The 56609-nt window shown below is 59.9% G+C and carries 52 protein-coding genes and 3 pseudogenes (2 of these 55 running past the window's edge); 24 read left to right on the plus strand and 31 right to left on the minus strand.

Annotated elements, in window-relative coordinates; all coding sequences use genetic code 11:
* Window positions 1-1187, plus strand: the 3' portion of a protein-coding gene (gene pvdQ, locus AC07VV_RS03910) for a bifunctional acylase PvdQ (RefSeq protein WP_495035368.1). 1156 nt of this gene lie to the left of the window's left edge; only the last 1187 of its 2343 coding nucleotides appear in the window; the start codon falls outside the window, past its left edge; it ends in the stop codon at window positions 1185-1187.
* 57 nt (window positions 1188-1244) lie between these two features.
* Here the strand turns inward: pvdQ and AC07VV_RS03915 are convergent, their stop codons facing one another.
* Both AC07VV_RS03915 and AC07VV_RS03920 read right to left on the minus strand, forming a co-directional pair.
* The gene (locus AC07VV_RS03915) at window positions 1245-2246 is read right to left on the minus strand and encodes a FecR family protein (protein WP_495035369.1); all 1002 of its coding nucleotides are present in this window, start codon (window positions 2244-2246) and stop codon (window positions 1245-1247) included.
* Window positions 2247-2420: 174 nt separating this feature from the next.
* Window positions 2421-7235, minus strand: a complete 4815-nt coding sequence (locus tag AC07VV_RS03920; RefSeq protein WP_495035370.1) for a dermonecrotic toxin domain-containing protein — start codon at window positions 7233-7235, stop codon at window positions 2421-2423.
* A gap of 187 nt (window positions 7236-7422) precedes the next feature.
* Here AC07VV_RS03920 and AC07VV_RS03925 point away from each other — a divergent pair, with 187 nt between their 5' ends.
* On the plus strand, window positions 7423-8454 hold the full coding sequence (locus tag AC07VV_RS03925) for an Ldh family oxidoreductase (RefSeq protein WP_495035371.1): 1032 nt from the start codon (window positions 7423-7425) through the stop codon (window positions 8452-8454).
* Window positions 8455-8510: 56 nt separating this feature from the next.
* Here AC07VV_RS03925 and AC07VV_RS03930 read toward each other — a convergent pair whose 3' ends face one another.
* Window positions 8511-8828, minus strand: a complete 318-nt coding sequence (locus AC07VV_RS03930; protein ID WP_495035372.1) for an ElaB/YgaM/YqjD family protein — start codon at window positions 8826-8828, stop codon at window positions 8511-8513.
* A gap of 153 nt (window positions 8829-8981) precedes the next feature.
* Between AC07VV_RS03930 and AC07VV_RS03935 the strand changes: the two genes are divergently transcribed.
* Window positions 8982-9236: a hypothetical protein gene (locus AC07VV_RS03935; RefSeq protein WP_007957535.1), complete on the plus strand. Its 255-nt coding sequence runs from the start codon at window positions 8982-8984 to the stop codon at window positions 9234-9236.
* On the opposite strand, the gene AC07VV_RS03940 is transcribed toward AC07VV_RS03935, so the two are convergent.
* The gene (locus AC07VV_RS03940) at window positions 9237-10151 is read right to left on the minus strand and encodes a LysR family transcriptional regulator (protein WP_495035373.1); all 915 of its coding nucleotides are present in this window, start codon (window positions 10149-10151) and stop codon (window positions 9237-9239) included.
* Between the two features lie 84 nt (window positions 10152-10235).
* Here AC07VV_RS03940 and AC07VV_RS03945 point away from each other — a divergent pair, with 84 nt between their 5' ends.
* Window positions 10236-11159, plus strand: a complete 924-nt coding sequence (locus AC07VV_RS03945; RefSeq protein ID WP_495035374.1) for a carbon-nitrogen hydrolase family protein — start codon at window positions 10236-10238, stop codon at window positions 11157-11159.
* On the opposite strand, the gene AC07VV_RS03950 is transcribed toward AC07VV_RS03945, so the two are convergent.
* From AC07VV_RS03950 to AC07VV_RS03965, 4 genes are all read right to left on the minus strand, one after another.
* Complete coding sequence (locus AC07VV_RS03950) at window positions 11149-11706, minus strand: GNAT family N-acetyltransferase (protein WP_495035375.1); 558 nt, start codon at window positions 11704-11706, stop codon at window positions 11149-11151. The two genes, AC07VV_RS03945 and AC07VV_RS03950, sit on opposite strands and share 11 nt — an antisense overlap.
* Window positions 11707-11758: 52 nt before the next feature.
* Entirely contained in the window at window positions 11759-12232 is a 474-nt protein-coding gene (locus tag AC07VV_RS03955) for an LEA/WHy family protein (protein WP_495035376.1), read from the minus strand.
* Between the two features lie 70 nt (window positions 12233-12302).
* Complete coding sequence (locus tag AC07VV_RS03960; RefSeq protein WP_495035377.1) at window positions 12303-13769, minus strand: nucleobase:cation symporter-2 family protein; 1467 nt, start codon at window positions 13767-13769, stop codon at window positions 12303-12305.
* A 99-nt stretch (window positions 13770-13868) separates the two neighbouring features.
* The gene (locus tag AC07VV_RS03965) at window positions 13869-14768 is read right to left on the minus strand and encodes a LysR family transcriptional regulator (protein WP_495035378.1); all 900 of its coding nucleotides are present in this window, start codon (window positions 14766-14768) and stop codon (window positions 13869-13871) included.
* A 100-nt stretch (window positions 14769-14868) separates the two neighbouring features.
* Between AC07VV_RS03965 and AC07VV_RS03970 the strand changes: the two genes are divergently transcribed.
* From AC07VV_RS03970 to AC07VV_RS04000, 7 genes are all read left to right on the plus strand, one after another.
* Window positions 14869-15960, plus strand: a complete 1092-nt coding sequence (locus tag AC07VV_RS03970; RefSeq protein ID WP_495035379.1) for a polyamine ABC transporter substrate-binding protein — start codon at window positions 14869-14871, stop codon at window positions 15958-15960.
* Between the two features lie 26 nt (window positions 15961-15986).
* The gene (gene speB, locus AC07VV_RS03975; RefSeq protein ID WP_064381781.1) at window positions 15987-16946 is read left to right on the plus strand and encodes an agmatinase; all 960 of its coding nucleotides are present in this window, start codon (window positions 15987-15989) and stop codon (window positions 16944-16946) included.
* An 88-nt stretch (window positions 16947-17034) separates the two neighbouring features.
* A complete protein-coding gene (locus AC07VV_RS03980; RefSeq protein WP_096820301.1) occupies window positions 17035-17751 on the plus strand; it encodes a helix-turn-helix transcriptional regulator in 717 nt (238 codons plus the stop codon).
* Between the two features lie 52 nt (window positions 17752-17803).
* Complete coding sequence (locus AC07VV_RS03985; RefSeq protein WP_096820302.1) at window positions 17804-18145, plus strand: nuclear transport factor 2 family protein; 342 nt, start codon at window positions 17804-17806, stop codon at window positions 18143-18145.
* Between the two features lie 22 nt (window positions 18146-18167).
* Entirely contained in the window at window positions 18168-19286 is a 1119-nt protein-coding gene (gene zapE, locus AC07VV_RS03990; protein WP_495035380.1) for a cell division protein ZapE, read from the plus strand.
* Window positions 19287-19303: 17 nt separating this feature from the next.
* Window positions 19304-19885 (plus strand): DinB family protein, encoded by a 582-nt coding sequence (locus AC07VV_RS03995; protein WP_495035381.1) that lies wholly within the window; start codon window positions 19304-19306, stop codon window positions 19883-19885.
* A 97-nt stretch (window positions 19886-19982) separates the two neighbouring features.
* Window positions 19983-20480, plus strand: a complete 498-nt coding sequence (locus AC07VV_RS04000) for a GNAT family N-acetyltransferase (protein WP_495035382.1) — start codon at window positions 19983-19985, stop codon at window positions 20478-20480.
* Between the two features lie 85 nt (window positions 20481-20565).
* Here the strand turns inward: AC07VV_RS04000 and AC07VV_RS04005 are convergent, their stop codons facing one another.
* From AC07VV_RS04005 to AC07VV_RS04020, 4 genes are all read right to left on the minus strand, one after another.
* Window positions 20566-20772 carry a DUF2790 domain-containing protein gene (locus AC07VV_RS04005; protein WP_085731093.1) on the minus strand — a complete coding sequence of 69 codons (207 nt, stop codon included), beginning with the start codon at window positions 20770-20772 and terminating at the stop codon, window positions 20566-20568.
* A gap of 183 nt (window positions 20773-20955) precedes the next feature.
* Window positions 20956-23202 (minus strand): TonB-dependent siderophore receptor, encoded by a 2247-nt coding sequence (locus AC07VV_RS04010; RefSeq protein ID WP_495035383.1) that lies wholly within the window; start codon window positions 23200-23202, stop codon window positions 20956-20958.
* A gap of 146 nt (window positions 23203-23348) precedes the next feature.
* Entirely contained in the window at window positions 23349-25097 is a 1749-nt protein-coding gene (locus tag AC07VV_RS04015) for a phosphoethanolamine transferase CptA (protein WP_096820308.1), read from the minus strand.
* 213 nt (window positions 25098-25310) lie between these two features.
* Window positions 25311-25493: a DUF6026 family protein gene (locus AC07VV_RS04020; RefSeq protein WP_495035384.1), complete on the minus strand. Its 183-nt coding sequence runs from the start codon at window positions 25491-25493 to the stop codon at window positions 25311-25313.
* A gap of 272 nt (window positions 25494-25765) precedes the next feature.
* Here AC07VV_RS04020 and gnd point away from each other — a divergent pair, with 272 nt between their 5' ends.
* The 3 genes from gnd to AC07VV_RS04035 are packed head-to-tail and all read left to right on the plus strand — an operon-like array spanning window position 25766 to window position 29072.
* Window positions 25766-26746 carry a phosphogluconate dehydrogenase (NAD(+)-dependent, decarboxylating) gene (gene gnd, locus AC07VV_RS04025; protein WP_096820310.1) on the plus strand — a complete coding sequence of 327 codons (981 nt, stop codon included), beginning with the start codon at window positions 25766-25768 and terminating at the stop codon, window positions 26744-26746.
* Entirely contained in the window at window positions 26743-28266 is a 1524-nt protein-coding gene (gene zwf / locus AC07VV_RS04030) for a glucose-6-phosphate dehydrogenase (protein WP_495035385.1), read from the plus strand. The genes gnd and zwf overlap by 4 nt, the downstream gene beginning before the upstream one ends.
* The gene (locus AC07VV_RS04035; RefSeq protein WP_495035386.1) at window positions 28263-29072 is read left to right on the plus strand and encodes an HAD family hydrolase; all 810 of its coding nucleotides are present in this window, start codon (window positions 28263-28265) and stop codon (window positions 29070-29072) included. Before zwf ends, AC07VV_RS04035 begins: the two co-directional genes overlap by 4 nt.
* A 45-nt stretch (window positions 29073-29117) precedes the next feature.
* Here the strand turns inward: AC07VV_RS04035 and nhaB are convergent, their stop codons facing one another.
* The 3 genes from nhaB to AC07VV_RS04050 form a co-directional block, all read right to left on the minus strand.
* The gene (gene nhaB, locus AC07VV_RS04040) at window positions 29118-30620 is read right to left on the minus strand and encodes a sodium/proton antiporter NhaB (RefSeq protein ID WP_495035387.1); all 1503 of its coding nucleotides are present in this window, start codon (window positions 30618-30620) and stop codon (window positions 29118-29120) included.
* A 90-nt stretch (window positions 30621-30710) separates the two neighbouring features.
* Complete coding sequence (locus AC07VV_RS04045; RefSeq protein ID WP_495035388.1) at window positions 30711-32000, minus strand: hypothetical protein; 1290 nt, start codon at window positions 31998-32000, stop codon at window positions 30711-30713.
* Between the two features lie 282 nt (window positions 32001-32282).
* Window positions 32283-32549, minus strand: a complete 267-nt coding sequence (locus AC07VV_RS04050) for a hypothetical protein (RefSeq protein ID WP_096820315.1) — start codon at window positions 32547-32549, stop codon at window positions 32283-32285.
* Window positions 32550-32893: 344 nt separating this feature from the next.
* Here AC07VV_RS04050 and AC07VV_RS04055 point away from each other — a divergent pair, with 344 nt between their 5' ends.
* On the plus strand, window positions 32894-34219 hold the full coding sequence (locus tag AC07VV_RS04055; RefSeq protein ID WP_096820316.1) for a sigma-54 dependent transcriptional regulator: 1326 nt from the start codon (window positions 32894-32896) through the stop codon (window positions 34217-34219).
* A gap of 95 nt (window positions 34220-34314) precedes the next feature.
* Here AC07VV_RS04055 and fapF read toward each other — a convergent pair whose 3' ends face one another.
* The 9 genes from fapF to AC07VV_RS04100 form a co-directional block, all read right to left on the minus strand.
* The gene (fapF, locus tag AC07VV_RS04060) at window positions 34315-35622 is read right to left on the minus strand and encodes a fibril amyloid transporter FapF (protein ID WP_495035389.1); all 1308 of its coding nucleotides are present in this window, start codon (window positions 35620-35622) and stop codon (window positions 34315-34317) included.
* A gap of 45 nt (window positions 35623-35667) precedes the next feature.
* Entirely contained in the window at window positions 35668-36414 is a 747-nt protein-coding gene (gene fapE, locus AC07VV_RS04065) for a fibril amyloid subunit FapE (RefSeq protein ID WP_495035390.1), read from the minus strand.
* 44 nt (window positions 36415-36458) lie between these two features.
* The gene (fapD, locus tag AC07VV_RS04070) at window positions 36459-37139 is read right to left on the minus strand and encodes a fibril amyloid maturation endopeptidase FapD (RefSeq protein WP_096820319.1); all 681 of its coding nucleotides are present in this window, start codon (window positions 37137-37139) and stop codon (window positions 36459-36461) included.
* A gap of 63 nt (window positions 37140-37202) precedes the next feature.
* Window positions 37203-38231: an amyloid-like fimbrin subunit FapC gene (fapC, locus tag AC07VV_RS04075; RefSeq protein ID WP_495035391.1), complete on the minus strand. Its 1029-nt coding sequence runs from the start codon at window positions 38229-38231 to the stop codon at window positions 37203-37205.
* A gap of 68 nt (window positions 38232-38299) precedes the next feature.
* Window positions 38300-38872 (minus strand): fibril amyloid subunit FapB, encoded by a 573-nt coding sequence (gene fapB / locus AC07VV_RS04080; protein ID WP_096820321.1) that lies wholly within the window; start codon window positions 38870-38872, stop codon window positions 38300-38302.
* Window position 38873: 1 nt separating this feature from the next.
* Window positions 38874-39323 (minus strand): functional amyloid chaperone FapA, encoded by a 450-nt coding sequence (gene fapA, locus AC07VV_RS04085; RefSeq protein ID WP_096820322.1) that lies wholly within the window; start codon window positions 39321-39323, stop codon window positions 38874-38876.
* A gap of 346 nt (window positions 39324-39669) precedes the next feature.
* Window positions 39670-40194, minus strand: coding sequence for an AAA family ATPase (locus AC07VV_RS04090; RefSeq protein ID WP_495035392.1), 525 nt, complete (start codon window positions 40192-40194; stop codon window positions 39670-39672).
* Window positions 40191-40754 carry a nicotinamide riboside transporter PnuC gene (gene pnuC, locus AC07VV_RS04095; protein WP_102621332.1) on the minus strand — a complete coding sequence of 188 codons (564 nt, stop codon included), beginning with the start codon at window positions 40752-40754 and terminating at the stop codon, window positions 40191-40193. The genes AC07VV_RS04090 and pnuC overlap by 4 nt, the downstream gene beginning before the upstream one ends.
* An 82-nt stretch (window positions 40755-40836) precedes the next feature.
* The gene (locus AC07VV_RS04100) at window positions 40837-42471 is read right to left on the minus strand and encodes a methyl-accepting chemotaxis protein (protein ID WP_495035393.1); all 1635 of its coding nucleotides are present in this window, start codon (window positions 42469-42471) and stop codon (window positions 40837-40839) included.
* A gap of 304 nt (window positions 42472-42775) precedes the next feature.
* Between AC07VV_RS04100 and AC07VV_RS04105 the strand changes: the two genes are divergently transcribed.
* Both AC07VV_RS04105 and AC07VV_RS04110 read left to right on the plus strand, forming a co-directional pair.
* Window positions 42776-43606: an undecaprenyl-diphosphate phosphatase gene (locus tag AC07VV_RS04105; RefSeq protein ID WP_495035394.1), complete on the plus strand. Its 831-nt coding sequence runs from the start codon at window positions 42776-42778 to the stop codon at window positions 43604-43606.
* Complete coding sequence (locus AC07VV_RS04110) at window positions 43603-44031, plus strand: DUF1294 domain-containing protein (protein WP_495035395.1); 429 nt, start codon at window positions 43603-43605, stop codon at window positions 44029-44031. The genes AC07VV_RS04105 and AC07VV_RS04110 overlap by 4 nt, the downstream gene beginning before the upstream one ends.
* Window positions 44032-44033: 2 nt before the next feature.
* Here AC07VV_RS04110 and AC07VV_RS04115 read toward each other — a convergent pair whose 3' ends face one another.
* Window positions 44034-44393 (minus strand): MmcQ/YjbR family DNA-binding protein, encoded by a 360-nt coding sequence (locus tag AC07VV_RS04115; RefSeq protein WP_096820328.1) that lies wholly within the window; start codon window positions 44391-44393, stop codon window positions 44034-44036.
* Window positions 44390-45298: a LysR substrate-binding domain-containing protein gene (locus tag AC07VV_RS04120; protein ID WP_495035396.1), complete on the minus strand. Its 909-nt coding sequence runs from the start codon at window positions 45296-45298 to the stop codon at window positions 44390-44392. The genes AC07VV_RS04115 and AC07VV_RS04120 overlap by 4 nt, the downstream gene beginning before the upstream one ends.
* Before the next feature lie 127 nt (window positions 45299-45425).
* On the opposite strand from AC07VV_RS04120, the gene AC07VV_RS04125 reads away from it, so the two are divergent.
* Together AC07VV_RS04125 and AC07VV_RS04130 are read left to right on the plus strand one after the other, a co-directional pair.
* Entirely contained in the window at window positions 45426-46037 is a 612-nt protein-coding gene (locus tag AC07VV_RS04125; protein ID WP_249486290.1) for an FMN-dependent NADH-azoreductase, read from the plus strand.
* Window positions 46038-46273: 236 nt separating this feature from the next.
* The gene (locus AC07VV_RS04130) at window positions 46274-47311 is read left to right on the plus strand and encodes an alpha/beta hydrolase family protein (RefSeq protein ID WP_102621329.1); all 1038 of its coding nucleotides are present in this window, start codon (window positions 46274-46276) and stop codon (window positions 47309-47311) included.
* A gap of 4 nt (window positions 47312-47315) precedes the next feature.
* On the opposite strand, the gene AC07VV_RS04135 is transcribed toward AC07VV_RS04130, so the two are convergent.
* The 4 genes and pseudogenes from AC07VV_RS04135 to AC07VV_RS04150 all read right to left on the minus strand — a co-directional run bounded on the left by AC07VV_RS04135 (window position 47316) and on the right by AC07VV_RS04150 (window position 51222).
* Entirely contained in the window at window positions 47316-48503 is a 1188-nt protein-coding gene (locus tag AC07VV_RS04135) for an MFS transporter (RefSeq protein ID WP_495035397.1), read from the minus strand.
* 144 nt (window positions 48504-48647) lie between these two features.
* Window positions 48648-50234 (minus strand): ABC-F family ATPase, encoded by a 1587-nt coding sequence (locus AC07VV_RS04140; RefSeq protein WP_096820333.1) that lies wholly within the window; start codon window positions 50232-50234, stop codon window positions 48648-48650.
* Window positions 50235-50254: 20 nt separating this feature from the next.
* A pseudogene (locus AC07VV_RS04145) lies at window positions 50255-50557 on the minus strand (site-specific integrase); the annotation flags it as partial.
* A 269-nt stretch (window positions 50558-50826) separates the two neighbouring features.
* On the minus strand, window positions 50827-51222 hold the full coding sequence (locus AC07VV_RS04150) for a hypothetical protein (protein WP_495035398.1): 396 nt from the start codon (window positions 51220-51222) through the stop codon (window positions 50827-50829).
* A gap of 417 nt (window positions 51223-51639) precedes the next feature.
* Between AC07VV_RS04150 and AC07VV_RS04155 the strand changes: the two are divergent.
* From AC07VV_RS04155 to lpxO, 3 genes and pseudogenes are all read left to right on the plus strand, one after another.
* Window positions 51640-51909 (plus strand): annotated as a pseudogene (locus AC07VV_RS04155) (anti-virulence regulator CigR family protein); the annotation flags it as partial.
* A 181-nt stretch (window positions 51910-52090) separates the two neighbouring features.
* Window positions 52091-52558 carry a hypothetical protein gene (locus AC07VV_RS04160; protein WP_495035399.1) on the plus strand — a complete coding sequence of 156 codons (468 nt, stop codon included), beginning with the start codon at window positions 52091-52093 and terminating at the stop codon, window positions 52556-52558.
* 573 nt (window positions 52559-53131) lie between these two features.
* Window positions 53132-54031 carry a lipid A hydroxylase LpxO gene (gene lpxO / locus AC07VV_RS04165; RefSeq protein WP_495035400.1) on the plus strand — a complete coding sequence of 300 codons (900 nt, stop codon included), beginning with the start codon at window positions 53132-53134 and terminating at the stop codon, window positions 54029-54031.
* Between the two features lie 42 nt (window positions 54032-54073).
* Here the strand turns inward: lpxO and ku are convergent, their stop codons facing one another.
* Entirely contained in the window at window positions 54074-54934 is an 861-nt protein-coding gene (gene ku, locus AC07VV_RS04170; protein WP_495035401.1) for a non-homologous end joining protein Ku, read from the minus strand.
* A gap of 191 nt (window positions 54935-55125) precedes the next feature.
* Here ku and AC07VV_RS04175 point away from each other — a divergent pair, with 191 nt between their 5' ends.
* A complete protein-coding gene (locus tag AC07VV_RS04175; RefSeq protein ID WP_495035402.1) occupies window positions 55126-55449 on the plus strand; it encodes a hypothetical protein in 324 nt (107 codons plus the stop codon).
* Window positions 55450-55499: 50 nt separating this feature from the next.
* Window positions 55500-56609: pseudogene (locus AC07VV_RS04180) on the plus strand (PQQ-dependent sugar dehydrogenase) (it continues 36 nt past the right edge of the window).

Raw genomic sequence — 56609 nt, forward strand, 5'->3', positions numbered from 1 at the left:
CCGACAACCTCAAGGATCTGCAGGATTCGGTGCACAAGATCCAGGGCATTCCGTGGGTCAACACCCTGGCGGTGGATGACAAGGGTCAGACGTTGTACATGAACCTGTCGGTGGTACCGAACGTCAGTGCCGACAAACTGGCCAAGTGCAGTGATCCGCGTATCGGTCTGAAAATGATCGTGCTCGACGGCTCCAACAGCGCCTGCGCCTGGGACATCGATCCGCAAGCCGCGCAAAAAGGCATCTACGCGTCCAGCCAACTACCGCAATTGCTGCGCAAGGACTTCGTCCAGCACTCCAACGATTCGGCATGGTTGGCCAACCCGGCGCAACCGCTGACCGGTTTCTCGCCGCTGATCAGCCAGGAGGGCCAGCCACTGGGGCTGCGCTCGCGTTTTGCACTGGATCGTCTGGCGACCCTGAGCAAAAAAGGATCGGTATCGGTGCAGGACCTGCAACACATGGTGATGGATGATCAGGTGTTTCTGGCCGCTCAGGTGCTGCCGGATCTGCTGAAATTCTGTGCCTCGCCAACCGGCGCCGAGGCCGCATTGAAATCGGTGTGCAGCGGTCTCAAGGCCTGGGACGGTCGAGCCAACCTGGATTCGGGAATGGGCCTGGTGCATTTCCAGAACATCATGCAAGCCTTGCAGGAATCGCCGGATGTCTGGCGTGTGGCGTTCGATCCGAAGGACGCGCAGCACACCCCGCGCGGACTGGCGACTGACAAGCCCGAAGTGGCCAAGGCATTGCGCGAAGCGATGCTGGCGTCAGCCGAATCGGCCAGCAAAATGGGCCTGACCGCACAAACCCGTTGGGGTGATGTTCAGGTAGTCAGCAGTGGCGGTCAGCAGACGCCGATTCATGGCGGGCCGGGCACGTTGGGTATCTATAACGCGATTCAGAGCGTGCCGCGTGAAGACGGCAAGCTTGAGGTCGTCAGCGGGACCAGTTACCTGCAAGTGGTGACGTTCGACGATAAGGGGCCGCACGCTCAGGGCCTGCTCGCGTTCTCGCTGTCCAGCGATCCGGCGTCGAAATACTCGCGGGATCAGACTGAAGCCTTCTCGAAGAAACAGTGGAGCGCGTTGCCGTTCACCGAACAGCAGATCAAGGCCGATCCGCAGTATCAGGTACAAAGTGTGCGTGAGGAACTGGATAAAACGGGGAAAGTGGCGGCGCAATAATCAGTCGTCAGGATGTTGCGACAACCATTGAAGGCCGCCCCCGAAAAGGGGCGGCCTTCAGCTTTTTGGCGGTTGCTGCGGCATCGGGTTGATCACTGGATTGCCGTCCTTGTTGCGGGTGATGAACACCGGCAGGACTTTGGGCATCGAGCCGGCGAAGCTGTTGAGCTCCTTGATGTTGTAGATGCCGCCGACCCGGATCGATCCCGTGGCGCTATCGGCCAGCATCAGCGGTTTGTCCAGGTAACGGTTGATCAGCGGCAGGGCTTCGTTCAGCGCGAGATTGTCGAGAATCAACTTGCCGCTGCGCCAGGCCAGCGAGGTGTCGTTGGCGTAGGTCTGGCTGATTTGCGGCATGTAATCGCCGTGTTTGTAGCGCGCCTGCATCGAAGGGCCGAGGCGCAGGCCATCGCCGGATAACTGAGTGTTGCTGGTGACCAGCACCGAACCTTCGACCAGATTGACCTTCACCTGGTCTTCATACATCCAGACGTTGAAACGGGTGCCGGTGACGCGAATCTTGCCTTCGCCGGCCCTGACGATAAACGGATGGCTCAGGTCATGGCTGACTTCGAAAAAGGCCTCACCCTTTTTCAGGGTGACACGGCGCTCGTCCTTGTAATTGCTGAAGGTCAGATCGGTATTGAGGTTCAGCTCGACCTGACTGCCATCGCCCAGGGTGACGTGGCGGACATTGTCGGTGGCCGCGAAATGCTGATAGCTGTTGGGCAGCCAGCCGAGATTCCATCCCGTCCAGGCTGCCAGTGGCAACGCCAGCGCGCAAACGGACGCTGCTACCGCATATTGACGCCAGGTCCGGGCCGGTGGGCGGATCGGTACGACCGCCGCAGGCTCCGGGCGCGGCAGGTGTTCGGCGACATCCCAGATCTCCAGCATGGCCTCGTATTCGAACGCGTGCAGCGGATGCGCATCGCGCCATTGCTCGAACGCCAGCCGTTCCTCGGCGGTGCAGTCGACGGCGTGCAGGCGCATGCACCAATGCGCAGCGGCATCGGTGATCGCATCGTATTCGGCTTCGGAGAGGGTGTTCTGGGTCATTGACTCGTCCTGATTTCCAGCATTCTAACCTTGAGGGCAAGGTGCCGAGAACATCCGTCATGGCAATTGCCCATCAAAGTGGAACTTATTTTTCACTCACACGCCCTTAAACCAGGACGCTCGGTGAGCACTATCCATAAATGGAGTGAAAAAATGATCAAAAGCACATAGGGGTCACGGCGCCGGAACAGGATCCAGCTGCCGGCCGACTTCGCAGATCAGCAGGGCGATCGAGTCGGCATTGTGCAAGATGACATCGACTCGCGCATCCGATGATTGTTGATCGAGGAAGGCATTGCGCGCTTCGTTGATGGTGGTGCTGTTGGTCAGCCTGAGGATTTCTGCACTGGTCGTACCTTTTTCCTCGATTCTGTCGAAGTCGATCCAGGCCGACCGTTCCGGGATCCACTCCGCAAACAGTTGCGCCCGAGGCGTGGCCAGCGACAGGCCCATTCTTCGTTCGTCCTGCAGGTCTTGCAGCAGCCTCGCACCCGTGGGGGAGACGGGTGATATGACGTCGCTGAAGGGTTCTCGTCCCCGTAACGTTGCAATGTCCCAGGCGTTGCAGATTTGATGGGCCAGTTCGTGAAGCAAGGTTTCGGCCTGTGCGTGGCCATCAATATCAAAACCTTGCGCAACGACAGGGGCATATTCCTCCAGGCCCTGGTCGAAAAAATGCTGGGTGAAATGCACTTTTCTCTGTTGATCGCCGTCGAGCACAAAAGCGATCACATCGTGGAACCATTTGGTCGAGCCGACGATGAAGCGGTCGGTGTTGAGCAAGTCATCATTCGGATCCACCAGTGCGTTACACAGCGGTACGATTGCCGTTGAGATCTTCTTCAAAATATGGGGTGTGACTTGTGGAACATCAAAGAACTCAATGAGAAACCGGTTGACCCGTCCACCAGGAACAGTGTTGATGTCCAGAATCGCCAGGTTATGCAGACAGTTGAATGCATAGTCCCGGGCAAGCGCCACCGCGCGCCCCAACGTCCGTGCTTTTTCAGGGTTGCGTCGACTGATTTCTTCCATACCCTGCGCTTCGATGTTGAGCATCGTGCGGCGCATGTGCGTGTATTTGCTGCGCTCAACCATTCTGGAGAAGGCTTTGCCGTAATGAACGGTCTGGCCGTGCGTGACCTGCACCATCCGTGAACCGCTTTTGAACAGCATCGGGCCGCGCTCTTCATCTTTTGCCAGTTGCCAGGCCGAACCGTTTTTGACGACCCGGTACACCTTGCCGTCAACCGCCGCATAGCTACGGTTGTTCGATGACTTTTGGTAGACGCCTTGAGTCGCACTGTAGGTGAGATCCTTGAGCTCAACGTCCGTCGCTTCGAAAGGCTGCAGGATCGTACGTCGTGGTGAGGTCGATTCGATCTCGGCCAGGCTGGGGGCCACAATCTTTTCAACACCTGTTTGGGCCGCCTGCTCGCCGGCGTCGCTGGCAACCGCGCTTTCGGCCGACATTTCCGGCAGAAGGCCAACTTGCACCATTTGCTCCGCACCCTCGATAAACGACTTCAGCGCCTTTTTCCAATGATGATTCTGCAGGGCCTCGGCCGAGTCCTTGAAGTCGTCGTAGGCTTGCCAGAGAAAACGCCCACAGGCGAGCTTGCCTTGCAGCATGTCCGTGACCTGTCTGATCTCATCACTGAACAGGACTTTGGCGTTTTCCCAGTCGGATTGCCCGTCGCTGTCTTTCTGCGAGCCGAGCATCTGCTTCAACACATCGAGGTTGTCGCGAAACAGGCGCTCCAGCAGGTTGCCGCCAATCGGGCTGTAGTCGAGAGAGATTTCGCTGGTCTGCCCGAGTGTGGCCGCGAACAGACTGCGGAACGTCGCTTGCTGCGATTGTGGCAAGCGACGAAGCAGCAGGTTTTGCAGGAGCCCCGGAATATTGAAGGCGGCGATCAGGCCCTTTTCATCGGTGAACTCGTGGAACGCCTGCTCGGCATAAGGCGCATAGAGCACCAGCGGTCCCTTGTGCCCGGTGCCCGGTGCCAACACATACAGTCCGCACGCTTCGACTGCGCTGGCCTTGGCCGTCTTGAACAGGGACAGCGGACACACCATGGCATGTGTACCGGCGACGGCGGCGCGTGCGATGGCGTCTGGCATGTCGAGGACCTGGCGGATGTAACTGAAAGCGGTCTCGGACAAATGCTGCTGCAGCTTCAGTGCGTGGGCATGTTGCAGCAACTGCCAGGGCACCTGACGGAAGAAAATCTGCTGACGGGCAAGACCGGTAACCGTTGTGGTCGACAGTGCATCGCTGATCCTGTCGCTGTAGGTGGTCGGGATTGCCAGCGACAGCAGCAATTGTCGGACAGCGCTCTGGTCCAGACCGGCCGGTAAGGCGTTGGTGGTTTTCGAGCTGACCTTGAAACCGGTGCCTTGTGCGATATTGATGTGATTGAGGGCAAACTCGACCAGGTTTCGGGAAGGGCCGGCCAGTGTCAGATTGGGCGTTAACTGGATGTGATACGGATTGAGCTGGCTCTTGGGGAAACGACTGTCGAGCAGTGATTTCAAGGTCTGCTCGACATGGCTGACCAGTGTCGGAATACCTGTCAGGTAATCCTTGTCGTCGACGACACTCTGGCGCCACTGCTCCATCAGTTCGACGTGAAGTTTCTGCTCCGCGACCGGCGCCATACCCAGCCAGGCTGGATAGGTCTGTTGCCTGGCGATTGCCTGGGCATGGGCGGTCGCCAGTTTGAGGTTGGTGTGAACAGTCGACTCCCGCAGCTTCGCCAGCGCTTTGTTGCGTCGGGCAGGATCCTTGATGCGCGTGCGCACCTGTTCGCAGCGCCCGAGGAAATGCTCGATGGTCGATTGCATGCGGTTGTGCAGCACGTTGTGTTCGATGAATTGAAACGCTCCCAAGGTGTAGCGTCGATGAGGCTGGTACTGCGCAGGCAGGATGTTTTCCAGCAACGACAAGCGCTGCACGTTATGCAACAAGCGCTGGTCGAGCATGCGCCGGGCAACGGCGACGCTGTCGAATACCTCGAGCCCGAGCGCGGGAGTCCACAAGACCGCGCGCCCGGAGTGCTGGACGTCGAGCCCGCCGCGCTCGGTCATCAGCAGACAATGGGCGAGCGAAAGCAGACTCTGCGCACCGACGGATTCAAGGGTGAGCGCATAGGCGTCCGGGCGAAAACCCTCGAGCGCCTGCCGTAGCGCGCGCGTGGGCAGGTCAGGATTGATCACGGTGTTGACGATCGCCTGCGCCGAGGCCGGCAGGCTGCCGTCCAGCGCCCGCAGGCGGGCTTCGCCGGTCACCCCGACAAACCAGGCATGGGCAAGGCTTGATTTCAGGCTTTCGAGAAACGGGCGCTGAGCCTCCTGGGTTGCCATGGGTTGTGTCTTGAATCTTTCTGCAAGTGGCCCCTCAATGCTGCTGAACGTCTTGATGGCCGCCAGCGCCTTGTCCGCCAAAACCAGGGACGGCTGTTGATCGCCCGACAGCACCGGGTGCGTGCTCCAGCGTCCTGCACTGTCCAGCTCGCGCAACCGCTCGGAAATCATCGAGCGAATGTCCAGACTCTTGTCGAACAGCGCGTGCAGATTCACCGCGCCATCGCTGTGGCGAAACACCTGCAAGGCATACTCGATGTTTTGCCGCTGCTTGGTGATGATCGATTCAAAGAGGATCCTGAACAGTTCGCCGCTGATCCGGTCACCCGACACCTGCGGTTGATCGAAGCCCAGAAAGCGCTGGCGTTCGTCCAGGCCGAGCAGGCCGTAGAGCTCGTCTTCGTGCCCCTTGGCCATGAACTTGCTCTGCAACGTCTGTTTCAGATCGTTGTAATCGGTCAGCACTTGCAGGCCTTGTGCGGGCGTGTAGAGGAACGCGTGGGTGCCGCTGATCATCAGCGAGCCCGCCAATTCGACGTAATTGGCTTCGTGCTCCCAGAGGCGCACGGTCTCTGTCAGTGGGCGAATGGAGCCGTCCGCGGCGGGCCGTATCAACTGATGCAATGCGTTGAACTGCTGCGCATCGAGAACGCCGCTTTCGCGCTTGACCATCCATTCTGCACGCGCCTGATCCTCCAGCACATCGGCGAAGAACGTACGGCGCGATGAACCGTCGGCTGAGGGCGCAATCCAGTACTGTTCAAGCTGCCGAAACAGCAGTGCCGGCAGCTTGCCGGACACATGTGTGACGGCGTCTTCCCATTGCGCCTGATCGCCTTTGGCGGCGGTTCTATCGGGATTGGCGAAGTCACGCAGCGCGGCGGTCGGCCACTGCTGATACCGGTAATGCAGCAAGACCGCGTCGCTCAGGCTCATGGAGTCGAGCCAATGCTTTACCGGTGCCGCGACAGCGGCGGTGACGGGGTCATCCACCGTGTAGAAACTGACGCGTGTACGGCTTTGCTGCAGGGTGCCGAAATGGGGCTTGAGCAACTCATCGAGAATGCTTTCCAGTAAGTGCGTGAGCGTCGGCAGTTTCTCCAGCTCTGCACGCATGGCCTGCGCATTCAATAGCTGGCCCTGTTTGAGGGGCGCGCTGTGCTGCTCGAAAATATCGCCATCAATGTTGTGGGTTGTCAGTGAGATCTTTTCTGCGTCGAGCAACCGTTTACGCTGTGGCAACGACAGAAACGCCAGCAGATTGTCCTGGTCGTCAGTGTTGTTCAGCCGTCGCTCAAGCTGCTGCTTCAGGGCGGCTCGGTCGTGGTACTTCTTGATGCCGTCATACACGGTGTAGAGGATCTGGCTTTTATCGTCAGGCGTCTCACTGAGGATAAAGGCGCCTGGCAGCGGCAGGGGTGTCTCACTGCCGACGTTGAGCAGGATGCGCTCGGCGCGCATCGGCGGCGTTTGCTGGCTGCGCAGGCTGTCGGAAGACAGTTTGGCATGGGCAAGCCATCGGAAGTCGCGCTCGGACAGGCCATGGGTTTTGCCCAGCTCGGTCCAGAGCCCGGGGGAGTCGAAAACTTCGGGGAACAGCAAGGGTTTGGTAGGGGCTGACATCGTCGAGTCTCTCGGGGGCGCGTTGATACGCACGGGTAGGTCGAGGCTCGAGGTTAGGGCGGGGGCTGGCAGCACAGGTGGTAGATAAATATTGCGGGGTTGACAGGCAACCGGCCAGCCATGATTAATCCCTTCGCGGGTTGTTCGTTCGCTGTTGTTCCCTCCAATAATTATTCTGGAGCTTCAGATGTCTGCGCCACACGATCATGCGGTCTCGTCCACGGTGTCCCTGGACGAGCTGACTCACTTGCTGGAAACGATTTTCACCCGTCACGGCACCTCGACCGAAGTCGCCAGAACACTGGCCGCCAATTGCGCCAATGCCGAGCGGGACGGTGCTCACAGTCATGGCGTATTCCGGATTCCCGGTTATGTCTCGACCCTCAACAGCGGCTGGGTCAACGGCCAGGCCGTGCCGAAGGTCGAGGACGTGGCTTCAGGGTTTGTCAGTGTCGATGCCGGCAACGGTTTTGCCCAACCTGCGCTGGCGGCGGCGCGTCCACTGCTGGTGGAAAAGGCCCGCAGTGCCGGGATCGCGATATTGGCGATCCGCAATTCCCATCACTTCGCCGCGCTATGGCCGGACGTCGAGCCTTTCGCCGACGAAGGACTGGTGGCGCTGAGCGTGGTCAACAGCATGACTTGCGTGGTGCCCCACGGCGCCGACCGACCACTGTTCGGAACCAACCCGATCGCCTTCGCCGCACCAAGGGCCGACGGTGCGCCGATCGTATTTGACCTGGCCACCAGCGCCATCGCCCATGGCGACGTGCAGATTGCTGCACGCAAAGGCGAAAAACTGCCGGCGGGCATGGGCGTGGACAGCCTGGGCCAGCCGACCTGCGACCCGAAGGCGATTCTCGAAGGCGGGGCGTTGCTGCCGTTTGGCGGACACAAGGGGTCGGCGCTGTCGATGATGGTGGAGCTGCTCGCCGCCGCGCTGACCGGTGGCAATTTCTCGTTCGAGTTCGACTGGAAGAACCATCCCGGGGCCAAGACCCCATGGACCGGTCAGTTGCTGATCGTGATCGATCCGAGCAAGACCTCGGGGCAGAGTTTTGCCGAACGCAGTCAGGAACTGGTCAGGCAGATGCATGGGGTAGGGCTCAAGCGTTTGCCGGGTGATCGGCGGCATTTGCAGCGGGCCAGGTCACTGGCCGAGGGCATTGTGCTGGACGGGCAGACCCTGTCGCAGTTGCGTGAACTGGCGGGCGAATGACGATTTACCGGACATGAAAAAGGCGAGCACAGGACTCGCCTTTTTTTTCACCGGGTTCAGCGTCGGCCGAGCAACAGGCCGACCACCAGACCGAACCCGGCGGAAATCGCCACGGTCTGCCACGGGTGGCCGCCGATGTAGCTCTCGGTAGCGTCCACCGCCGGTTTGGTGCGGTCACGCACGCTGGACACCGAATCCAGCGCCTGCTGCAATTTCAGGGCGATTTGTCCGCGCAGGGTCTCCGCTTCTTCGCCGACCAGTGAGGCACTGCTTTTGAGCAGTTTGTCCGACTCTTCGATCAGAGCCTGGAGTTCGCTGAACGCTTGATCCTTGATTTGGTCTTCAGCGGCTTGAGCGGCGCTTTTACGGGCCATTGGGTGACTCCTTGCAGGTGAATGGACAGTGAACAATGGAGTGTGGCGCGGCTTGAAAAGTTGCAGCAATTTTCTATCCGGCAGAAAAACCAGCGCCGGAGATTTCCGTCCAGCGTGTAAGATGTCGCCATTTCATGCAGCAGGTAATTCCCCATGAGTTTCAATCTGGCCGACAAATCCCTCGCAGAGCGCGCTGCGCTGGAAGACGAGAAATCCCGACTGTTCGAACTCTGGCAGAACAATCTGGGCAAAGCCAAGGGCGAAGCCGCGCGATTGTTCGGCGAACGCTCCAAGCGCAAGGGCAAATGGGCCGAATTCGTTCGCGCCGAACTGGACGGCATGTCGCCGCCGGAGTTCGCCAACATGGTGCGCAGTGAAGTCAACCGGCTGATGGCGGCCAACAAGTAATCATTCGGTCTTGAAACTGGCGACAATCGCTTCGCGAACCTTCAGCACCACCGGATCGATCTGGGTACTGGTGCGCCAGCCCAGTTCGATCGGATAGCGTGGCAGCGCCAGCGGGCAGGGCAGCAGTGCCAGCCCGCTGAGTGATGCAATCGCCTGCGCCGCATGGGTCGGAATGGTCGCCACACTGGCACTGCCCTTGAGCAGGTGCGGCAACGCCGCAAAATGCGTGGTCGAGGCGCAGACCCGGCGAGTCAGCCCCAACGCGGCCAGCCCTTCATCGGTGATCCCGATAAAACCACCCGAGGACACCAGAATGTGCTCCCGGGCGACAAACGCTTCCAGACTGATCTGTTGCTGGCTGGGCGCAAGGCTCGCCGGGTCCACCAGACACGCGTAACCCCCTTCACCCAACACCTGACGGCTGAGCAGCCGCTCGGCAAACCCGCCGGCGGTGATCGCCAGGTCGATGCTGCGCTCCATCAGGGCCCGGGCGACGATCTGGCTGTGGGTCTGGCGGAAAATCAGGCGCAGTTTCGGTGCGCGATGGCCGATCTCTTCGATCAGGCGTCGGCCGTAAGCAATCTCGAAATCATCTGACAGACCCACAGTGACCGAGCGGCCCTCGTAGTGGTTGGCGGTCGGATCAACCATCGCCAGGCTCTGCCGACACTTGTTCAGCGCATCGCTGACCACCGGCTTCAACTGATTGGCCTTGAGCGTGGGCGCCAACCCTCGACCAGTGCGCACGAACAATTGATCGCCATAGACCTCGCGCAACCGGCGCAAAGCCGCGCTGACCGCTGACTGGGTCACACCCAGACGCAACGCCGCACGGCTGGCGCTGGACTCTTCATGCAGCGCTTCGAAGACTTTCAGCAGGTTGAGATCGACAGTCGCGATATTCATTTGGCTCATATCATTCAGCAGTGAGTCGGGCTTTATTCATGATCCCGTGGCGCCGGAGAATGAGCAACACCTGAACTTCACGGAGTGACCGTCATGCCCAAATCAATCGTTGCCGCCCTGCAGATCGGCGCTTTGCCCGGTGGCAAGGCTGACACCCTGGAACAGATCCTGAGCTGGGAAAGCGCGATCATCGAGTCCGGCGCAGCGCTGGTGGTGATGCCCGAAGCGTTGCTCGGCGGTTATCCGAAAGGCGAGGGCTTTGGTACGCAACTGGGTTATCGCCTGCCCGAGGGGCGTGAGGCTTACGCCCGTTATTTTGCCAACGCCATCGATGTGCCAGGCGCAGAAACCGAAGCGCTGGCCGGGCTGTCGGCGCGCACTGGCGCCAACCTGGTGATCGGCGTGATCGAACGGGCGGGCAGCACCTTGCATTGCACCGCGCTGTATTTCGACCCGCAGGCGGGGCTGGTGGCCAAGCACCGCAAACTGATGCCCACCGGCACCGAGCGGCTGATCTGGGGCAAGGGCGACGGTTCGACGCTGCCGGTGCTCGACACTCAGGTCGGCAAGCTCGGCGCAGTGATCTGCTGGGAAAACATGATGCCGCTGCTGCGCACGGCGATGTACGCCAAGGGCATTGAGGTCTGGTGCGCGCCGACCGTGGATGAGCGCGAGATGTGGCAGGTGAGCATGCGCCATATCGCCCATGAAGGGCGCTGCTTTGTGGTCAGCGCCTGTCAGGTCCAGGCTTCACCGAACGAACTGGGTGTAGAGATCGCCAACTGGCCGGCGGACCGGCCGCTGATTGCCGGCGGCAGCGTGATCGTCGGGCCGATGGGTGATGTGCTCGCTGGGCCTCTGCGCGGTGAAGCTGGATTGCTCACCGCCGAGATCGACACCGATGAACTGGTGCGGGCCCGCTACGACTACGACGTGGTCGGACACTATGCACGGCCCGATGTGTTCGAGTTGAGCGTCGATGAGCGGGCGAAACCGGGCGTGCGCTTCACGGTTTGACGGACTGTCGGCGCCGCCATTCTTCACGGGTGATTTCCCAGATTTCCCGTGGGAAACGTCCGCCGACGAAGTTGTCCTCATCGGAGCGGATCAAGCGCATGCCGGTGCGCTCCGAAAGCTTTCGCGAGCCAAGGTTCGGTGCGGCTTTCGGTGCGCGCAACAGCGGTTGATCGAGGGTTTCGAACCAGTAGCGGGTGACGACTTCGCTGGCTTCGGTCATCAAGCCCTGGCCCTGCCAGGCCGGGGCAAGCCAGAAGCCACGGTTGTCGTCCGGCCCGATCATCAGGCTGATGTTGCCGATCAATTGCTCCGGTGCCGATTTGAGGCGAATCGTCCAGTGCCACTCTTTGCCCGCCGCAACAGCCGGCAGCGCAATGTCACGCAGGTAGGTGAGGGCGCCGTCGTCCGGATAAGGCCAGGGCACGAAGGCGTTCAGATAACGCACCACTTCCCAGTGCGCAAACTGCTGCTGGATGGCCTCGGCGTCCGCCAGTTCAAGCGGACGCAACATCAGCCGTTCGGTGTACAACGTGGGGGTGTCTTCCATAAACCTGCGGCTTCCCTGTTTCTGTCAGTGAGCCGTGCAGGCTACCGCACTTTTACCAGGTTGCGGCACTGGCCTTGGGCAGACTGAGCTTGCCGCTGTCGACAAAACGCATGGTGCCAAACACACCGCCCGCCAGTTTGCCGCGCAGCACATAGGGCAGGTTGTCGAGGGTTTGGGTCTGACTCAGGCCCAGGGTCTGGCGCAGCACCGAGAACGCCGAAATGCTCACCGGGACGCTGACGATGGCTTCAGAGAAGCGGGGAATGGAACCGCTTTGATCGCTGACACCGGAAGCGAACGAATGACCGTTCACGTCAAGGTCCAGCGCAATGCCGTTGTAGTCGATGGCGGTTTCGTTGGGGTTCTGCACCCGCAGCTTGATGGCGAAGCGCACTTCCAGATCCTGGCTCGGCAGCGGTTCGACGCCGACCACGTTGATGTTCACCGGATCACGATTGGGGAACAGCGCGCAGGCGCTGAGGGAGAGCAGAAGCAGGGACAGGAGGACGGCTTGGAGACGGCGCATTGATGCTCTCTCATTGAAAAAGGGCTGAACCGTTGCCGGTATCAGCCCTTTTTTCATCGAGCGGACAGGATCAACGGTTCAACTGTGCGACAGCGGCCGCCGAGGCAGGTTCACCTTTGGCCGGTACGTCGGGGTTTTCCATGACCTGAAGGATAGAGGCTTCCGGGTCGAAGTCATCTTCTTCCAGCTCGATGAATTCTTCCGGCAGGAAGATATTCAGCACGATCGCACACAGCGCGCCAACGGTGATCGGCGACTCGAAAATATTGCGCAGCGCCTGCGGCAACTCACGCAGCACTTCCGGCACGGCGGCAATGCCCAGGCCCATACCGAGGGAAATCGCCACGATCAGCATGTTGCGCCGATGAAGGCCAGCCTCGGCGAGGATCTTGATCCCGGCCACGGCCACGGTGCCAAACATCACCAGCTCTGCGCCGCCGAGCACCGGTTTCGGCATCAGTTGCAGCACTGCGCCGATCATCGGGAACAGACCCAGCAGCACCAACAGGCCGGCAATGAAGAACGCCACGTAACGGCTGGCCACGCCGGTGAGCTGAATCACTCCGTTGTTCTGGGCAAAGGTCACCATCGGCATGCTGTTGAACACCGCTGCCATGGCCGAGTTGAGGCCATCGGCGAGCAGCCCTGACTTGATTCGGCGGATGTACAGCGGGCCTTTCACCGGTTGCCGGGAAATCATCGAGTTGGCCGTCAGGTCACCGGCCGCTTCCAGCGGCGACACCAGGAAAATCACCGCCACTGGCACGAATGCTACCCAGTCGAAGTTGAAACCATACTTGAACGGCACCGGCACGCTGACCACCGGCACTTCGGGCAGGTTGGCGAAATCCACGGTGCCCATGAGCCACGCCACCACGTAGCCGAGGGTCAGGCCGATGACGATCGCGCCCAGGCGCAGGAACGGCACGTCGACCCGGTTCAACACGACGATGGTGCCGAGCACCAGCGCCGCGAGGAACACATGGCTGGCGGCGCCCAGATCCGCTGCGCCGAAGCCGCCGGCAATGTCGGTCATTGCCACTTTGATCAGTGACAGGCCCATCAGCGTGATGATGGTGCCGGTCACCACCGGGGTGATCAGCATGCGCAACTTGCCGATGAACTGGCTCAGCACCACTTCGATGAACGCGGCAAAGAAGCACACGCCGAAGATCGTCGACAGGATCTCATCGGTGCCACCGCCCCGGGCCTTGACCATGAAACCGGCGCTGAGAATCACGCTGATAAACGAAAAACTGGTGCCTTGCAGACACAGCAGGCCGGAACCGACCGGGCCGAAACGCTTGGCCTGGACGAAGGTGCCAAGGCCGGAAACGAACAGCGCCATGCTGATCAGGTACGGGATTTCGCTTTGCAGGCCGAGGGCGCCGCCCATGATCAGGGTCGGGGTGATGATGCCGACGAAGCTGGCCAGCACGTGTTGCAGCGCGGCAAACACCGTGGCGGTGAAATGCGGACGGTCGTTGAGGCCGTAGATCAAATCGTTGTTGCGCGGGGCTTTTTCAGAGACGGTCATGGTGGTTTGCGTGCCGCAATGCGGGGCCGGGTCGGAAAATGGGTGCGCAGGATGCCGCAAGCGGGGAGCGAGGGCAACGCATTAAAACTGCCCAAAAGGTCAGGTTCGACCAAAGGCGCAGAGCAAATCCTGCTCAAACGCTTTTTGAGCATCGCCGGGCACCTGCGCCCGATGGCGGGCCAGATGGAACGCCACTTCAAAGCTCAATTCGCCTTCGCGCACCGGGCGCAGCAAGCCTTTGTCCTGCCATTGGCGCGCGTAATGGTTGGGCAGATAACCGACGTGCTTGCCGGACAGAATGAAGGCGAGAGTGCCTTCGACCTGCTCCGAACGCGCCGAACACAGCTTGCCTTGAAACGGCTCGTCACTGCGCAGGAACCGATACGGGTGATCGACCCGGTCACAGGCCAGCAACGCTGCGTCATCGGGCGCATCGTCAGTGAACAGCGGATGGCCGGGCGCGCAATACAGATGCTGGGTTTCGCTGAACAGTTCGCGGTAGTCAAAGGCGCTCTGCACCTGGGAGAAATAACCGATGGCCAGATCCAGCCGCTGTTGCAGCAGCAGACGCTCCATTTCGCCGGGCATGGCGCTGATCAGTTCGATCCGTACCGATTCGTCCCGTTCGCGAAAGCGCCGGATCGCCTCGGCCACCCGTTGCAGCACTGATTGATCGACCGCCTCCGACAGGCCCAGGCGCACTTCGCCGATCAGGCGCCCGGCGACGCCGTTGGATTGATGACGGAAGGTTTCGATCGAATCAAAGAGGCTGCGCGCGGCAATCAGCAGTTGTTCGCCCTTGGGCGTCAGGCTGAAACCGCCCTTGCCACGGTTGCACACCCGATAGCCGAGACGGGTCTCAAGCTTGGCCATTTGCTGGCTGATGCTCGACTGGCTAAGCCCCAGTTCGCCTTGGGCAGCGCTGAAACCATTGGACTCGACCACCCCGAGAAACAGGCGCAGCAGCTGCAAATCGACATCGTGGAGCTGACCGAGCATCACATTACTCCGGCATAAAGTCAGGTTAACAAACTTGATATTTCTCCAATGTATCCGACGGCGCATCCTGCAACCACTTCCTCCGGTCAGGTGTTTCGTCATGGCTCCCTTGTTCAAGCTGTGTTTACCCGCGCTGTTGCTCTCTGTCTCCATCGCCGCCCAGGCCGAGGACAAGACGCTCAACCTCTACAGCTGGGCCGATTACGTGGCGCCTGAAACCCTGCAGCGCTTCGAAAAGGAAACCGGCATTCACGTGCGCTACGACACCTTCGATACCTCCGAGGTGCTGGAAACCAAACTGCTTACCGGCGGCAGCGGCTACGACGTGGTGGTGCCGTCATCCAGCGTGCTGGCCCGTGGATTGGCCGCCGGCGCATTGAAGGAAATCCCTCACGACGGGCTCAAGGGGTACGCCAATCTCGATCCGGACCTGCTGGAAAAACTCGCGGCCGTCGACCCGGGTAATCGCTATGGCGTGCCTTACACCTGGGGCACCCTCGGTCTGGGCATGAACGTCGAAGCGGTCAAGCAGCGGCTGCCGGATGTACCGCTCAACAGTCTCGATCTGCTGTTCAAGCCCGAATACGCCAGCAAGCTCAAGGACTGCGGGATCGCCATTCTCGATTCCCCGCAGGAAGTGATCGGCCTGGCGCTGCACTACCTCGGTAAAGATCCCTACAGCACCGACAAGAGCGACCTGGCTGCCGCCGAAGCCTTGCTGCAGAAGTTGCAACCCTCGGTGCTCTACGTCGCCACGGGTCGGCAGATCAATGATCTGGCCAACGGCAGCGTGTGCCTGGCGCTGACGTACAACGGTGACGCGAGCATGGCCGCCGATCAGGCGCGCAAGGCCAACAAGCCGTTTGAAGTCGCCTACCGGATTCCCAAGGAAGGCACGCTGGTGTGGCAGGACAACCTGGCTATCCCCAAAGACGCGCCGCACCCGGAGGCCGCGCGGGCCTTCATTGAGTTCATGTTGCGCCCCGAATCCGTGGCGGCGCTGACCAACACGCTGTTCTTCGCCACCGCCAACCAGGCCGCCACGCCGCTGGTGGACGAAGCGGTGCGCAACGATCCGGACATTTTCCCGAAACCCGATGTGCGCGAGCGGCTGTACGCCGATCACAGCATGAGCCTCAAGGACATGCGCCAGCGCACACGCTTGTGGACCACTTTCCGTAGCCGCCAATAGCCTTCCATAACAACAGGAGCACACCGATGGACGTGCCAATGCAAAACGATCAGGCCCTGACCCGTGACAGCCTTTACGGCACCGCTGCCGAAAGCACCTACGCCGGGATCACCAGCTTCATGCGCCGGCGCTACAGCCGTGACTTGCGCGGTGTCGACGTGGCGGTCAGCGGCGTGCCGTTCGACACCGCCACCAGCAACCGTCCGGGCGCACGGTTCGGGCCTCGCGGGATTCGTGCGGCGTCCACCGGGATCGCCTGGGAACGGCACTGGCCGTGGGCGTTCGACCCGTTCGATCATCTGGCGGTGATCGATTACGGTGATTGCGACTTCGATTACGGCTCGCCGCACACCATTCCTGAAAGCATCGAAGCCCACGCCGAGCACATCCTGAGTTCCGGCAGCGCCATGCTCACCTTCGGCGGCGATCACTTCATCAGCTACCCGCTGCTCAAGGCCCATGCGCGCAAGCACGGCACGCTGTCGCTGATTCACTTCGATGCGCACAGCGATACCTGGCCGGACGAGGGCGGCAAACGCGTCGACCACGGCACCATGTTCTGGCACGCGGCGCGGGAAGGGCTGGTGGATCCGGCGCGCTCGGTGCAGATCGGTTTGCGCACCACCAATGACGATCATCAGGGCTTCCAGGTGCTGGACGCGCGGCAGGTGCATCGCCGGGGCTGCGAAGCGATTGTCGAGGCCATTCGCGCGCGGGTCGGGGACAACCCGGTGTACCTGACGTTCGACATCGACTGCCTGGACCCGGCTTTCGCTCCGGGCACCGGGACGCCGGTCTGCGGCGGGTTGAGCACGGTGCAGGCACTGGAAATCCTTGGCGGCCTGCGCGGGATCAATCTGGTGGGCATGGACGTGGTGGAAGTGGCCCCGGCCTACGACCATGCGGACGTGACGTCGCTGGCCGCGGCGACCCTGGCCATGGAGATGCTGTGTCTGTACGCGGCCAGACACAAAGTCGACGCGTGATCGGCTCTGAGCCTGGTGAAAGCTCCTGACAATTTCTGACACCAGGCTCTGCTAAGCTCCGGCAAATTTCTGCCCAGAGCCTCACACCGTGTCGCGAACCACTCGCCTATTGACCCTGCTGCAAGTGCTGCGTGGCAAGAAACGCCCGGTCACTGCGGCGACGCTGGCGTCCGAGCTGGAAATCTCCGAACGCACCCTCTATCGCGACATCGCCGAACTGACCGCACTCGGGGCGCCGATCCATGGCGAGGCGGGCATCGGTTATGTGTTGCGCAGCGGGTTGTTTCTGCCGCCGCTGATGCTCAACGCCGACGAGACCGAAGCCATTGTTCTGGGCCTGCGTTATGTCGATCAGCGTGGCGACGAGGTCCTGAGCAAAGCCGCAGCCGACGCTTTGGCGAAAATCGCTGCGGTGCTGGATCCCCAGGCTCAGGAGGCGATGCGCAATCCGACGGTCATGCCCGGGCCGCCCGGTTATGGGTTCCCGCAGAACGCAGTGCCGTTGAATGTGTTTCGTCAGGCGATCCGCGATCAGGCCAAGCTGCACATCGATTACGCCGACGCACAACAGGTGCCGAGCCAGCGATTGATCTGGCCCTTGGCGCTGGGGTTTCTCAACGAGGTGCGGATCATTGTGGCGTGGTGCGAATTGCGCAGCGCGTATCGCACGTTCCGAACCGACCGGATCTCAGCGGCCAGCCTGCAGGGCGAGCGCTATCCGGGGCGTCGCAGCGACCTGTTGCGCACCTGGCAGCGGCAGATGCAACTGGACGAAAACGGACGTTTCACTCCTGACAAAAACTGACGCAGGGCTGTTCTAGGATGGCGACAGAACCCGAAAAAAAGGAGCTGCACTCATGTTCCATCCCACCTCGATACTCGCCCCGGCCATCGTTGAGTACATCAACGCCGCCAACGCTCGCGATACGACCCGGGTCGGCAGTTTTTTTGCCGAGGATGCCCACGTGTTCGATGAAGGCAATCATCAGGTCGGCCCGCAGGCCATCGCCCACTGGATGCAAGACACCGCCCGACGCTATCAGCCACGAGTCGAGGTGCTGGGCGTCCAGCAGCGCACCGGCAAAGTGCTGGTGCAAGGGCTGATCTCCGGGACGTTCCCCGGCAGCCCGCTGGAATTGCGTTACACCTTTCGCCTCAACGAGCAGGGCAAAATCGCACGGCTGGATATTTCCGTGTAGCCATCGTGGCATACTGCCGCGCATGACTTTCGACTCTCCCCTAAGCGCCTGGCAACATGCCGTCGAGCACAAGGGCTTCATCCAGGATGAAGCCCAGGAGCACGCGGTCTGGGCGTTGCAAAAATGCCATGAAGCCCTGCACGCCGGTGCCCGTTCGGTCACCGGTGTTTACTTGTGGGGGCCAGTCGGGCGCGGCAAGACCTGGCTGATGGACCAGTTCCATCAAAGCCTGCGGGTGCCGGCCCGGCGTCAGCACTTTCATCACTTCATGGGCTGGGTCCATCAGCGCTCGTTTCAACTGACCGGCATCGCCGATCCGCTGCGGGCATTGGCCCGGGAACTGGCGGCCGAAGTGCGGGTGCTGTGCTTCGATGAGTTGTTCGTCAATGACATCGGTGATGCGATCATCCTCGGCCGGTTGTTCCAGGTGATGTTCGACGAAGGCGTGGTGGTGGTCTGTACCTCCAACCTGCCGCCGGATCAGCTGTATGCCGACGGCTTCAATCGCGACCGCTTCCTGCCGGCGATCACGGCGATCAAGCAGCATATGCAGGTGGTCGCGGTGAACGGCGCCGAGGATCATCGTTTGCATCCGGGCGCCCTCGAACAACGCTACTGGGTGGCGGCGCCGGAGCAGGGTTGCGCGCTGGCCGGGGTGTTCGATGCGTTGGCGGCCGGGCAGGGTGCCAGCGCCGAACCTGTGCCGGTCGGCTACCGTGCCTTGAATGTGGTGAAGGCCAGCGAGTCCGTGTTGTGGTGCCGTTACGCGGATCTGTGCGAGCAACCGTTCGCGGCCATGGACTTCATCGCGCTGTGCGACAGCTACCGGGCTATTCTGTTGAGCGAGGTGCCGAACCTGAGCGCACAAAAGCGTGAAGGGCGGATCGCTCGTGGCACCGAAGACGGAGCGGAGCGTGTGGTGGCCGGCGACCGTGAGTTGCCGCAACTGTCAGTGCACGATGACGGCGTACGGCGCTTTATCGCGCTGGTCGACGAGTGCTACGACCGCAAGGTGCCGCTGTACATCGAAGCGCAGGTGCCGATGGAAGCGCTGTACACCGAGGGTTATCTGGAATTCCCGTTCCGCCGGACCCTCAGCCGCTTGCAGGAGATGCAGCTGCAACGCTTTGCCGACACTTGATGCACGGAGGGCGCGACATGACTCAGCCACTGTCTCATCACTTGCTGACCATGGCTTATCAGAACGCCTGGGCCAACCATCGACTGGCCAAGGCCTGGCTGCAACTCGACGATGCGCAACTGGCGGCGCCCAGGGTGAGTTTCTTCCCGAGCGTTCGCCTGACCCTCAATCACATCCTCACCTGCGACTGGTTCTACGTCGATGCGCTGGAGCGCGAGTTGCGCGGTGATGAGCCGCATCCCGACTGTTACGTGTTTTTCAACGTGGACGAGCCCTTCACCGAGGCGCAGGCCTTGCGCCGCGAACAAGCCCATGTCGACCGCCGCTTGATTGCTTATTGCGAGCAACTGCGCGACGCCGATCTGGGTCGCATTGTCACCATCGCCCGCGACACGCCGCAGCACGACAGCCGTCTGCGGATGATTTCGCACCTGTTCGAACATCAGATCCACCATCGTGGCCAGGTCCACGCCATGCTCAGCGGCACGCCGGTGAAACCGCCGCAACTGGATGAGTTCTTCTGTGTCGGCGAGTCCGGCTTGCGGGCCGAGGATTTCGCCGAACTGGGCTGGACGGAAGAACTGATCTGGGGCCACTGAAACGGCCGGGTTGTGGCCGGGGCTGCCTCGCGCTAAGGTCGGACAGCCTATCAGTGCGTATCAAACGTGCCGGGGCCCCGTGCGATCGAGGAAGGAAATGGATTCCGCAGAGATTCTTGTGCTTCAAGCCAGCTATACCAATCCGGTGCATGCCGAGGCCATCGGTGTGGTGCTCAATCATTACGCTGAAGACCCGATGGGCGGCGGCCAGCCGATTGCCCCTGAACTGTTGCAGCAACTGCCCGCAGAACTGGCCAAGCGGCCTCACGCGTTCAGTGTCCTGGCCTTTGTTGGCGGCGAGCCGGCAGGGCTGGTGAACTGCTTTGAAGGGTTTTCGACCTTTGCCTGCAAACCGCTGGTCAACGTCCATGACGTGTCGGTGGTGACGAAGTTTCGAGGCTTGGGGCTGAGCCAGAAAATGCTGCGCAAGGTCGAGGACATCGCCCGTCAGCGCGGTTGCTGCAAGATCACCCTGGAAGTGCTTGAAGGCAACGCTGTGGCGCAGGGCTCTTACGCCAAGTTCGGTTTTGCACCGGGCATGTTCGACCCGAGTCACGGGCGCATGCTGTTCTGGATCAAGGAATTGCAGGCATAAAAAAAGGCGCCCGAAAAGGGCGCCCAACTGTCATCTGCGAAGCCAGAGCGGAGCCATCGCAGGTCCATCGGTAAACCTGTCTACATCAAGGACGGTAATGTTCGGTGACCTGCGCGGTCTGGTCGTCCGGGACACGTAGCTCGTTGGCTTTCGTGTCTGTCTGTTGGCTTTGTTCGGTGTGAACCGGGAAGTTTTCCCAGTGATATCGCATCCGCTCGGCACCGCCCTCGGCGAAAGCGCTGGCGGATGCAATGGCGAGTAGACCGGCAAGGATTGCAGTCGTGGTTTTCATGGTGCCTCCTACGGAAAATGTCGGAGCCGTTCATCCATGAATCAGAACCTCGGGGCGCAGTGTCCGTTGGGGGCATTAACCACGGGTTAACGCGCGTTCCATGCAGTTTTTACCGATTGTTTCCAAGGGTGGCGGACGAGTGCTGCACGCGCCGATGACGCGTGCAGGTCGCAGGGAAGGGCGTCAGAGTTTCCAGTCGAGACTCAACGTCACCGTGCGCGGATCGCCCCAGAACACGCCGTTGTAGAAGCCGACGTTGTCGTAGTACTTCTTGTCGAACAGGTTGTCGACGTTCAGCGATGCCGACAGGTGTTTGTCGAATTCATAGCGCGACATCAGCTTGACCACCGAGTAGGCGCCCTGACTGATCCGTGTCCGTTCGGTGATGACCCGGCCATTGGCACCGCGTCCGACCGGGCGGTTGGAGTTGCCGTAGACGTCACTCTGCCAGTTCACCGCGCCACCCACGGTCAGGGCGCTCCAGTCGCCGGGCAAGCGATACGCGGTGGAGACGCGGAGCATGTTCAGTGGCTGGTTGGTGTTGGTGCGGTTTTTCTCACCGTTGAGCGCGTGGGTGTAGGTGTAGCCGGCGGTCATGTTCCAGCCGTCATGGATTTCGCCCGAGACTTCGGCTTCGAAACCGTTGACCTTGTTGCCCTTACCGCCGCTCTTGTAGAACTCCTCACCGGTGACCGGATCCGGTGGTACCGAGTCGTCGAGCTCGGCGACGTTGTCCTGCTTGCTCCAGAACACGGCTGTGGCCAGGTTCAGGCGTTCGTCCAGCAGGCTGCCCTTGAGGCCTATTTCATAGTTGCTGCCGACCACCGGCTCAAGGAATTTGCGATTGGCGTCGCGGTATTCCTGAGGATTGAAGATGTCGGTGTAGCTGGCATACACGGTGTACTCAGGCGTCAAGTCGTAGAGCAGCCCCGCGTACGGCGTCCACATGTCGTTGTGTTGCTGGCGACTGGCGTCGACCGCGCTCACTTGCCGATTGTCGTCATACGTATTGTCGGCTTTTGACGCTTTCCAGCTGCCGTAACGACTGCCGAGTACTGCATGCAAGTCGTCGGTGAAACTCAGCCGAGTGGCAAGGTAGCCTGCTTTCTGGCGGGTGCTGGAGGTGGAGCCGGTCAAACCGGTGACGGTGTCAGGGAATTTGGCGATATCGCCCATGTATTTCCAGTCGCGAATCCGCCCGTAACCCGGTGGAAACGTGCCGTCGATCGTATAAGGGGAGCGCTCGCTGCGCTCGGCCTCGCCATAGCCGAACATCATTTCGTGTTCGCGGCCGAACAGCGCATAGGGGCCCGACACGTTGAAGTCATAGGTCTTCATTTTTTGCGTGCCGATCATGTGTGATATGTAGGCCGCCATCCCGCTGCGGTCGTCCGCGGGAAAACCGGTGCCGCCGTAGTAGACCTTGCCGTCGGTATCGCTCTGGCGATGGGTGTACGCCGCTTTCAAGTGCCAGCCGCCCGCCAGTGCCTGATCGAGGGTGGCGAAAGCGGTCTTGTCCTCGATCGGCCAGGAGCTCCACGACGTCGCCATGTTGGTCGATCGGCCCAGACCGGCCTTGCCGCCGTCGGCATTCCAGTACGGCACCGTGCCCCATGAGCTGCCTTGTACGTGTTTGTTCTGATAGTCGTAGCCGACCGCGAGCACGGTCGATTCCGTCAGGTCGCCTTCGAGGATGCCGTAACCGACTTCCCGTTGCAGCGCGTAATGGTCGCGAAACGACTGGCTGTCGCGATACGCCAGCACACTGCGCCCGCGCAAACGGCCGTCGAAGGCAAGCGGGCCGCCCACGTCCACGTAGCTGTAGTAATCGTCATAGCTGCCGCCGCTGACCCCGGCCAGCGCCTGCAATTGTGCGGTGGGGCGCTTGCGTATCATGTTGATGGTGGCCGAAGGATCACCCGCGCCGGTGGTCAGGCCGGTGGCACCCCGTACCACTTCGATCCGGTCGTAAATGATCGTGTCGGAGTCGGACTTCATCCGGCTGAAGGTGTTGAGCATCCCGTCGATCTGGAAGTTGTTGATCGAGTAGCCGCGAGACGAATAGTTGACCCGGTCCGAGTCGTAATGCTGAACCACAACACCCGTGGTCTGGCTCATGGCTTCGGACAATGTACCGAGCTTGAAATCATCCATCTGCTGGCGGGTCACCACGGACACCGATTGCGGGGTTTCCTTGATCGACAGGTTCAACCGCGTGGCCGTGCTCATGGCGCCGGTGGTGTAGGAAGCGGTGTCTTCAGTCGTACTGCCCAGGCCTTGGGCGGTGACGTTGGTAGACGCCAGCTCGAGTGCCGGAGCGACGGCCTCAGGCTGTTTTTCGCCGTCGGTTTCAGCCAGCAGGTCGGGGCTCAATGCAGCACTGCACAGGCCCAGGGTGAGGGTCATGGAACGGGTGATGGGCGCGAACATCGCAGCCGACTCCTTGTCTTCGAGAGAAAATTTCCTTTGGTTCAAAGACGAAGAGGGGGAGTGCGATTTAGTGACAAACGAGAAATATTGTCATTTCGAGGTGTTGCGACGGCATGAAAAAAGGGCCGTTTCCGGCCCTTTTCAGGTTATTGCTTGACGACTTCCTTCGGCGCTTCGTCGGGCTTTTTCGGCTTCATCAGGCTGAAGTCGATCAAGGCTCGCTGTTCACGTTCGTAAGGGTTGCCGATCAGCAGCGGACGCTGTTTGAAGCTGTCGCTGACCACGCTTTTGCTGCGGTCCAGTTCATCGAAGCTCAAACCCGCCAGGTCTGCCCAGGTGTGGATCAGGTGCGCGCTGCTGTAGGGCCGGCTCAAGTCTGCGGCGAAACTCCAGTCGTGGTTTTCACGCCACTTCGGCGATGCCCACGCCATGAACGGAATGGTGTACATCGGCGCGGTCGGTTTGTTTTCGTTACGGCCCAGGGTGTTGTGGCCCGCCGAGTCGAACACGTCTTCACCGTGGTCGGAGAGGTACAACAGGAAGCCGTTCGGATCGGACTTGGCGTAGTCCTTGATCAGGCTCGAGACCACGAAGTCGTTGTACAGCACTGCGTTGTCGTAACTGTTGTAGGTCGGCACCTGGTCGTCACGCACGCCGGCCGGCACGCCGTTGCGGTCCTGGAACTTGTCGAAGGTCGGTGGATAACGGTACTGGTAGCTCATGTGCGTGCCGAGCAGATGCACGACGATCAGCTTGCGCGGTGCCGGATCGGTCAGAGCCTTGTTGAACGGCTCGATCACATCACCGTCGTATTGCGCGGCGTTCTGGTTGCGGTTGTTGTTCAGGTACACCTGCTCGTCGGCCTGTTCGGAAAAGGTCGTGAGCATGGTGTTGCGCTTGGTCATGGTCTGCTGGTTGGTGATCCAGAACGTCTTGTAGCCGGCCTGTTTCATCATGCTGACCAGCGACGGCGTGGACAGGTACAGATCCGGGTTCTCTTCGTCGGCGAAGGTCAACACCTGCTGCAGCGCCTCGATGGTGTACGGGCGCGGGGTGACGACGTTATCGAAGACCGAGAGTTGATCCTTGAGCTTGTCCAGTTCCGGTGTGGTCTTGCGCTGATAGCCATAGAGGCTCATGCGCTGACGGTTGGTCGACTCGCCGATCACCAGCACCAGGGTCGCAGGCTGATTGGCGCCAGCGTCCTTGAGGTTGTGCAGCGGCGGGATCTTGCTCGCGCTGTCGAGCATGCCCTGCATTTCGCCCAGGGTCTCGAGGTAACGGTGATAGGCCACGGCCATCTGCCAAGGCACGGCCGGTTCGATGCGGGTTTCGAATTTCTCGAAACCGCCAGCGAAACTGCCGGTGCGCTGGGTCTGCTTGATCAGCGGATAACCGACCACCGCGATCAGAATCGCCATGGCTGCCACGAAGGCCCGGCCACGCGGCATGTAGACCGGACGCAGGCGGGTCCACAGGAAGTAGGCGAACGCCGTGTGAGCGAGGAACGCGGGGATCATCCACCAGGCAAAGTACTGGGTCATGTACTCGCCAGCTTCCGACACGTTCGATTCGAACATGATGAAGATGACGCTCTGGGAGAATTCCTGTTGATAGATGAAGAAGTAACCCAGACTGGCCATCGAGCAGGCCCACAGCACCACGCCGATCAAAGCGGCGAGCAAACGGGTGCGTTTGGGGAACAGCAGCATCGGCGCCAGCCACACCGCGCTCATCACGAACGCCTGGCGGAAGCCGGAGAACCCGGAGGTGCCGGTCAGCTGGATCAGCAGTTGAGTGATACCGGAGAAGTACCAGAAGAAAACAAACAGCCAGAGGAACCCGGCCCAGTCAAAACCTGCCGCAGCAGTTTTGCTGCGTTTGAACAATGCCATTCAGCACTCCAACTCGATCACCATTACCACCGCCGGGACGTTTCATGAACCAGAGCATGAAAACCGACGAACGGAAGCCGCGCGCAGACACGCACGACAGAATGGGCCGGAGTATCAACAAGCGAATGTGAAAACTTCGTTAGTTGCCGCAAATGGCAGAGGGCGGATCATGTCGGGAACAGCAGGGCAGCGGTTCCCGGATCAGGCGGGCGGTCAGGCGTGGGGTGAGCGCTGTACGCGCGGCAGAGGCTGCGGCTCGAGGCCCTGGGTCATCAGGCGCAATTGCGCCAACTCTTGTTTAAGCTGGTCGCGTTCGTCTTTCAACTGACGCAGTTCATCGCGACGGATCGTGACGTACAGGGTTTGTGGCGGCATTGCTGTGTGTACTGTGCCCATTGCTCACCTCGCAAATGGCGTGTCTCAACTGCAGGTCAGCCCCGGTTTCGAGCCTTGACCTGCTATCGGCGCCGATTTTGGTTTCTTTTGCCCGCGAATGGAACTTTTTTATTTTTCATGGTCGTTGTGTCTTCGGCACGTTTCCCGACGTTATCAGTCTGGATCGGGCACAATGCCCGGAAACTTCACACCGACGCTCTGGACTAACCTCCATGAGAGCGTTGGGCTATAACCTTTGACACACTTTTATTTGTAGTAAGGAGCATCAGCACATGCAACTCGGGATTATTGGACTGGGCCGCATGGGCGGCAATATTGCACGGCGTCTGATGCTCAACGGTCACACCACCGTTGTTTACGACCGCAATACCGCCTTTGTCGACACCCTGGCCGCCGAGGGCTCTACCGGAGTCGCCGATCTTCCTGCACTGGTCGCAGGCCTGGCCAAGCCGCGTGCCGTGTGGGTCATGCTGCCGGCCGGCGCGCCGACCGAAGACACCATCGAAACCCTGAGCACTCTGCTCGAGGCGGGCGACACCATCATCGATGGTGGCAACACCAACTATAAGGACGACATCCGCCGGGCCAAGACCCTGGCCGAGAAAGGCCTGCACTACATCGACGTCGGCACTTCCGGCGGCGTCTGGGGCCTGGAGCGTGGCTACTGCATGATGATCGGTGGCGATGCCGAGACCGTTAAACGTCTGGACCCACTGTTCGCCGCTCTGGCGCCGGGCATGGGCGACATCCCGCGCACCAAGGACCGCAAGTCCGATGACTCGCGTGCCGAGCACGGCTACATCCATGCCGGTCCAGCCGGCGCCGGTCACTTCGTGAAGATGATCCACAACGGTATCGAGTACGGCATGATGGCGGCCTTCGCCGAAGGCTTCGATATCCTCAAGACCAAGTCCAGCGAGCGCCTGCCGGAAGATCAGCGTTTCGACCTGAACGTGGCTGACATCGCCGAAGTCTGGCGTCGTGGCAGCGTGGTGTCGTCCTGGCTGCTGGACTTGACCGCCGACGCCCTGGCCAGCGATCCGAAACTCGACGGTTTCTCGGGCTCCGTGGCTGACAGCGGCGAAGGCCAATGGACCATCGAAGCGGCCATGGAACAAGCGGTGCCGGTCCCGGTGCTGTCCAACTCGCTGTTCTCGCGCTACCGCTCCCGCGGCCAGGGCACCTTCGGCGACAAGATCCTCTCGGCCCAGCGCTTCGGCTTCGGTGGCCACGTGGAGACGCCTAAGAAATGACCCATACGATCCGCAGGAAATCCAAGGCAGAACCCGCGCCACCGACCACGCTGTTTCTGTTCGGCGCCCACGGTGATCTGGTCAAGCGCCTGCTCATGCCGGCGCTGTACAACCTGAGTCGCGACGGCCTGCTGGATGATGGCCTGCGGATCGTCGGCGTTGATCACAACGCCATCACGGATGAAGCCTTCGCCAAAAAGCTCGAAGACTTCATCCGCACCGAAGTGGCGGCGAAGGTCGGCAAGGGCGATCAGATACTTGATCCGGCCTTGTGGGCCAAACTCGCCAAAGGTATCAGCTACGTCCAGGGCGACTTCCTGGACGACAGCACTTATTCCGCGCTGGCGGCGAAAATCGCCGACAGCGGCACCGGCAACGCGGTGTTCTACTTGGCCACCGCGCCGCGTTTCTTCAGCGAAGTGGTGCGCCGTCTTGGCGCTGCGCGTTTGCTGGAGGAAACACCCGACGCTTTCAGAAGGGTAGTGATCGAAAAACCGTTCGGCTCCGACCTGCAGACCGCCGAGGCGTTGAACGCCTGCCTGCTCAAGGTCATGTCGGAAAAGCAGATCTACCGGATCGATCACTATCTGGGCAAGGAAACCGTGCAGAACATTCTGGTCAGCCGGTTCTCCAACAGCCTGTTCGAAGCGTTCTGGAACAATCACTACATCGACCACGTGCAGATCACCGCCGCCGAAACCGTTGGCGTCGAGACCCGTGGCAGTTTTTACGAACACACCGGCGCCTTGCGGGACATGGTGCCCAATCACCTGTTCCAGTTGCTGGCGATGGTGGCAATGGAGCCACCGGCCGCGTTCGGCGCCGATGCGGTGCGGGGCGAGAAGGCCAAGGTGGTCGGGGCGATCCGCCCGTGGACCACTGAAGAGGCGCGGGCCAACTCGGTGCGCGGTCAGTACAGCGCTGGCGAAATCGACGGCAAACCACTGGCCGGTTATCGCGAAGAAGCCAACGTCTCGCCCGAAAGCAGCACCGAAACCTACGTGGCGCTCAAGGTGATGATCGACAACTGGCGCTGGGTCGGCGTGCCGTTCTACCTGCGCACCGGCAAGCGCATGAGTGTGCGCGACACCGAGATCGTCATCTGCTTCAAACCGGCGCCGTATGCGCAGTTCCGTGACACCGAGGTCGACGAGTTGCAGCCGACCTACCTGCGTATCCAGATCCAGCCCAACGAAGGCATGTGGTTCGACCTGCTGGCCAAGCGGCCGGGGCCGGCGCTGAACATGGCCAACATCGAGCTGGGTTTCGCCTACAAGGATTTCTTCGAAATGCAGCCGTCCACCGGCTACGAAACCCTGATCTACGACTGCCTGACCGGTGACCAGACGCTGTTCCAGCGCGCCGACAACATCGAGAACGGCTGGCGTGCGGTGCAACCGTTCCTCGATGCCTGGCAACAGGACGCGAGCGTACAGCGTTATGCCGCCGGCGAAGACGGGCCTCAGGCTGCCGATGATCTGCTGACTCGCGATGGTCGCGTCTGGCATGGTCTCGGATGAGTGAGCCGATCCGTTTTCTGTTGAGCGACATGGACGGCACGCTGTTGCTGCCCGATCACAGCCTGAGCCAGCGCACCATTGATGCCGTTCGTGAGCTGCGTGAGGCGGGCGTATTGTTCAGCCTAGCCACCGGGCGTCCGCCCAAAGCCATGCTGCAGCAGATCGAAGCCCTGGGCGTCGATCTGCCGACCGCCGCCTTCAACGGTGGCACGATCGTCAACCCGGACGGCAGCATTCTGGTCGCACATTACCTGCCGGCCACGGTAGCGTTGTCGGCACTGGCGCTGTTCGCCGATCAGCCGGATGTCGAAATCTGGGTGTTCAGCGGTGGTGACTGGTTGCTCAAGGATCCGCACGGGCCGATGGTTCCTCGCGAACAGCATGGCCTCGGTTATCCGCCGGTGGTGGTCGACAGTTTCGAGCCGTATCTGGAGCGCATCGACAAGATCGTGGCGACCAGCAACAACACCGAACTGTTGGTCGAGCTGGAGGCCCGATTATTGACGAAGGTCGAGGGCATGGCGCAGGTGTCGCGTTCGCAACCGGTGTATCTGGACGTGACGGCACTCGACGCCAACAAGGGCGCGGCTCTGGCAACCATTGCCGACCATCTCGGTGTGCCATTGGCGCAGACCGCAGCGATTGGCGATGGCGGCAATGATCCGGCGATGTTCCATGTCGCCGGTCTGTCGATCGCCATGGGTCAGGCAGAAGACGCCGTGAAGCGTCAGGCGGACGTGGTGACCGGGCCGAACACCGAGGACGGTGTGGCACAGGCCATCGAGAAATACATATTGCCGCGATGATCGATGCATAAAAAAACGGGAGCCCAAGGGCTCCCGTTGTTGTTTCTACAGCCAGTAACTTACCGCATACCAGCCCAGCAAACCCATCACCACGGTGTAGGGCAGGGCCATCCATACCATTCGCCCGTACGACAACCGCACCAGCGGTGCAATCGCCGACGTCAGCAGAAACAGAAACGCAGCCTGACCATTGGGCGTCGCCACGCTTGGCAGATTGGTGCCGGTGTTGATCGCGATGGCCAGCGTCTCGAAGTGTTCACGGCTCATGTGGCCGGACAGGAATGCCTGTTTGACCTCGGTGATGTAGATCGTCGCTACGAACACATTGTCACTGATCGCCGACAACAGACCGTTGGCGATGAACAGCATCCCCGGTTGCTGCTCGGCGGGCAATGCCAGTACCCACTGAATCAGCGGCGCGAACAGTTGCTGATCATGGATCACCGCCACCACGGCAAAAAACACCACCAGCAAGGCTGTAAACGGCATGGCGTCCTTGAACGCGCTGCCCAGACGATGTTCGTCCGTGATGCCGGTGAAGGCTGTGATCAGAACAATGACCATCAGACCGATCAGGCCCACTTCGGCGATGTGGAACGCCAGCCCGGCAATCAGGATCAATGCGGCTGCGCCCTGTACCAGCAGCGCGGCACGTTGACGCGGGGTGCGTTCGGCATCGTCTTCGCTGGCGTAATTGGCGAGAACGGCGCGGACGTTGTCCGGTAGCAAGGTGCCGTAGCCGAACCAGCGCAGCTTCTCCAGCAACATACAGGTCAACAGACCGGCCACCAGCACTGGCAGGGAAACCGGCGCGACCTTGAGGAAAAACTCGGCGAAGTGCCAGCCCATCTCATGGCCGATCAGCAGGTTCTGCGGCTCGCCAACCAGCGTGCAGACGCCGCCCAGCGCAGTGCCGACGGCGCCATGCATCAGCAGACTGCGCAGGAAGGCGCGGAACTGTTCCAGATCCTCGTGATGCAGCTTGGGCAGGTGTTGGTCGTCGCTGAACTCGCTGTCCTGACGCGGATCGTTGCCGGAGGCGACCCGGTGGTAGACCGAATAGAAGCCAACGGCGGCGCTGATGATCACAGCGGTCACGGTCAGTGCGTCGAGAAAGGCCGAAAGAAACGCCGACAAAAAACAGAACATCAGCGCCAGCAACATCTTCGAGCGCACGCCGAGCAGCAGGCGCGAGAACAGAAACAGCAGCAGATCCTTCATGAAGTAGATGCCGGCGACCATGAACATCAGCAGCAGAATCACCGGAAAATTGTGCTGCAACTCTTCGTACAGCGCCTGGGGCGTGGTCATCTTCAACAGCAGGGCTTCGATCAGCAGCAAGCCGCCAGGCATCAGCGGATAGCACTTGAGCGCCATGGCCAGCGTGAAAATGAATTCGATCACCAGCAGCCAGCCAGCGGCGACCGGGCCTGCCAGCCACAGCACCACGGCATTGAGAATCAGGAACCCGACGATGCACGCCTTGTACCAGCGGGGCGAATGCCCGAGAAAATTGTGCGCGAACGCCTGGGCCATCGAACCGGACATCGGTTGCTCCTTGCTTTAAGAAGCGCGCAAGTTGCCGTAAGCGTTGTGCAAGATCAAGCGCAGGAGGTTTCGATTTGCGGATTTGCCGTTTTATGGGTTCAGATAGCGCGCCACCACGGCGCGGTAGTTGCCATCCAGTGAATAACCGCCGACCAGAATTCCACCTTCAGGTTGCAGTGCCAGCGATGTAGCGGTGTCGAGACTGCGGCCCAGTCGTGTACGCAACCAGCCGTGACCGGCGCCGAAGCTTAGGTCGAGACGACCATTGGCCAGATAGCGGGCGACGATGAAGTCGGCCTCGACCCCGCCAATCGTTGCGCCTGCCGCGATGAGTCGACCGTCCGGCATACGTTGCGCAGCACTCCACTGGCAGCCGCTGGGGCCGATGTCCAACAGGTTGGGTTGACCGTTGTTGCAGTGCAGGTCTGGGCGACCATTGCTGTGAATTGACAGCGTCATGCACCGGATCGGGTCGCGGCTGCTGCCAAAGCAATGCAAACGGTCCATGGACTGGATGACCTGATTGACCAGCGCACTGTGCCCCTGGGCCTTGAAGGCCAGGAATCCGTCCAGCGCAAAGCGTTCGTCGAGCTGCCCGTCCGGCAGGTAACGTGCGAGCAGGCCTTCCTGGGGGAAGTCGATCGCGCCGGCCACCACGATTCGTCCGTCTTCTTGCAGCAACAGGCCTCCCAGCCAGGTGTTCAGCAGCAAGTGCCGGACCATCACAAACCCTCGACCATTGAAGGTTGCATCAAGATCACCGACGGGCGTGACGCGGATCAGCATGCCGACATGGTCGGCCAGTGAGCAGTGATGGTTGGCAATCAACAGAATATGCCCGTCGTCCTGGACGGCGAAATCACAGGCTTCTGCCCCCGGAACGCCAGGCGGCAGCCAGGTATCGCGGGTGCCCATGGACAGATCGCCGGGCAAGCGCACGATTTTTCGGCCGTTGTCGCCGAAGCCCGGAGCGGGTCGGCCGTGCGCATCGAACAGCGCCAAGGCGGGCAACGTCCGATGTTCGGATTCGTAGTGCAGACCTGCCAGCAGGATTTGCCCGTCAGGCAAGACCTGGACCTTGCTGCCCGTGGCTTCGAAACCGGAGGCGAACTGGCCGATCACGCTGCCCTGAAAGCCGAAGCCAAGATCCGCTGAGCCATCATCCAGTAGACGCGCCAGGCCGAAACGGCTGCCTTGAGGGGTGACGACCTTGGCGGCGACCAGGATGCGACTTTGCGGGTCGAGCGCTACGTGTTGAGTCAGGTTGGACGTGCTGCCGGCAAAATAAACCTGAGCCACGCCGTTATTGGCAAATGTCTTGTCGAGTTGTCCGGCGTTATTCGCTAGCGTCGGGAGCGCAATAGCGGTCTGGGTTGACATGCATGCTTCTCCTTGCGAGTTGACCGATACCCGGGAGCCGGGTTGGCAACTGCATGAGCGAAACATTCAATCCCTGTAGACGCACAAGTACAACTGACAGAACTAACAGGTGGAGGGTCGTACTGTGCCAGAACAGTGTCTTTTGGAACCAGTCGCAAGCCTGCCAAGCATTCAGGTGCGAAAGTATTTGGGGAAGTTGTACAAGCAGGCTGAAGTTTAAAAAGATTCAGCAACTAACAGAAAAGGGCGGATGGCTCGAAAACCATCCGCATCGCCCTCGAATCAGTGCGGCATCGACCAGGACTGCAGTGCGTAACCCTCGTCGCTCAGTTCAGCACGAGCCTGTTGCAACAGGTATTCAAGTTGAGCTGGATCGGAATAGGCGCTGCTTGGAATGCGGGTGCGACCAATCTGCGAGTTGGTGCGGTCGATTACGGTCAGGCTCAGTTCGCCATTGCCGTCTTGTGGGGCCCAGGCCACGCATTGGAAAGGTTTAAATGCGTGGTTGGCAATCAAAAGAGCTTCGTTGATACGGAGCGGGGCGGTCATGGGGTCTTCTCTCTATAGTGCCCAATCAAGTGATGTGCCGTCGGTTGGGCTTACCGTTCGGCGAGTTACTTGTACTGATGCACGCAACCCGCTGGCGGGTCACACCGAATTTGAAGAAATTTCGACTTTCTTACATACAATCAGTCATCCGACAGATTTTGAAAGCCTGGTGAAAGATTCAAGTCGATAGCTAACTAATAAAGCAGCTTCTTATAACTGCTTCCCTTGTACATCTATAAGCAATCGATACAAGGCGCCGTCAAATTCTTGCTAATGTTACAGCCAGGTCTGCCAAATGACTGTTTTTACAATCATTTCCTATAATTTGGCGCCAAGGAACAGTCATGAGCGAAGCGCCTGCATTACGACGTTTATTGGTCGTCGACCCTTGTGACGACTGTCACCGATTACTGCCCGGTTTACGCGCTGTCGGCTGGGACGTAGACAGTTGCAGCCTGGAAAATGCCGCTGACCGCAGTTGCGATGTCGGCCTGCTGCGTTTGCAGCCTTTTCACCTGGAACGTCCCGAAGCGGTCAAGGAACTGATCAGCCGCAGCGGCACCGAATGGATCGCCGTACTGAATCAGGAAGTGCTGCGCCTGCAGAACGTCGGGGATTTTGTTTGCGAATGGTTTTTCGACTTTCATACCTTGCCGTTCGACGTGTCGCGGGTGCAGGTCACCCTCGGCCGGGCGTTCGGCATGGCGCGACTGCGTGGACAGGGCACGATTCACGTTGATCAGCCGGAACACGAGTTGCTGGGTGACAGTAAACCGATTCGCGAGCTGCGCAAACTGCTGAGCAAACTCGCCCCCACCGAGTCGCCGGTGCTGATCCGTGGTGAGAGCGGGACCGGTAAAGAACTGGTCGCCCGCACCTTGCATCGGCAATCACAACGGCACAGCAAGCCATTCGTGGCCATCAACTGCGGGGCGATTCCCGAGCATCTGATCCAGTCCGAGCTGTTCGGCCACGAAAAAGGCGCCTTCACCGGCGCCCATCAGCGCAAGGTCGGACGCATCGAGGCGGCCAACGGCGGCACCCTGTTTCTGGACGAAATCGGTGATCTGCCGCTGGAACTGCAAGCCAATCTGCTGCGCTTCCTCCAGGAAAAACACATCGAGCGAGTCGGCGGCAGCCAGCCGATCCCGGTGGATGTCCGGGTATTGGCGGCCACCCACGTCGACCTGGAAGCCGCGATCGAGAAAAAACGCTTCCGTGAGGATTTGTACTACCGGCTGAATGTGCTGCAAGTCGTGACTGCGCCATTACGTGAGCGCCATGGCGACCTGTCGATGCTGGCCAACCACTTTTCCCATTTCTACAGCCATGAAACCGGCCGTCGTCCGCGCAGTTTCAGCGAAGACGCCTTGATTGCCATGGGTAAACACGACTGGCCGGGCAATGTCCGGGAGCTGGCCAACCGTGTACGTCGTGGACTGGTGCTGGCCGAAGGGCGGCAGATCGAGGCCCGTGACCTGGGACTGATCAGCCAACAATCGATTGCCACACCGATGGGCACCCTCGAAGACTACAAGACCCGGGCCGAACGCCAGGCGTTGTGCGATGTGTTGAACCGGCACAGCGATAACCTCAGCGTGGCCGCCAAAGTGCTGGGGGTTTCTCGGCCGACGTTCTACCGCTTGCTGCACAAACACCAGATCCGCTAGGGCGCGGTGCTTCTTCGGGGAAGAAGCTGAAAAGGCCCGCTGCGACTTGCATCGCAGCGGGCCTTTTTATGATGTTGCGTTCATGGTGTGGCGGGTTAGAAGTAGTACGGGAATTTCAGGCTGAAGGAAAAGTCCGGGGCATCGTCGGTCATGCCGATGGACAGGTTAGGTACGATGGTCAGGTTGTCGGTGGCCGCAATGGTCATGCCGACGTTGAAGTAACCGGCGTTGGCGTCACTGGACACCACCGACTCCCAGTCCGCGCCATCCTGTTTCAGCTTGCTCTTGCGTTGTACAAGGTCAGAGACCGAGAACGACATACTCATTTTTTCGTTCAGTGCGAAGGCTATGCCTGCGCCGATCTGGAAGCTGTCGCCGATACGGACCTTGCCCGGGGTTTTCTGGTTGACCGTGGAACTGATGTCGTCAAACGATTCCTCCAGGTTGTGGGTGTAGGACAAGCTGCCGAACAACACGGCCGGGTCAAACGTCTTGACCAGCGAAACACCCGGGGTGATCGACCAGACGCCGTTGCCGGTCGGCAGGGTGTCAGGCACGAACAGGTTGGTGTTGGCGTCGGTCTGACGCAGCTTGATACCGAACGGGTCCTTGCCGGTCGGGGCTTTCACCCGCAGGGTGACCACCGCGTCCGGGGTGTTGACCGACTCGTCCAGGAACTTGTAGGCGATGCCGAAGTTGACGTCGCCAATGGTCGGATCCCGCGAAACATCCTGTTCCGTGGTGACGTTGGCTGCGCCCTGATTGCCGCCGCCCGACTGATAAGTCGAATCGCGATACACCACCGGCACGTTCACGTCGAACTGCCAGCGGTTATCGAAGTTGTAGCGGCCCGTCAGGTCGAGGGTCCAGGTATCGGCCTTGATCCGGTCGAGGTTGATGTTGCCCAGAAAGATCGAGTCCAGTGCCAGGAAGCCGTTGAGAATCAGCTGGCGAGTGTCATAACGCGAATAGGTTATGCCGGTTTCAAAGCTGAACTTGCCGCCCCCAAAGAAGCCGCTGGCCTCGTCGTACAGGTTGGACACACTCTGTGCAGGTTGCGAATCGTCGGCCAACGACTGGCCGTAAGAAGCGCCACTGCCCCCGGCGGCGCCCCCCGACGCTGCTGCGGCCCCGGTACCGGTGGCCACTTTCGGATTGCCTTTCATGTCTGCTGGCGATTTGGCCAGGCGTTTTGGTGGTGGGGAAGCCGGTTGATCTTCGACCTGGCGGACCCGTTGCTCGAGTACCGCCAGGGCTTTTTGTTGTACTTCGTATCGTTGCTTCAGCTCCAGAAGTTCCTGTTTCAGGGTCTCCACATCCGCATCGGGTGCTGCTTGCAGCATCGCCGCGGGTAGAAGAGTACTCAAACATACAGCGGCACGCAGTGATACTGATCGATACATGAATAAGCCGTCCCTTTAAGCCCAATGATCGAGACTCAGCGTAGTTCAATATCCGATATTGCGTAGTGCTCTGAGTTGACTCAAATTGCAGTCCAGTGCGCCGGCACTCATGCCGTTATTGCTAAGGACAACATTGAGTTGCGTCAGGTTGTTGACGACGTTTGCGTTACCGAGCAAACGGGTGTTTTGCAGCAGCCCGCCCTGGGCTACCTGTTGCAGGGCTGTGCCCTGATTGCCTGCGGCCTGGATGGCCATTTGCACGCCACCACCGGTGGCCGAAACGGCGACGCTGCCGGCGGCATTACTGCCGGAAATCGTTTGCCCGGCCATCAAGGCTTGCCCTTGAGCCGGTATCAGCGCCGGTGCCTGGTTGGCCTCCGAAACGTTGATCGCAACGTTGTTGTAGGCCGAGTTGCCGTCGCCGGCGGCGCGAACGCTTTGTGTCACGCCTTGGGAACTGTTGAGTCCTGCGCCACCAATGACTGAGCCGGTACCCGTTTGCAGGGCGCTGCCGTTACCGGTTTCCTTGATGGTCGAGACATAGAATTCGGGTTTTACGGTTGCTGCCTGTAGTTGCATCGCGGTTGAGGCCCCGATCAGATCTCCGCTGGCGTTGCGCCAGGTACTGCTCATGACGATGCCGAAGCTGATGATCCGCCCCGGCATGACATAACGACCGCGAAGCTGTGACAGCTCCGAATCCTGGATTTCGATGGGTTTGAATCCTGCATTGGCATAGCCTGAAGCACTCGCTGCCAGGCAGGCAGCGGCCAGCCAGTATGAGGTTTTCATCTGCTGCTCCCGGGACATCCAGCCCCATTCTTTATAATCGGCGATTAAAAGAAGTCGCTCTGTATGAACCCGAAGTCCATCAATTCAGCATCTTTGACGGGGTTGAAGTTATCCAGCTTGTTCTTGGCGGTCAGCGGTGCCGGAGGACTGCGTAATGCATTGGTCTTGTCGTATCCGGGGCCGACGATGGCAAAGACAATGCCGTTCCAACCTTTGACAAAGTCATCATGTTTGTAGCGTTTATGGCCGAGAACCGGGTCTCCGATGTAAACCCAATCCTTGTCCGCTCGCTGCAGCACGACGAAATGCTTGTAGCCGCGAATTTCCATCAGTACCACCACCGGGATAGTGACCGCGTCGAGTTTTTCCGGTGGAATCTTGTAGCCCCTGGCGCGCATGCCGATGCTTTCTATGTAGCGCTTCATGTCCAGCATGGAAAAACCTTGAGTACGGACAAGGTCCTGGTCAGCGTTGACCAGCATGCCTTTGATGATGTGCTCTTCATCGACGTCGAGCCAATAAGCCTGGCGCAGTACCGTAGCCAGTGCGGCGGCGCCGCAGCTGAAATCGGTTTTTTGTTCGACGATGTCGGAAAACTTGCGCTCACGAATGCTTTGCACGTTTTTGTAGACCAGTACGCCACCGGGCAGGGCAGCCACGGGCATCTGGGCAGCCTGAGTCAGGCCAGAGAGGCAAAGCAGAGCGAGGAGGGCAGTCTTACGCATGATCGATACGCCTTTGCGGACTGAGGAAAAGCCCCGTTTCCGGGGCTTTCGTTTCGATCGCGATTACATGCAGGCTTTGCAACCTGCAGCGATGGACAGCGAGTTGCTTTGTTGGTTGCCAACGCCAGCAGCGTTGTTGAAGCCACCGTTGCCAGACCAGTTGTTGCCCACGTTGGTCATGTTGGCGTTGTTGGTAACTGGGTTTTTCCAGCCGTCTGGGGTCATCACTTGTTGAGTGGTTACGCCAGCCAGACCGAAGACACCCACGGCAACGAAGTCAGATTTCTGATCTTTGCCACCGCCGTTGCCACCATGGCCACGGTCGTCGTTGCCATAACCGCCGCCGCTATGACCATGACCATGATCATCGTCTTTGGTGGTTGCGGTGCCTGCAGCTACGAATACGCCGCCTGCGGTAAATGTGCCAGTAAGCGTATCTTTTTTGTAGGTCTGGGTGCCGTTGTTGGCCACTTGCAGACCGGTGGTGCTTTGGTTGGCGGCGGCAGCGGCTTGCGCTACACGACCACCGGACACAGCGATTGCCAGGTTGTTTTTCTGTTGGTTGAAGTTGCCGGCGGCGTTGTTCACGCCGATGTTACCCGAGCCGCTGTTGCCGACGTTGTTCAGGCTGGCGTTGGCAGTGCTGGAGTAGTTGGCAACACCGTTGTTGGTGTTGACTTGAGTTGCGCTGGAGGCAGATACAGCGGAGCCGAAGATGAAGCTTTCGTCAGCGGTTGCCAGAGCAGCGGCGTTGTCTTGTTGGTTGCCGTCGCCAGCCACGTTGTTGGCGCCGATATTGCCGTTGGCGCCGTTGAGCGAGCCACTGACTGATGCGTTGTTTTGGGTGCCCTGGTTCAACACGGTGTTACCGCTGTTGTTTTGCACATCAAGCACTGCGGCACCGGCGCCTGCGCCGATTTGCAGCAGTTCTTCCAGGGTTGGGCCTTTTGGATCATGGTCATGACCATGTCCATTGCCGTGCCCGTTACCATGACCGTGATTGTCATCATCACGACCGCCTGCCTGTGCTGCGATTGCCATCACTGCTGCGAGAGCGAAAACCAGTGGTTTGAGGGCCATTGTAGGTTTCATGGTGTTTCTCCGTGCTTATTAGTTGGTTAAGTGTTGGTACTTTCTAATTGCACTGCTTTTTATTTGGGTCAGTCAGCGACCCGGATGCTCAGGGTGTTAGCCATTCGGTTCCCCACCCCGGCACTCTGGTTCACCTGGATTACCCCTCGGCTGCCGGTGAAGGCCTGATCACTTGTCGTGACCTGGCGACTGCCGGGTGAGGTACCAGTTGCTCCTGAGCTCGGTAACAACGCCACGTTCTGTTGGGAAAGGGCGCTATCGTCAACGCTCTGCGGTGCAGCACTGATGCTGATGCGCATGGCGTTGGCCATCTGGTTGTTGGCCCCGGAACCCTGGTTCACGCCCAGTGCACCGTTGCCGTTACTGAATGAGGTACCGCCGATGGTGGAGCTCGCGTTGATCGAGCGGTCGGCGGGGGTATCGAGTTTCTGGTGAATGGTGGTGGTGGCGCTGGCCGACGTGCCGATGGCAATCGACTTGACGTTGGTCTGTTGCTGTTGGTCGCCGGCGGCCTGGTTGACGTTGAAGTTGCCGTTGTACTGCACGCCGGAGTTCTGAATGTTGGCGCTGTCCACGGCGCTCGGATCGGCCATGACACTGGTGCAGCCAAGCAGAGCAAGCAGGAGCAGGGAACGATTCATCTTATTGGCCTCCGGCCATGCGGGTCAGCGGAGCCAGACCGGTGCTGAGGGAGCGGTTGATGGTGTTGGAAATCGTGCCACCACTACCGCCGCCATGACCGGCTCCCATGCCGGGCAGACCGTTTGGATTGGTCAAGACGTTGGTGCCGGGCAGGCTTGACCCTACGGCCATGTTTCCGCGAATGGATGCACCACTGGCTACACTGGCAAATTCACCGTCACTGAGTTCGGTGCTGGTCATTGCCTGGTCGATACGACCTGAAGGGTTGGCATTCACGGTGGTCGGGTAGGGGTCTTTGCCGGGAGCGCTGCGTCCGATGGGGATGGGCTGGACGTCGCGATTGAGCACGATCACGCCATTGCCTTCGGCCTGAACGTTGAAACTGAGGAAAGTGCTGGCAGCTGATCCGATCAGCAGAAGGCAAGTGAAGGCTTTATTGAAATTTCCCACGGCGGCAATTCCTTCTTCAGTGGGCTGGGCCTGGTCAGCGTTGTGAAGGAGAGAGCGAAAGCTGTGCCGCTTTTTAAATATTCATGGATTTCAACGGGTTGGATGGATGGCGTGCAGCCTTGATACAAAAGCTGTTTCACGATTGAAACAACCCCCTGTCGGTGCAGGTGGCTATAGTCGTTGCAAAGCTCTGGAACAAGGGTTTGCGAGCATGTGTTTCACAGGCGTAACAAGTCGGGTGACAAAGCGATGAAGGCCGTTGAGACGGGCACTTTGCACCCGAGGGAGTGTTTCAGGATCGGACACTTTGGCCCCAAAGCAGGGGAAACCGACCCGGGAAACGGGGTCAGCCTTCCAGCAGGTTTCGCACGGCGTCGAAGGCTTGAGTCTGCCGCGCGGCCCAGTCGCCCTGAATGATCCGGACCGGTTGGCGATGCTGCTCCAGCCAGGCCTTTGTGGCGTCGTAGAACGCCAGTCGTTCACTCAGCTGCGGCTGGCAGCGTTGGCCATCGTCGGTCCAGTCGATCTGCTCCGGGGAGAGCAACAGGTGCAGGTCGTAATGGCGGGCCAAAAGCTCCGTCTCCAGCCAGGCCGGGCAGTCACCGAACAGCGTCTGGCTCCACAACATGTTGCTCAACAGGTGCGTGTCGAGGATCAGCAGCGGCGGTTGTTGCGCTCGTGCGTCGTCTTCCCATTGCAACTGGCCCCGAGCGATCTCGGGGATATCGGCGAGGCAGGTGTCCCGTGGATTCTGCTCGATGAACCAGCGCACGTACTCGTCCACCCGCAGGCCGCCGAACTGTTGCTGAAGGCCGGCCGCCAGCCAGCTCTTGCCGCTGGACTCCGGGCCGGTAAGGACGACGACTTTCATGTGCGCAACGCCGGATCGGCGCGCCATTCCCGCCAGCCCAGCACCGCGATCAGGGTGAACAAGGCGTACAACGCAGCAGTAAGGTAAAGCGCCTTATAAAGGAACAGACCGACGAAAATCACATCGAGCACGAACCACAATGCCCAGCATTGCAGGCGCTTGTGGGCCATCCAGAATTGCGCGACGAGGCTGAAACCGGTCAGTGCGGCGTCGAGCCAGGGTTGCGCGGCATCGGTCCAGTGCGCCATGGCGGCGCCCAGCAGCAGACTGCCGACGCTGCCGATGGCCAGCCCTTTGAGGATTGAAGGCGTGTCGAGCCGGCTGACCTGGCGGCCGTCATGCATCGTCCCCGCCCGGGTCCATTGCCACCAACCGTAGACTTGCAGGGCGGCGTAAACCACCTGCAGCAACATGTCCGAATACAGCTTCACCTCGAAGAAAACCCAGCTGTAGAGCAACACCATGACCAGCCCGATCGGCCAGCACCAGGGATTCTGTTTGACCGTCAGCCAGACGGCGATCACACCGAGGGCGGCGGCAAACAGTTCGAGCCCGGACATGCAAGATCCTTGGAGGGAATAAAAGAGGGGGCGGATTGTACCGAAAAACCTGTGGGAGTGAGCCTCCCACAGGGTGAGATCGTCAGACGCGGAACTGGCGCAGCAATCCGTTCAACTGCTCGCTCAACTGGCCCAGCCGCACACTGGCGGCACTCGACTGCTCAGCGGCCATTGCGGTGCTGTGGGACAGGCCGGCGGCCTGGGTGACGTTCTGGTTGATGTCCTCGACCACGTGCGCCTGTTGCAGGGTCGCACTGGCGATCGACGCGTTCAGGCCGTTGAGGTTGCGCAGCGCCTGGCCGATGGCATTCAGGCTCGCACCGGCCAGTCCGGCCTGCTCGATGGTCAGTTGCGAGGCCTTGCTGCTGTCACCGATCACCTTCACGGCGGCTTCGGAATGGTTTTGCAGACGCTCGATCATCGACTGGATTTCCGCCGTGGATTTCTGCGTGCGTTGCGCCAGCAGGCGGACCTCATCGGCCACCACCGCAAAACCTCGCCCCTGTTCGCCGGCGCGGGCGGCTTCGATGGCGGCATTGAGCGCCAGCAGGTTGGTCTGTTCGGCAATCGAGCGGATCACCTCCAGAACGCTGCCGATCTGCGTGCTTTCGGTCGCCAGCGTACGAATCACCTCTACTGCCTGATCGATGGTGCCGGACAGTTTGTCGATCTGTTGCAGGCTGCCGTCGATGTTGATCTGGCCCTGTTGCGCCTGCGCCTCGGCATCGCGCATTTCGTTGGCGGCATGCTCGGCGTTCTTCGCCACATCCTGCACGCCGTAAGTGACTTCGTTGATGGCGGTCGCCACCAGTTCCATCTGCTGCGACTGTTGCTGGCTGCGCTGCTGAGCCTGGTTCGCGTCATTGCCCAGTTCAGTGGAGGACTGGCCCAGCGCGCTGGCCGACACCTGCAAATCGCCGATCACCCGGCGCAGCTTGGCGGTGAAGGCATTGAAGTGATGCGCCAACTGCGTGACTTCGTCCTGACCGTGGGTGTCGAGGCTGCGGGTCAGGTCGCTTTCGCCGCTGGCGATGTTGGCCATGGCGTTCACGGTTTCCTGCAAGGGGCGGACAATGCTGCGGGCAATCAGGATCACCAGCACGCCCATGATCAGCGCGATCACCAGGCCGACGACGGAAGCCTTGATCACCTGGCCCTGAAACTCGGCTTGCACATCGTCGACGTACACGCCGGAACCCAGTACCCAGCCCCATGGCTCGAACAGTTTCACGTAGGAGGTCTTGGCCACCGGTTCACTGGCACCGGGTTTCGGCCAACGGTAATCGACCATGCCGGCGCCTTTGGCCTTGGCGATGGCAACCATCTCGTTGAACACCGCGAAACCATCCGGGTCGCGGATCGCCGAGAGGTTCTGGCCTTCAAGCTTGGGATTGGTCGGGTGCATGACCATCACGGGCGTGAGGTCGTTGATCCAGAAGTAATCGTTCTGGTCATAACGCAGGCCGCGAATCGCGGTCAGTGCCTGCTTCTGGGCAGCGTCGCGGGTCAGGGTTCCGGCCGCTTCCAGGCCTTGGTAATAGGTCAGCAAACCGCTGGCGGTCTGCACCACGTGTTGGGTTTTCTGGGCCTTGGCGTGATACAGGTCATCGTGGATCTGCTTGAGCATCAACAGGCCCAAGGTCAGCAGCATGACCACCGCCACAATCAAGATGAGCCACAAGCGTCGGCTGATCGACACACTGCGCAAGCTGTTCATAACGCTGTCACTCCGATTTCTTTTTCTTGTAATAAATCACCGCCAGCATCCAACCACGTTTCCGTGGCCGGGCATACGCGACCCAAGTCGTAGAACGCGGCAGCGCTATTACGGCTTGTCTGATAGGATTTCGGCCCCGCGCGTGAAAACCTGAACCCAAGTTGCCATTTCACGGAATTTTGACCGTTTCGTGTGGATCCTTTGCGCGCGGAATCGGTACAGCAACAAACAGCTACGCTGAACGCAGTGAACGTAAAAAAATACTATCGGGGCATGCCGTAGCGCATCGCTCTTTGGGGGATTGATGGATCTTTGGACCGCCTTGCAGGCACTGATTCTTGGAGTTGTAGAAGGGCTGACGGAGTTTTTGCCCATTTCCAGTACCGGACACCAGATCATTGTCGCCGACCTGCTGAATTTCGGCGGCGAACGCGCGATGGCGTTCAACATCATCATCCAGCTCGGCGCGATTCTCGCGGTGGTCTGGGAGTTTCGCCGCAAGATTCTCGACGTGGTCATCGGTTTGCCGACTCAGCCGAGTGCGCGGCGTTTTACCGCCAACCTGCTGATCGCTTTCCTGCCCGCCGTGGTGCTGGGCGTGATCTTTGCCGATCTGATTCACAAGTACCTGTTCAACCCGGTCACCGTGGCGACGGCGCTGGTGGTGGGCGGTATCATCATGTTGTGGGCCGAGCGCCGGCAGCATGAAGTGCACGCCGAAACCGTGGACGAGATCACCTGGAAAGATGCACTGAAGGTCGGCTTTGCCCAATGCCTGGCGATGATCCCGGGCACCTCGCGCTCCGGCTCGACCATCATCGGCGGCCTGTTGTTCGGCCTGTCACGCAAGACCGCCACCGAGTTCTCGTTCTTCCTGGCGATGCCGACCATGGTCGGTGCGGCGGTGTACTCGGGCTACAAGTACCGCCATCTTTTCGTGCCGGGGGACTTCCCGGTGTTTGCCATCGGTTTTGTCACGGCGTTCGTTTTCGCCATGATCGCTGTTCGCGGCTTGCTGAAGTTCATCGCCAGCCACAGCTACGCGGCCTTCGCCTGGTACCGGATCGTTTTCGGCCTGTTGATTCTGGCGACCTGGCAGTTCGGCTGGGTGGACTGGGCGGCGGCCAAGGCATGAGTGATTCCCGCGCACGCCGCCCGGATCGCGGCCCGTCCGGTGGCAACATTCAGCATCTGAAGTTGAAGCTGGTGGTACTGCTTATCGTCTGCGCGTTGCCGCTGTTCGGTTCGCTGTCGATGTGGCTGCGCGGAATCTCACTGGTACCGCTGACGGCCTATGGGCTGGTCAGCGTGCTGGCGTTTTTCCTGTACTGGGCCGACAAGCGCAAGGCTCGCGCCGAGGCCTGGCGCACCCCGGAGAATGTCCTGCACGCCGTGGAACTGGCGGGAGGCTGGCCAGGTGCGTTGATCGCCCAGCAAGTCTTCCGGCACAAAACACGCAAGGTGTCGTTTCAGATTCTGTTCTGGGTGATCGTCGCGCTGCACCAGGTGTTCTGGATCGATCAGTTGTTCCTCGGCTCGAACCTGTTGGCGTTGGGTTAGGGCTACAGCAGCAAACCCACCTGGGTTTTCTTCGGCAGCTTGCTCACCACCAACTGGTGGGAACGTTGCAGCAACCCTCGCAGTTCCTCGGCGCCCAAAGGGTAGGGCGGGTGCATGATGATCCACTGCGCCCGCGCCAGATACGGCGCCGGGTGAATGCCCGGCCGGTCGCAATGACCGAGAAACAGATCCTTGTCGACCTTGAACGCCAGCGACTCGCCACGCAGCCCCTGCAAGGCGAACATCTTGTTGCCGGCAATCGAAAACACCCGCACGCCGCCCCATTTGTAGTCTTCTTGAGCACCGGGCAATGCCAGGCAGAAATCCGCGACGTCCGCTTCGCTCAACTTTCCTTGTTTCATAACAATCGCTCTCCACAGGCATTAAACGACTCAACCAGATGATCGATCCAGGCACGCACCGCCGGCATCACTCCTCGCCGGTGCGGATACACCGCTTGCAACCAGCCGCCGGGCAATGACCATTCCGGCAACAACTGCACCAGCGTGCCGTTGTTCAGTTCCGCTTCGCAATACATCATCGGCAGCAGGGTGAAACCCTGGCCGGCCAGCACGCAGGCCTTGCGCACGATAAAGTCGTCGATCCCCAGCCGGGCCTCCAGCGCCAGATCGCAACTTTTGCCGTGCTGATCGAGCAGGCGCACATGCACCATGCGATCGGCTTCCAGTGCGCCGAGCACCGGCAGGTTCTTCAGGTCCTGCGGATGCTTGATTTCCACGCCCTGTATAAAGGAAGGACTGGCGACCACCACCATTTGCGCCTGGCGCAAGCGGCGGGTGACCAGCATCGGTTCTTCGTCGCCGTGTTCGCGCACGCGCAGGGCCACGTCGATGCCTTCAGTGATCAGATCGACTCGGCGATTGATCAGGGTGACTTCCAGTTGCACCTGAGGGTACTTGCCCAGGAAGTTGCTGATCACAATCGGCAGCATTTCATGGGCAAGCCCCGTCGGGCTCGAAACCCGCAGGCGCCCACGGGGCTCGCTGGACATGCTGGCCACTGTCTCATCAGCCATTTCCGCTTCCAGCAGCATCGCCTGACAATGACGCAAATAGCGCTCGCCAACCGCAGTCAGCTTCAGTTGGCGAGTGGTGCGTTGCAGCAAACGCGCGCCGAGGCGTTCTTCCAGTTCGGCAATCCGCCGTGACAACCGCGACTTGGGAATGCCCAGCAAACGGCCGGCAGCGGCGAATCCGCCGGCCTCGACCACTTTGGCAAAATAGTAGAGATCGTTGAGGTCTTGCATGGGGAGATCCGACTGTTCTATCAGTGGGACAAACTATCGCATTGTTGCCGTCTAATCAGCTATTGGTTTCGTAGGTAGGATTGTCTCCATTCCGTCGCCACCGGCGATTCTTTCCAGGAGATTCCAAATGAAACTGCTGCACATCGATTCGAGCATTCTGGGCGACAACTCTGCTTCCCGTCAGTTGAGCACCGAAGTCGTCAAAGCCTGGCAGGCCGCCGAGCCAAGCGCTGTCGTGACCTACCGCGACCTGGCTGCAGACGCCATCAGCCACTTCTCGTCGACCACTCTGGTCGCCGCCGGCACCACCGCTGAACTGCGCAACGCCGCACAACAGCACGAAGCCGAGCTGAGCGCCACCACCCTGGCCGAATTCATCGCCGCTGACGCCATCGTCGTTGCCGCGCCGATGTACAACTTCACCGTTCCGACCCAGCTCAAGGCCTGGATCGACCGCATCGCCGTTGCCGGCCAGACATTCCGCTACACCGAAGCCGGTCCTGAAGGTCTGTGCGGTGGCAAGAAAGTCGTGATCGTTTCCACCTCGGGCGGCATCCACGCCGGTCAGGCTTCTGGCGTTGCTCACGAAGACTACCTGAAACTGGTATTCGGCTTCCTCGGCATCACTGACATCGAAATCGTCCGTGCCGAAGGCCTGGCCTACGGCGAAGAAGTTCGCAACAACGCCATGAGCGCGGCTCACACCCGCATCAGCGAGCAACTGTTCGCCGCTGCGTAAGGCTTGCGTAAAGAACAGCTCTCGTTCAGGCAATCTCAAAAAAACTCTGTATTCTGGTTCTGCAAGGGCCAGATACGGAGTTTTTTGTTTCCGACTGTTACATAATCTGGCCCGGGTTATGCAGTCTGATGATCAACGTCTGAGTGCAACGCCGCGCCGGATCACCGAACCTCGGAGTTTCGGGCGTCGTAACACAACGGATCTTTCGATTGAGTAACAACAGGGTGGGGCATCCCATGATGCGTCTTTGTGCAACGTTACTGATTTGCCTGCTTGGCAGCCTGAATTCAGTGCACGCAGCCCCCGGCCAGCACCCGCGCTGGAGCGTCGGTTATCACGAGATGACGTTCCTCGACCCGCTCGATCTGCAACCGATGCGCGCCATCGCGTTCTATCCCTCCACCGACCGCGAACACATGAGCCTGCTCGAGGGCTACTCGGTCGAAGCCGGCGAAGACACCAAGGTCGCCCTCGGCCGCTTTCCGATGCTGATGCTGTCTCACGGCAACACCGGCACGCCACTGGCGCTGCACGACCTCGCCACATCGCTGGCACGCAAGGGCTTTGTGGTGGTCGCGGTGATTCATCCCGGCGACAACTCCAAGGATCACAGCCGCCTCGGTACCTTGAGCAACCTTTATGGGCGCCCGATCCAGATTTCCGAAGCCATTACCGCCACCCTCGGCGACCGCATGCTCGCACCGTTCGTGAACGCCGATCAGGTCGGCGTGATCGGTTATTCGGCGGGCGGCGAGACCGCGTTGATTCTTTCCGGCGCCCAGCCTGACCTGGATCGCCTGCGCCGTTACTGCCAGGAACGTCCGGACGACCGCGACGCCTGCAACACCCAGGGCGAATTGATCGTTGACCGCGATGACTTGCAGCCGGTGGCCGACCCTCGGGTTCACGCCTTGCTGTTGATGGCGCCGCTGAGCCTCAAGTTTGGTCGTCACACCCTGGCCGACGTGCATGTGCCGGTGCTGCTGTACAGCGGCGACGGCGACAAACTGGTGGCCTTCGACAAAAACGCCGCCGCCCTGGCGCGCAAACTGCCGACCGCGCCGGACTTCAAGTTGCTGGCCGGGGCAGGGCACTTTGTATTCATGGCGCCGTGCAATGAAGAGCAGATTCGTGCGATGCCGGCCCTCTGCACCGACGCCGATGGCGTGGACCGCGAAGACATTCACCGCAACCTGATTTCCGAGGCCGGGCGGTTCTTCTCCCATGCACTGGGCAAACCGGATCGGGCGGGGATGCAGACGGCGGATCAGTAAAGATTCAGGCCATCGCCCGACGCTTGAGCCATAACGTCAACGCCAGTCCGGTCACGGACAACAGTGCTGCGATCAGGAAAATCCACGAATACCCCAGATTCAACGCCACCGCGCCCATCAGCGGCCCGGCAATCGCCAGTGCCAGATCGAAAAACACCGCGTAAGCACCCAACCCGGCGCCACGGCTGGAGTTCGGTACTTGCTTGATCGCTTCAACCCCCAGCGCCGGATACACCAGCGACAGACCAAACCCGGCCAAGCCAGCGCCAATCAGTGCATACCCGGTCGACGGTGCGAGCCACAGCAGCAACAGGCCGACGGTCTCGATGCCCATGCAGGCGATGGCGGACGCAAAGCCGCCAAATCGAGCGATTGCGGAAATGAACAGCAGCCGGGAAAGGATGAAACACACGCCGAACACCGTCAGGCAGTACGCCGCGCCGGTCCAGCCGCGATTGAGGTAATAAAGGGTGATAAAGGTGGTCAGGGTGCCGTAACCGATCGAAGCCAGGCTCAAACTGGCACCAAATGGCGCTATCCGCCCGAACACCGCCCAGAATGGCAAACGCTCGCCACGCACCACCGGCACCGAAGGTTTGTTGCGGATCAACAGCAGGGCACCGGCCGCCAGTACCGATAATGCGATCCCGAGGCTGGTAAAGCCGTAATCGGCCACCATCAGCACGCCCAGCGGTGCGCCGATCGCAATGGCGCCGTAAGAAGCAATGCCGTTCCAGCCGATGGATCGGGCGGTGTGTTCCGCGCCCACCTGGCCCATGCACCAGCTGATGGTGCCGACACCGATCAAGCCCTGCGCAATGCCGAGCAGCAAACGCCCGGCGATCAAAATGATCAGGCTCGCCAGCGGGAAGTCCTGCAGCAGTGTGGAAACCAGCGTCAGCAAGCCGCTGAGCACAATCCCCGACAAGCCATAAACGATCGCCCGTTTGGTCCCGACGGTATCTGACATGCGCCCGGCCATCGGCCGGCTGAGCAGGGTGGCCAGGTACTGCGAACCAATGACCAGCCCTGCAACGATTGCGCTGAAGCCTAATTGTTCATGCACGTAGCCCGGCAACACCGCAATCGGCAGGCCGATGCAGAGGAAGGCAATAAAGGTATAGAAAACGATGGAGACGATCTGCAGGGTGATCGCCATGGAGCTTTGCGGTGGCTGTTGCTGCGCAGACATGAGGGCTCGTTCGCGGGCGGCGGTGGGAGAGTCCGCATCATGGCTTGGCGCTGAAATAAAAGGAAGCAGGCTAACTATTTTTCCTCGGCGCAAAAAAAAGCCCCGTCACAAGGACAGGGCTTTCTGTTTACCGCTCGATTCGACTCAGAACACGACGCCTTGGCTGCGCAGGTAATCGTCGTAGGTGCCGCTGAAGTCGGTCACGCCGTTCGGGCTCAGCTCGATGATGCGCGTGGCCAGGGACGATACGAACTCACGGTCGTGGCTGACGAAAATCAGCGTGCCCGGGTAGTTTTCCAGCGCCAGGTTCAACGCCTCGATCGATTCCATGTCCAGGTGGTTGGTCGGTTCGTCCATGATCAGCACGTTCGGCTTTTGCAGGATCAGCTTGCCGAACAGCATGCGACCTTGCTCACCACCGGAGATCACCTTCACCGACTTGAGGATTTCGTCGTTGGAGAACAGCATCCGGCCCAGAGTGCCGCGAATCATTTGCTCGCCCTGAGTCCACTGACCCATCCAGTCGAACAGGGTGACGTCATCTTCGAAGTCGTGAGCGTGATCCTGAGCGTAGTAGCCCAGTTCGGCTGCGTCGGTCCACTTGATGCTACCGGCATCCGGGGTCAGTTCGTTGACCAGGGTGCGCAGCAGAGTGGTCTTGCCGATACCGTTCGGGCCGATGATCGCTACGCGCTCGCCTGCTTCAACCTGGAAGCTGAAGTCCTTGAACAGCGGCTTGCCGTCGAAGCCTTTGGCCATGTGCTCGACGATGACCGCCTGGCGGTGCAACTTCTTGTTCTGGTCGAAGCGGATGAACGGGCTCACCCGGCTCGAAGGCTTGACTTCGGCCAACTGGATCTTGTCGATCGCCTTGGCGCGGGAAGTGGCCTGCTTGGCTTTCGAGGCGTTGGCCGAGAAGCGGCTGACGAACGATTGCAGCTCCGAGATCTGCGCTTTCTTCTTGGCGTTGTCCGACAGCAACTGCTCGCGGGACTGGGTCGCCACGGTCATGTATTCGTCGTAGTTGCCCGGGAACAGGCGCAGCTCACCGTAATCCAGGTCAGCCATGTGGGTGCACACGCTGTTCAGGAAGTGACGGTCGTGGGAGATGATGATCATCAGGCTGTTACGCTGGGTCAGAACGTTTTCCAGCCAGCGAATGGTGTTGATGTCCAGGTGGTTGGTCGGTTCGTCGAGCAACAGCACTTCCGGATCGGAGAACAGTGCCTGCGCCAGCAATACGCGCAGTTTCCAGCCTGGCGACACTTCGCTCATCGGGCCGAAGTGTTGCTCGATGCCGATACCCAGGCCCAGCAACAGTTCGCCGGCGCGGGATTCGGCAGTGTAGCCGTCCATTTCAGCGAATTCGGTTTCCAGTTCGGCCACGGCCATGCCGTCTTCTTCGCTCATTTCCGGCAGCGAGTAGATACGATCGCGCTCGGCCTTGACCTTCCACAGCTCTTCGTGACCCATGATCACGGTGTCGATCACGGTGAATTCTTCGTAGGCGAACTGATCCTGGCGCAACTTACCCAGACGCACGTTCGGCTCGAGCATGACCTGACCGCCGGACGGATCGAGATCGCCGCCGAGGATTTTCATGAAGGTCGACTTGCCGCAACCGTTGGCGCCGATCAGGCCGTAGCGGTTACCCGCGCCGAATTTGACCGAAACGTTTTCGAACAGCGGCTTGGCGCCGAACTGCATCGTGATGTTAGCTGTGGAGATCAATTACCTTACCTATCAATGGATTAGAGCTGGTCTGTTTTGCCTGATACCGAATTGATACCAATCTGGAGCTTTTCCAGCCCCCCAGTCTGAGCTTGAGTTGAGCCAACGCGCATGCGTCGTCAGCAACATTTGGACGCTGTGGCCAAGCTGCTGAGCGATGAATGCGGGGTTCATGTTGGACATTAAGCATATTGTCGCATAAGTATGACGGCAGTTGTATGGCGGCCGATAAGGCATCGCGAGCGTCTTCAGGGCCGGGGCCCTTGATTTTGCAGATCCGACGTCTGCCTGATGCACTCGCTCTTCCTGGAGGGAGGGATCACGCCGGCTCGACCGCGCCGTAACCCAAGGCTACTCCCGAAGCTGTCATTACCGAACATTGAGCGCCTCGAATGGAGCGTTCTCGTTTTGGTGCGTCGCCTTTCGGCATCTGGCTGCGTTGCTTGCGACAGAGAGGTGCCATGGTTCATACCTGTTCTGGCGATGTTTCCAGAGTGTTACCCGAGGCTCCCGTTAACCCCGAAGGCACATAGAGAAAATAACTGCCCACAGCAAGGGGCAGTTCGGGATGTTTTGGCTTTGGCTTTGGCTATCAGGCCAGCAGATACGCAACTGATGCGACGGTGGCAACGTACGCTATCAGTAAGTAGTAAAAGATGGAGTTCTGAGCTTTTCTGAGATCTTCTTTTGTGACCATCTGCTGGAGAATTGAGTTTACTTTGTCTGTGGCTTCTTTTGTTTTGATCGATGCAAGGTCTAACTTGTCCTGGATTTTCTCAAGAGTGGCTGCCTGCTTTTTGCCTGGTGTAACATCACCAACCAATGCTGCCTTTGCTCTTTGACGAATGGACAGCGGAGCGCTTTCATCCAGAGCGATTGATGATGTGAACGCCATAACGGATTCCCGTTGTAAAATATCTGCTGTTGTTGCTGCTGCGTTGGCGGTTAGATTCATTTTTCTTGTCAGCAGCTCGACTTCTTGATTCATTTAATGCGCACTCCTTGAGCGACATTTTTAGCGTATTGATATTTTGTATCCCCGCTTTCTTGCGGTCGGGATGAAATCCGGCGCATATCATAACGTGATGACAGGCGTTCGTCGCGGCAACTATTTTTGCAATGGTGAAGAACAATTGGGTTCTTGCCAGGCTGAGGGGCACTCCCGGAGAACCCTCCATGTCTCACTCGGCAGCAGTTGCTGTGAATTCTCCCGGACGCCCGTGCCAAAGCCTGCGTTTTTGTGTCCGCCCTCAAGGCGACGATGTAGCGTTATCAGATTGTCGGGGCCAAAAGATCTACCACGGTCATCGCTCAAGTTGACCAGAAAGTCCGGGTAGTTGGTGGGGGCACGGCAACCAGGGTTGTAAAAACTGAAGGATCCTGCTCTTTCAACCGGGACCGTGCACCGGTTATCGACCCAGGCGACGTTCCGGGCGTGCTCAACGTCGATAGAGGCTACTGGAACCCTGGTCGTGCGTTGCCACATGGCATTCAGAAAAATCTGGCGCGCGGAAAGCCTCTTCCGCCGGGTATCGCTAAAAAACTGAATGGTCGACTTGTGGGGCGGTTGCCTCACGACGATGGGTATGAATGGCAGCCGGCGGGAACAGACCTGATTCTGGTGGCTGTCGCAAGCAGGATTATCTACGAAGTTCTAAAGGGTGCTTTCGATTAGTCTGGTCTTGTTCTACTCGATTTGACTCTTGTTTGACCATTTCAAATGGGAAGTGAAAGCAATGCATTCTCACCCACTTTATATGTGAGGTGTTGCTGTCTCCGCTTATCGCTTGTGGTTGAACTGGATGTCATTGAGTGCGTCCTAGAGGGCAGTAAAATCAACCCTTGTGGATGCCATCATGCGTGTTAAAAAGAAAAACCTCGTTGTCGTCATGTCGTGCGTAATGATGTTTGCGGCGGCGCCGTTATTGCCTGCTGAACTGTCCATCGTGGCTTCTGCCTTTGCCAAGGATGGTGGTGGTCATGGCGCTGGCGGCGGTGGCGGTGGCGGTGGCGGTGGCAGTCACGGTAGCGGTGTTGGCCATGGTGGCGACAGTGCCGGGCACTCAGCCAGCGCCTCCAACAATGGCCGCGCCGAAGGCCGGGAGGCGGATCATGTCGGCAGGGCCATTCGGGATCACGGCGTGAGTGGCCAACACACCGGACGTGATCACAACACTGACCGTGGGCACGGAACAGCGACCTCGGGTGTCGCGCACTCTAAAGCCACACGGGGCTTGTCGAAGGCCACGGCGATCTCGGCCACAACGCCAGGCGATCACAACACCAAGGGATTGAGCAAGGCCAGCCATTCAACCTCCAAATAAACGCGGTTCGCTACTCACCAGGCCTTCGTACTTCGTTGAGCGTTTGGCCTGGCGGTACACCCTGATCGCGCGTCTCCCTTTTCAGCACTCTCGTCCAGGCACCCGCGCCATCTACACGTTGTGGCGCGGGTTTTCGCTCGTCTGGTAAAAAAGCAATGAGTCCAGCGCCTGAATGCTCAGAGGCAAACTCTGCAGCGCGTCTTTGATTTCCTCGATATCGTTCCAGGAGATCAAATCCTCAAGTGTCAGTCAGGTACCGCATCTGACCCGCTGTCTCCACTTCCTCTCGTCAAACTCGATCTGCTGCAGCGCTGATGCGAGAGGCACGGCTCACTGGCGTGAAGCCTCCGCGGTCGCCATTTGGCAGATTCAGCGGACAGTTTTTCACAGATGAGGTTCACCTTTGGTTACAAAGTATGGCTAAAATGCCATCCGATCACCCAATAGCCGCTAACGGCATGGGCTCAAGGAAGTGCCACCGGGATAGTATTTGTATTCATGCCACTGCATCAGACCCTGGGCCACCGGCCGGCAGGCGCGCAGTTTGTTCACTTTTGACGTGTGACGATTTCCGTGAAACTCATCATTGCTGCTATTTATGTCATTTCCATTGCATACGTTCACTTGCGCGGTCGTGTGCGCCACAAACTGGGCCGCCAGCTGAGCGATCACTCGACGTTTCTGGCGCCGATCAACTGCTTCCTTTATCTGTTTTCGAAGAATCCGAACAAGCCCTACCTTGATCCGAAGGATTTTCCCGATCTGAGCCCGTTGCAGGCTCACTGGGAGGAAATCCGCGAGGAAGGGCAGAAGTTGCTGCGTGCCGGTGAGATCAAGCGTTCCAACCAGTACGACGATGTCGGTTTCAACTCCTTCTTCAAGACCGGTTGGAAGCGCTTCTACCTGAAATGGTACGGCGACAGCCACCCGTCGGCGTTGCAGCTGTGCCCGCGCACCACTGAGCTGGTGCAGAGCATCGGCTCGATCAAGGCCGCGATGTTCGCTGAACTGCCGCCCGGTTCGAAACTGGTGCGTCACCGCGACCCGTATGCCGGTTCCTATCGCTATCACCTGGGCCTGGAAACGCCGAACGACGCCGGTTGCTACATCAACGTCGATGGCGAGAACTATCACTGGCGCGATGGCGAAGCGGTGATGTTCGACGAGACCTACATTCACTACGCGGAAAACACCACCGACCAGAACCGCATCATTCTGTTCTGCGATGTCGAGCGTCCGATGAAGTATCGCTGGGCGGCTGCGTTCAACGGCTGGTTCAGCCGGACCGTGATGTCGGCCGCCGGTGCGCCGAACGATGCGGGCGACCGCACCGGGGGTATCAACCGCTTGTTTACCAAGATCTACAAGATTCGCCTGCGCGGCAAAGAGCTGAAAAAGCGCAATCGCAAGCTCTACTACCTGGAAAAGTGGGCGATCTTCGGCGGTCTGCTGGCGATCTTCATTCTGATCTGATAAATCGGGCGACTGTTGAGAGACAGTCGCCCGATTTCATTTTCACGATGCTTTTTTGGTTTTTTTCGCCGCTGTCGTCTTGCTCGCGGCTTTCTTCGCCGGTTTGGCCGGTGATTTCCCGCCGAGACTGCGTTTGAGCAGTTCGGTCAAGTCGATAACATCAGCCGACTTGCGCTCTTCTTCGCCGTCAACGGTCTCAACGTTCTGGATCTTGCCTTCATGGGCCTTTTTGTCCACCAGGGCCATGATCTTGTCTTCGAATTCGTCGGTGTAATCTTCGGGCTTCCAGTCGGCGCTCATGTCTTCAACGAGTCGTTTGGCCATGTCCAGCTCGGCTTTCGCCAGTTGCGGTTTGGTCACTTCGCTGCCCAGCGCCAGTTCGTCCAGGCTGCGTACTTCCTGCGGCCAGCGCAGTTTCACCAGCACCAGCGCAGACTCCAGCGGCATCAACGCCGCCAGATATTGGCGTGTGTGTAAGACCACGCGGGCGAGGGCGACCTTGTGTGTCTTGCTCAGGGTTTCGCGCAGTAACGCGTAGACCTTGCCCCCGCGCTTGTCCGGAGCCAGGTAGTAGGGCGTGTCGATGTTTTGCAGTGGGATCTGCTCGCTGTCGACGAAGGCAAAGATGTCGATGGTCTGGGTCGAAACCGGGTGCGCCGAACGGATTTCCTCCTCGCTGAGCACCACATAGCGACCTTTTTCGAACTGCACGCCTTTGACAATGTGCTCCTTGGTGACTTCCTTGCCGGTGATCTTGTTGACCCGTTTATAGCCGACCGGGTCCATGCTGCGGCTGTCCAGCCAGTCGAAATCCACGCCCTGGGATGAGGTTGCCGAGACCAGCGCTACGGGGATGTGCACCAGACCGAAACTGATTGCGCCTTTCCAGATTGCCCGAGCCATGGTGACGTTCTCCGAGTGATGTTCGGGTGACCTGTGGTCCGGCGCAAAAGTTTCCGCTGTCTTCAGGGGAAGGCGGGCGGCGGGTCAAACCGTGTTACACCTTGTTTATCGATGACGGGTTAACAAATCCGAACCCTCGGCGTAGCGTGGACTCGAAGGCTCTATTCCACGTGCATCGAGAGAGGCCGTCCATGAACCGTTTTCTGCTTGGCATCGCATTGCTGGCCCTCAGTGGCGGGGCGGTTCATGCCGATACCCTGTTGCTGGCGCAAAGCCCGACCGGCAACAGCAACAATCCTTACAACAGCCCGATTCACCGGGCCAATCCCAACAGCATGCAGGGTACGCAACCGGCCAATCCGGTACTTCGCGGGCCGAATTTCGCCCCCGTACCTCGACCGCCCACCGTGGAAAACGGTGGCATCGGCAATGGCCAGCCTCTGCGTTCGGTGCCGAGTACACCGCCGAAATTCATTCCCAACCCACCCGCCCGTGACGGCGAGAGCAACCGTTGAATGGCAGAACCGTTTCTGTCAGCCCTTCAATCGAACAAAAGGAAACGTGCATGTTGCGTAAAACCCTTTTAGCCGGCCTGTGTGCCAGCGCAGTGATCTGCGGCCCGGCATTCGCTGCCGCTCCCAAGGAACTGCAAAGCGAACAGGGCACCCTCGAAGTCACCACCATTACGCAGGGTCTTGAGCATCCATGGGCCCTGGCGTTCTTGCCGGACCGTCAGGGCATGCTGGTGACCGAGCGTCCGGGCAACCTGCGCGTAGTGGGGGCTGACGGCAAACTGTCGGCGCCCATTGAGGGCGTTCCGAAGGTCTGGGCCAAGGGGCAGGGCGGGTTGCTGGACGTGGTGTTGTCGCCGGACTTCAAACAGGATCGGATGGTGTATCTGTCGTACGCCGAAGGGGGCGGCGCCGGCGACAAGGCCGGGACGGCGGTCGGGCGTGGACGCCTGTCGGATGACCTGAAAACCCTCAAGGACTTCACTGTTATTTTCCGTCAGGAACCGAAACTGTCGGTCGGCAATCACTTTGGCTCGCGACTGGTGTTTGACCGTGACGGTTATCTGTTCATCACCCTTGGCGAAAACAACGACCGGCCAACCGCGCAGGATCTGGACAAATTGCAGGGTAAAGTCGTGCGGATCTATCCGGACGGCAAGGTGCCGGATGACAACCCGTTTGTCGGTCAGTCCGGTGTGCGCCCGGAGATCTGGTCCTATGGCCATCGCAACCCGCAGGGTGCAGCGCTCAATCCATGGACCGGCACGTTGTGGGAGAACGAACACGGCCCGCGCGGTGGCGACGAAGTGAACATCATCGAGCGCGGGAAAAACTACGGCTGGCCGCTGGCAACCCACGGCATCAACTACTCGATGCAGCCCATTCCGGAAGCCCAGGGGAAGACCGCCGAAGGCACTGTCGCACCGCATCACGTCTAGGAAAAATCACCGGGTGTCACCGGCATGGCGTTCTACGATGCCGATCGCTTCAAACCGTGGCAGCACAACGTGTTCATCGGCGCGCTGGTCAGCCAGGAGCTGATCCGCCTGCAATTCGATGGCGACAAGGTCGTGCATGAAGAGCGTTTGATGGGCGACTTGAAGCAGCGGATTCGCGATGTACGCCAAGGGCCGGATGGTTACCTGTATGTGCTGACGGATGAG

Source organism: Pseudomonas sp. GW821-FHT02C04, assembly GCF_059421845.1.

Bases quoted from the DNA above. Each gene is read 5' to 3' on its own strand.
- AC07VV_RS03915 (WP_495035369.1), bottom strand. From the start codon at position 2,246: ATGACCCAGAACACCCTCTCCGAAGCCGAATACGATGCGATCACCGAT.
- AC07VV_RS03920 (WP_495035370.1), bottom strand. From the start codon at position 7,235: ATGTCAGCCCCTACCAAACCCTTGCTGTTCCCCGAAGTTTTCGACTCC.
- AC07VV_RS03925 (WP_495035371.1), top strand. From the start codon at position 7,423: ATGTCTGCGCCACACGATCATGCGGTCTCGTCCACGGTGTCCCTGGAC.
- AC07VV_RS03930 (WP_495035372.1), bottom strand. From the start codon at position 8,828: ATGGCCCGTAAAAGCGCCGCTCAAGCCGCTGAAGACCAAATCAAGGAT.
- AC07VV_RS03935 (WP_007957535.1), top strand. From the start codon at position 8,982: ATGAGTTTCAATCTGGCCGACAAATCCCTCGCAGAGCGCGCTGCGCTG.
- AC07VV_RS03940 (WP_495035373.1), bottom strand. From the start codon at position 10,151: ATGAGCCAAATGAATATCGCGACTGTCGATCTCAACCTGCTGAAAGTC.
- AC07VV_RS03945 (WP_495035374.1), top strand. From the start codon at position 10,236: ATGCCCAAATCAATCGTTGCCGCCCTGCAGATCGGCGCTTTGCCCGGT.
- AC07VV_RS03950 (WP_495035375.1), bottom strand. From the start codon at position 11,706: ATGGAAGACACCCCCACGTTGTACACCGAACGGCTGATGTTGCGTCCG.
- AC07VV_RS03955 (WP_495035376.1), bottom strand. From the start codon at position 12,232: ATGCGCCGTCTCCAAGCCGTCCTCCTGTCCCTGCTTCTGCTCTCCCTC.
- AC07VV_RS03960 (WP_495035377.1), bottom strand. From the start codon at position 13,769: ATGACCGTCTCTGAAAAAGCCCCGCGCAACAACGATTTGATCTACGGC.
- AC07VV_RS03965 (WP_495035378.1), bottom strand. From the start codon at position 14,768: ATGCTCGGTCAGCTCCACGATGTCGATTTGCAGCTGCTGCGCCTGTTT.
- AC07VV_RS03970 (WP_495035379.1), top strand. From the start codon at position 14,869: ATGGCTCCCTTGTTCAAGCTGTGTTTACCCGCGCTGTTGCTCTCTGTC.
- speB (WP_064381781.1), top strand. From the start codon at position 15,987: ATGGACGTGCCAATGCAAAACGATCAGGCCCTGACCCGTGACAGCCTT.
- AC07VV_RS03985 (WP_096820302.1), top strand. From the start codon at position 17,804: ATGTTCCATCCCACCTCGATACTCGCCCCGGCCATCGTTGAGTACATC.
- zapE (WP_495035380.1), top strand. From the start codon at position 18,168: ATGACTTTCGACTCTCCCCTAAGCGCCTGGCAACATGCCGTCGAGCAC.
- AC07VV_RS03995 (WP_495035381.1), top strand. From the start codon at position 19,304: ATGACTCAGCCACTGTCTCATCACTTGCTGACCATGGCTTATCAGAAC.
- AC07VV_RS04000 (WP_495035382.1), top strand. From the start codon at position 19,983: ATGGATTCCGCAGAGATTCTTGTGCTTCAAGCCAGCTATACCAATCCG.
- AC07VV_RS04005 (WP_085731093.1), bottom strand. From the start codon at position 20,772: ATGAAAACCACGACTGCAATCCTTGCCGGTCTACTCGCCATTGCATCC.
- AC07VV_RS04010 (WP_495035383.1), bottom strand. From the start codon at position 23,202: ATGTTCGCGCCCATCACCCGTTCCATGACCCTCACCCTGGGCCTGTGC.
- AC07VV_RS04015 (WP_096820308.1), bottom strand. From the start codon at position 25,097: ATGGCATTGTTCAAACGCAGCAAAACTGCTGCGGCAGGTTTTGACTGG.
- AC07VV_RS04020 (WP_495035384.1), bottom strand. From the start codon at position 25,493: ATGGGCACAGTACACACAGCAATGCCGCCACAAACCCTGTACGTCACG.
- gnd (WP_096820310.1), top strand. From the start codon at position 25,766: ATGCAACTCGGGATTATTGGACTGGGCCGCATGGGCGGCAATATTGCA.
- zwf (WP_495035385.1), top strand. From the start codon at position 26,743: ATGACCCATACGATCCGCAGGAAATCCAAGGCAGAACCCGCGCCACCG.
- AC07VV_RS04035 (WP_495035386.1), top strand. From the start codon at position 28,263: ATGAGTGAGCCGATCCGTTTTCTGTTGAGCGACATGGACGGCACGCTG.
- nhaB (WP_495035387.1), bottom strand. From the start codon at position 30,620: ATGTCCGGTTCGATGGCCCAGGCGTTCGCGCACAATTTTCTCGGGCAT.
- AC07VV_RS04045 (WP_495035388.1), bottom strand. From the start codon at position 32,000: ATGTCAACCCAGACCGCTATTGCGCTCCCGACGCTAGCGAATAACGCC.
- AC07VV_RS04050 (WP_096820315.1), bottom strand. From the start codon at position 32,549: ATGACCGCCCCGCTCCGTATCAACGAAGCTCTTTTGATTGCCAACCAC.
- AC07VV_RS04055 (WP_096820316.1), top strand. From the start codon at position 32,894: ATGAGCGAAGCGCCTGCATTACGACGTTTATTGGTCGTCGACCCTTGT.
- fapF (WP_495035389.1), bottom strand. From the start codon at position 35,622: ATGTATCGATCAGTATCACTGCGTGCCGCTGTATGTTTGAGTACTCTT.
- fapE (WP_495035390.1), bottom strand. From the start codon at position 36,414: ATGAAAACCTCATACTGGCTGGCCGCTGCCTGCCTGGCAGCGAGTGCT.
- fapD (WP_096820319.1), bottom strand. From the start codon at position 37,139: ATGCGTAAGACTGCCCTCCTCGCTCTGCTTTGCCTCTCTGGCCTGACT.
- fapC (WP_495035391.1), bottom strand. From the start codon at position 38,231: ATGAAACCTACAATGGCCCTCAAACCACTGGTTTTCGCTCTCGCAGCA.
- fapB (WP_096820321.1), bottom strand. From the start codon at position 38,872: ATGAATCGTTCCCTGCTCCTGCTTGCTCTGCTTGGCTGCACCAGTGTC.
- AC07VV_RS04090 (WP_495035392.1), bottom strand. From the start codon at position 40,194: ATGAAAGTCGTCGTCCTTACCGGCCCGGAGTCCAGCGGCAAGAGCTGG.
- pnuC (WP_102621332.1), bottom strand. From the start codon at position 40,754: ATGTCCGGGCTCGAACTGTTTGCCGCCGCCCTCGGTGTGATCGCCGTC.
- AC07VV_RS04100 (WP_495035393.1), bottom strand. From the start codon at position 42,471: ATGAACAGCTTGCGCAGTGTGTCGATCAGCCGACGCTTGTGGCTCATC.
- AC07VV_RS04105 (WP_495035394.1), top strand. From the start codon at position 42,776: ATGGATCTTTGGACCGCCTTGCAGGCACTGATTCTTGGAGTTGTAGAA.
- AC07VV_RS04110 (WP_495035395.1), top strand. From the start codon at position 43,603: ATGAGTGATTCCCGCGCACGCCGCCCGGATCGCGGCCCGTCCGGTGGC.
- AC07VV_RS04115 (WP_096820328.1), bottom strand. From the start codon at position 44,393: ATGAAACAAGGAAAGTTGAGCGAAGCGGACGTCGCGGATTTCTGCCTG.
- AC07VV_RS04120 (WP_495035396.1), bottom strand. From the start codon at position 45,298: ATGCAAGACCTCAACGATCTCTACTATTTTGCCAAAGTGGTCGAGGCC.
- AC07VV_RS04125 (WP_249486290.1), top strand. From the start codon at position 45,426: ATGAAACTGCTGCACATCGATTCGAGCATTCTGGGCGACAACTCTGCT.
- AC07VV_RS04130 (WP_102621329.1), top strand. From the start codon at position 46,274: ATGATGCGTCTTTGTGCAACGTTACTGATTTGCCTGCTTGGCAGCCTG.
- AC07VV_RS04135 (WP_495035397.1), bottom strand. From the start codon at position 48,503: ATGTCTGCGCAGCAACAGCCACCGCAAAGCTCCATGGCGATCACCCTG.
- AC07VV_RS04150 (WP_495035398.1), bottom strand. From the start codon at position 51,222: ATGAATCAAGAAGTCGAGCTGCTGACAAGAAAAATGAATCTAACCGCC.
- AC07VV_RS04160 (WP_495035399.1), top strand. From the start codon at position 52,091: ATGCGTGTTAAAAAGAAAAACCTCGTTGTCGTCATGTCGTGCGTAATG.
- ku (WP_495035401.1), bottom strand. From the start codon at position 54,934: ATGGCTCGGGCAATCTGGAAAGGCGCAATCAGTTTCGGTCTGGTGCAC.
- AC07VV_RS04175 (WP_495035402.1), top strand. From the start codon at position 55,126: ATGAACCGTTTTCTGCTTGGCATCGCATTGCTGGCCCTCAGTGGCGGG.